This window comes from Micromonospora sp. NPDC000121 (assembly GCF_042899165.1).
Classification (GTDB): Bacteria; Actinomycetota; Actinomycetes; order Mycobacteriales; family Micromonosporaceae; genus Micromonospora.
On sequence record NZ_JBIAZP010000006.1, the window covers coordinates 57,442 to 112,709 of the forward strand.

The following is a 55,268-nucleotide window of genomic DNA, read 5'->3' on the forward strand; positions in this document are numbered from 1 at the left end:
CCGACTGCCCGTCTCCGGGCCCCGGGCGTGACGCCCCTCCGCGTCGTCCTCGTCGACGACCAGCACCTCATCCGCGCCGGGCTCCGGGCGCTGCTCGAACGCGACCCGGACATCACCGTCGTCGCCGAGGCCGCCGACGGCGCCGCCGGCCTGGCCGCCGCGCGGGCTCACCGGCCGCACGTCGTCCTCATGGACGTCCGCATGCCGGGCACCGACGGCATCGAGGCCACCCGGCGCATCCTGGCCGACCCCGGCCTCGCCGACGTCCAGGTGGTCATGCTGACCACCTTCGACGACGACGAGTACCTCTTCGACGCCATCCGTGCCGGGGCGGCCGGGTTCCTACTCAAGGACACCGCGCCCGACGCCCTGCGCGCCGCCGTACGCACCGTGGCCGGCGGGGACGCGCTGCTGTCGCCCGCCGTCACCCGCCGCGTCCTCGCCGCCGCCGCCCGCTCTCCCGTGCCCGACGCCACCCGGCTCGCCGGGCTCACCGAGCGGGAACGCGACGTCCTCGCCCAGGTCGGCGCCGGGCGGTCCAACGCGGAGATCGGCGCCGCCCTGCACCTCAGCCCGGACACCGCCCGCACCTACGTCAGTCGCCTGCTCACGAAGCTGCACGCCCGTGACCGGTCCCAGCTCGTCGTGATCGCCTACGAGAGCGGGCTCGTCCGACCCGGCGAGCGGTAGCACGGGCGGATGCGCCCCGGCGGGCCCACGGGTCCCGGCGGCGCGGCGGCCGTACGTCAGCCGCCGCGGATGCGCGCGTACGTCAGCCGGCGGCGCGGCGGGCGCGGGCCCGGCGCTTGCCCTCGTGCATGGCCTGTACCCGCGCGATCGGGATGGTGTGTCCCTCCGCGACCAGGTCCGCCGGGAGCTGCTGCGGCGCGGGCATCCGCTCGGCCCACGGGTCGCGGTCGGCGACCAGCGCCGGGACGGTGCGGATCGTGAAGTCCGCGGGGGTGACGTCGCCCAGGTCGGCCCAGTCCACCGGGAAGGACACCGGCACGCCCGGCCGCAGCCGGGGGCTGTAGGCGGCCACCACGGTCGCCCCGCCGGCCCGCGTCGAGTCCACGAACACCTTGCCGCCCCGGTCCTCCCGGATGAAGGCGGTGGTGGCCAGCGCCGGGTCCAGCCGTTCGGCGCGGGCGGCGACCGCCCGGGTGGCGGCGGCCATGTCCTCCACGGCGGCGCCCGCCGCGACCGGCACGAAGACGTGCACGCCCTTGGCGCCGCTGGTCTTGACCGCGCCGGTGAGCCCGGCGTCGGCGAGCGCCTGCCGGACCAGCAGGGCGGCGGCCACCGCCAGCCCGAACGAGTCCCCCTCGGGCGGGTCGAGGTCGAGCACCAGGTGGGTGGGGCGGTGCAGGTCGTCCACCGTGGCCAGGGTGGGGTGGTACTCCACGGCGCGCTGGTTGGCGAACCAGAGCAGGGTGCGCCGGTCGTCGCAGAGCGCGTACGAGACCTCGCGGTGGGACGCCTCGGCCCAGACGGAGGTGCGGCGCACCCAGTCCGGGGTGTACTTCGGCAGGTTCTTCTGCATGAACGCGGGCTGCCCGGGCCGGACCCGGATCACCGACAGCGGCCGGCCGCGCAGCGGCGGCAGGATCCGCTCGTGGACGGCGTCGAGGTAGTCGACCAGGTCCCGCTTGGTCGCGTCGTCGCCGTCGGACAGCGGCTGGTCGAGGTTGGTCAGCGACACGCCGTCCCGGGTCTCGTCAGCGCGACTCATCCGATTACCTTCCCGGCCCGGCGGCCGGCGGTCAACCGGACGCGGCGGTGTGATCCCCGAAGAACGGGTCGCCGCCGGCCCGGACGACGTCGAGCAGCCGGGCCGTGTGCGCGCGGGCGGCGTCGTAGAGACCGCCGCCGTAGCTGACCCGGGCCGCCCCGAGCGCGGCCAGCTCCGACACCGCCGGCGCGCCGGGGCGGGCCAGCGCGTTCAGCGGCCCGGGCACGGCCCTTACCAGCGAGGACAGCGCCGCCGGGTCGGCGAGCAGGATCGGGTAGACGCAGTCCGCTCCGGCGGCCAGGTAGCGCGTGGCCCGGCGCGCCGCCTCGTCGAGCGGGTCGGCGAGACCCTCGGCGGGGCGGAGGAAGACGTCGATCCGGGCGTTGAGCACCACCGGGACCCCGGCCGCGTCGGCCGCCGCCCGGACCGCGGCCAGCAGATCGGCGTGTTCCGCGGCGTCGACCAGCGCGCCGGTACGCGGGTCCGAGTCCTCCAGGTTGAGCCCCACCGCCCCGGTGTCGAGCAGCCGCTCGACCAGCTCGGCCGGGCGCAGCCCGTACCCCCGCTCCAGGTCGGCGGTGACCGGGACGGTGACCGCGCGGGCGACGCGGGCCACGGCGGCGAACATCTCCCCGGGCGGGGTGGCCTCGCCGTCGGCGTGGCCCAGCGCCTCGGCGACGGCGCTGCTGCTGGTGGCGACGGCCGGGAAGCCGGCGGCGGCGACCCGACGGGCGGAGCCGGCGTCCCAGGCGTTGGGCAGGACCAGCGGGTCGCCGGGCCGGTGCAGCGCGCGCAGCACCGCCGCCCGGCCCGCGAGGGTCTCGGTCATGCGCCGATTCTCGGCCGGCGGCGGCCCGGCCCCAAGCGCCAATCCCGTGCCGCTGGACCGGGCCGATTCCGGCGTCGACCGCACCTGGGCCTGGACGCGCCGACCGCCCGCCGGGCCGGGTGCCTGCCGCACACCCCGCCCGGCGGGCCCCTGACGCGGCCGGCCTCCTTCGCCGCGCAGGCCGTCGTGCCGGTCAGCCGGCCGGCTGGTGGACCGGAGCGCGCTCGGCGGCCGGGGGCCGCTCGGCCACCGGGGCCCGCTCGGCCACCAGAGCGCGCTCGGCGGCCGGGGCCGGCTCGGCGGCCGGGCGGCTGACCGGGGCGGGCCGGCGGTGGAGGGTGACCACGGCGACCAGCAACGCGGCCGCGACGAGGGCGGCGGCCACGGCGAACGCGGTCCGGTAGCCGGCGGCGAGCGCGTCGGCCTCGGTCCAGCCGACGTCCCGCAGGCCGTCGGTGCGGCTGGCGGCCAGCGTGGCGAGCACGGCCAGCCCGAGCGCGCCGCCGACCTGCTGGGTGGTGTTGACCAGCCCGGAGGCCAGTCCGGCGTCGGCCGGGTCGGCGCCGGCCATGGCCAGCGTGGTGACCGCCGGCAGGGCGAGCCCGCCGGCGACGCCGAAGAGGAGGATCGACGGGAACACGTCGGGCAGGTAGCCGCCGTCGACCGGGAGCCGGGCGAGCAGCAGGAACGCGGCCACCGCCAGCGCTAGCCCGGCGACCAGCACCGCCCGGGCGCCGTAGCGGGCGATCAGCCGGCCCGCGAGGCCGAGCGAGACCACCGCGATCGTCACCGGCGTGGGCAGGAAGGCCAACCCGGTAGCCGTCGGGTCGAGATCCAGCACGAGCTGGAGTTCCAGCGCGAGCAGGAACTGGAAGCCGAAGAAGGCGGCGACCATGAGGAACTGCACGACGTTGGCGGCGACCAGGTCGGGGGTGCGCAGCACCCGCGGCGGCAGCAGCGGGGTCGCGGTCGTCCGCTGCCGCAGCGCGAACGCCGCGAGCAGGACCGCCGCGAGCGCGGCGGCGCCGAGCGTCCGGGCCGAGGCCCAGCCGTGCTCGCCGGTGCCGACGATCGCCAGCACGGCGACCATCAGGCCCCCGGTGACCAGCGCCGCGCCGAGCAGGTCCAGGCCGGCGCGCAGCCCGACGCCCCGGTCGGCGTCGAGCAGGCGTACGGCGGCCAGCAGGATCAGCAGCCCGATCGGCAGGTTGACCGCGAAGATGGCGGGCCAGCCGGCCAGGTCGGTGAGCACACCCCCGGCCAGCATGCCGATCGACGCCCCGGCGGCGCCGGTGAAGCTGAAGACGGCGATCGCGCGCGCCCGCTCGGCAGGTTCCGGGAAGAGCCGGACGATCATGCCGAGGCTCACCGCCATGGTGAGCGCCCCGCCGACGCCCTGGAGGAAGCGGGCCACGACCAGCGCCTCCGGACCGGTCGCCACCGCGCAGAACAGCGAGGCGACGGTGAACAGCGCGACGCCGGACAGGAAGACCGCCCGCCGGCCGAGCAGGTCGCCGAGGCGGCCGGCGAGCAGCAGCAGCCCGCCGAAGGCGACGAGGTAGGCGTTGACCACCCAGGCCAGGCCCGTCGCGGTGAAGCCGAGGTCCCGCTGGATGGCGGGCAGCGCCACCGCGACGATGCTGCCGTCCAGGATGATCATCAGGCTGCCGGCGCAGAGCACGAGCAGGGCCGGCCAGCGGGATTCGACGGTACGGGTGGACACGGACGCCTCCTAGGTGCACGGTTTGTTACCAGAGCCATCTTCTGTGACCATGAGGCGGAGCGTAAGGAGGCACTTTGATGTCCCAGGGAAACACCGATGTGTCCGTGGACCGGACACAGGCGTGCGCGGCCGACAACGCGCCCTTCACCCCCGGCCAGGCCAAGGCGTGCACCGTCCGTGAGGTGCTCGACCGGGTGGGTGGCAAGTGGAGCATCGGCATCCTGGTCGCCGCCTCCCAGGGGCCGGTGCGCTTCACCGAGCTGGAGCGCACGGTGGAGGGGATCAGCCGCCGGATGCTCACCCTGACCCTGCGCAACCTGGAACGCGACGGCCTGCTGCGCCGGACGGTCTATCCGACCGTGCCGCCGAAGGTCGAGTACACCGCCACCCCGATCGCGCTGGAGCTCTACGACTCGCTGGTCGCCCTGACGAGCTGGGCCGAGCGGCACCGCGACGCGATCGCCGAGGCGCGCGTCGCGTACGACCGGGCGCACGGGGAGGCGGGCTAGGCGACCACCTTGGCGTCCCAGTCGACGTGGTGGTCGTAGAGCCAGGCCAGTGACGCCCCGCCGTCGCGGGCCACCCGACGGGCGAACAGCGGCAGCGCGGCGTCCCGCAGCATTCGCCCCAGCGGCCCGAGTGCCTTGGTGCCGCTGGTCCGCCGCCCCTGGGCCACCACCCGCTCGACCCGCTTCCGGCGCAGCCGCTCGTACGCCCCGAACGCCTCCGCCACGTCGGGCAGGTCGCGCAGGCAGCGCGCCAACTGCACCGCGTCCTCGAACGCCATCGCGGCGCCCTGGCCGGAGGAGGGGGCGGCGGTGTGGGCGGCGTCGCCGATGATCACCATCCGGTCCCGGTGCCAGACGGGCACCGAGGGCAGGTCGTAGGTGGGCCAGCCGTACTCCATCCGGTCGGTGGCGTCGATGATCCGCAGCGCCGGCCCGGCGTCCTCGGCGAACAGGGCGCGCAGCCGGGACCGCCAGTCCTCGGCGTCGATCGCGGCGAGCTGCGCCGGGGTCAGCTCGGTGGGCTGCGGCGGGTTGGCGAACCACCAGACCTCGTCCCCGCCCACGGCGATCCAGCAGAAGAAGCAGCGCTTCCCGAAGACCATGTTCATCAGCCCGGGCTCGCCGCCGAGCCCCGGGAGCCGGGTGAACCCGCCGGCGTTGAGCAGCGGCACGTAGCGGGGCGCCGGGGCCGCCGGGTCGATCACCTGGCGGGTCCGCGAGCGCAGCCCGTCCGCCCCGACCAGCAGGTCTCCCTCGGCGGTCCGGCCGTCGGCGAACCGGGCCCGCACTCCCGAGCCGGTGGGCTCCGCGTCGACCAGGCGCGCGCCGTGCGCGATCGGCACGCCCCGGCGGACCGCCTCGTCGCGCAGGGCCCGGTAGAGGTCGGAGCGGCGGACCGTCGTGCTGCCCGAGCCGCGGGTGCGGGTGCCGCTGGTGCCGAACTCCGCCAGCCGGCGCCCCCGGTGGTTGTGCAGCGCCATCCGCGGGGTCGGGTGCCCCAGCCCGGTGACCAGGCCGTCCAGCCCGACCGCGCGCAGCGCGTCGACGCCGTTGACGGAGAGGGTGAGGAACGCGCCGACGCCGACCGCGTCGCGCTCGTACGCCTCGAACACCACCGGCTCGATGCCGGCGCGCTGGAGCGCCATCGCCGCGACCGGGCCGGCGATGCCGCCCCCGATGATCAGAGCTTTAGTCATTAGATGACTATACATATTTTGACTATCGGCAGGAAGGCCGTCACCTAAGGTGAGGGCATGGCTGCCCGCGCACAGCGCCGCTCCCCGCTGGCGATGATGGTGTTGGCGCTGCTGGTCGAGGAGCCGATGCACGCGTACCGGATGCAGCAGGTGATCCGGGAGCGCGACAAGCAGGACGTGGTCAACGTCGCGCAGCGCAACAGCATCTACCAGACGATCGAGCGCCTGCGGCGCGAGGAGCTGATCCGGGTCAGCCGCACCGACCGGGACGAGGGCCGCCCGGAACGCACCGTCTACGAGCTGACGGACGCGGGCCGCCGGACGCTCGACGGGTGGCTGGCGGACGCGCTCGCCGCTCCCGCCCGCGAGTTCCCCGAGTTCCCGGCGGCGCTGTCCTTCCTGCCGATCCTCCCGCCCGCCGAGGCGGCCCGGCAGCTCGAACGCCGGGTCGAGGTGCTGACCGCCCGGCTGCGCGAACGCGAGGCCGTGCTGGCCGCCGTCGAGCTGCCCCGGCTCTTCCTCGTCGAGGACGAGTACCGGCTGGCCATGATGCGGGCCGAGCTGGCCTGGGTCCGCGCGCTCGTCGCCGACCTGCGCGCCGGGACGCTCACCTGGAGCGGCGAGTGGCTCGCCGACTGGACCGGCGACGAGCCGGCCTGACGCCGCACGCCCCTCGGAAACCCGAGCAGACGCCACACGCGCCCCCCTCGAAGACCGCCGAGCGGACGCCACACCCCGACCACCTGTGGGGAACGCCACGCCTTCGATCTGACCGATCGGTCAGGGTCTGACCGATCGGTCAGGCATGCTGGTTCGAGGAGGTGGACCGGCATGGTGCGGGTGGTACCGGAGACACGCGACGACATCCTCACGGCGGCGGCGCGACGCTTCGCGGTGACCGGCTACCGGGGTACCTCGTTACAGGACATCGCCCGCGAGGTGGGCTGCTCCAAGGCGGCGGTGCTCTACCACTTCGCCAACAAGGAGGCCATCCTCACCGAGCTGATGGCCCAGCTCGTCGAGGTCCTCCAGGCGCTCGACGAGCGGATCGCCGCGCACCGGGGGGCGGCGGCCCAGCGGGTGGCCGCCGAGGGCTTCGTCGACCTCGCGGTCCGGTTCCGGCGCGAGATCGCCCTGCTCCGGGGCGAGTTCTCGGAGTTGCTGAACCAGCCCGCCTTCGCGCACATCCAGCGGATCTCCGAGCGGCTGGTCGACGCGGTCGCCGGGCACCCGGAACGCCCCTCCGCCCGGATCACCGCGCTGGTGCTGCTCGCCGGCATCGCGGAGACGTGCGGCGAGTTCGCCGACGTACCCGACGAGGAGCTGCGAGCCGCCCTGCTGGCACTCGTACGACGGGCGCTGGAGCCCGTCGACTGACTCGTTCCCACCATCCACAACCGAGGGACAAGGAACTCATGGCGACCCTGCTCTACCGGCTCGGCCGGGCCTCGATGCGCCGGCGGCGACTCGTCGCGGCGATCTGGCTCGTCGTACTCGTCGGACTCGGCCTCGCCGCCGCGACCCTGCGCGGCCCGATGGCGGACAACTTCACCATGCCCGGCACGGAGTCGCAGCGCGCCCTGGACCTGCTCGCCGAACAGTTCCCGGCGGCCAGCGGCGCGACCGGCACCATCGCGGTCAAGGCACCTGCCGACGGCGCGCTCGGCAGCCCGCAGGGGCAGGCCGCGGTGAAGGAACTCACCCAGGAGGCGGCGACGCTGCCCGGGGTGGTCGGCGCCGTCGACCCGTTCCAGGTGGGGGCGGTCTCTCCCGACGGCCGGTACGCGCTGGTCCAGGTCCAGTTCGCCACCCGCGCCGACGAGGTGACCGACGCCCAGCGCGACGCGTACGAGCGGGTCGGTGCGCGGGCCGAGGCCCAGGGTTGGCAGGTCGCGCCCGGCGGCGAGGTGCTCAACGCCGTGCCGGAGGTGGGCTCGACCGAGGCGATCGGTGTCGCGATCGCCGCGATCGTCCTGGTGGTCACGTTCGGGTCGCTGGTGGCGGCCGGGATGACGATGCTGAACGCCCTGATCGGCGTGGGCGTCGGCATGGCGGGCCTCTTCGCGCTGAGCAGCGTGGTCGACCTGACCAGCACCGCCCCGATCCTCGCCCTGATGCTCGGCCTCGCGGTGGGCATCGACTACTCGCTGTTCATCACCTCCCGCTACCGGCAGAACCTGATCGAGGGGCTGCCGGCGGACGAGGCGGTGGGCCGCGCGGTGGGCACCGCCGGCTCGGCCGTGCTCTTCGCCGGGGCCACCGTGGTTATCGCGCTGGCCGGCCTGGCCGTGGTCAACATCCCGTTCCTGACCGTGATGGGTCTGGCCGCCGCCGCCACGGTCACCGTCGCGGTGCTGGTCGCAATCACGCTCCAGCCCGCCCTGCTCGGCTTCGCCGGCCGCCGGGTGCTCCCCCGCAGGCTGCGCTCGTCGGTGCCGGCCGGGGCGGTCGACGGCACCGCGGCGCCAGCGGCCGAGGACCGGTCCGGGCTCGGGTTCCGCTGGGCGCGCGCCGTCACCCGGTTCCGGATCCCCGTCATCCTGGTCGGGCTGCTCGGGCTGGGCCTGCTCGCGCTGCCCACGCCGGACATGCGGCTGGCGCTGCCCGACGCCGGCACCGCGCCGGTCGGCTCGCCCGCCCGGGAGTCCAACGACCTGATCACCGAGGGCTTCGGGCCGGGCTTCACCGGCCGCCTCGCGGTGGTGGTCGCCGGGGACACCCCGCAGGCCACCTCGGCCGCCGTCCCGCAGGTCACCGCGCTGATCCAGCGCACCGAGAACGTCCTCGCGGTGGCCCCGCCGCAGCTCAGCCCGGACGGCCGCACCGCGCTGCTCGGCGTGGTGCCGAAGACGGGGCCGACCGACGAGGCCACGGAGACCCTGGTCAACGACGTCCGGGGCGCGGTCGGCGGGTTCCGCGACGTGGACGTGCTGCTGACCGGCGCGACCGCCATCGGCATCGACGTCTCCGAGAAGCTCTCCGACGCCCTGCCGGTCTACCTGCTGCTGGTGGTCGGGCTCTCGGTGCTGCTGCTGATGCTGGTCTTCCGCTCGCTGCTGGTGCCGGTCAAGGCGGCGCTGGGCTTCCTGCTCACCGTCGCCGCGACGTTCGGCATCACCGTGGCGGTGTTCCAGCAGGGCAACCTCGCCGACCTGGTCGGCCTGGACACGCCCGGGCCGCTGGTCAGCTTCCTGCCGATCCTGCTGATCGGCATCCTGTTCGGCCTGGCGATGGACTACGAGGTCTTCCTGGTCTCCCGGATGCGGGAGGACTTCGTGCACGGCGACACCGCGCAGCAGGCGACCATCAACGGGATGGGGCACGGGGCCCGGGTGGTCACCGCCGCCGCCCTCATCATGATCTCGGTGTTCGGCGGCTTCGTGTTCCTCGACGACCCGGTGATCAAGTCGATGGGCTTCGCGCTCGCGATCGGCGTCGCCATCGACGCGTTCGTGGTGCGGATGACCATCGTGCCGGCGGTGATGTCGCTGCTCGGCCGGGCAGCGTGGTGGCTGCCCCGGTGGCTCGGCAGGGCCCTGCCGAACGTCGACATCGAGGGCGAGGGCCTGCGCGCCCACCTCGACGACAAGGCCCCGGTGACTCCACGCGCCTGACCCCGCCCGACCCGCCGATCATGCGGTTGTGGTGCCCCGCGCAACGGCGAAGCCGATGCGAATGGACACCACAACCGCGTGATCGCGGAACAGGGGCAGGGCGGGGTCGCCCGCGCCGCGTCGGCCGGTCAGACGCCGGCCGGGTAGGTCTCCATCTCGCCGGGTGCGGTCAGGGCGGGCAGCGGGTGCAGGGCGGTGGTCTCGTCGCACCAGACGAAGGCGTCGTACCGCTCCCCCAGCCGGGTCGGCACGTAGTTGCCCCACGACTCGAACGACGGGTCGTAGACCACCCCGATCGCCCGGTGGTCGGCGGTGTCGGTGACCCAGCCCGGCTGGTCGGGGCCGCCGAAGACGAGCACCGCCCGCTCCGGCATCAACTCGTGCAGCCGGCGCTCGACCGAGCCCGGGCGGGCCGGCGGCACCACCATCGCCTCGGCCGGCGATCCCCAGCGCGGCGCGGCGATCACCGTGCCCCGGTAGCTGCCGAAGCCGACCAGGACCACGTCGTCGGCCCCGTGCCGCTCGCGGGCCAACTGACCGATGTTGATCATCCCGTCGGCGGCCATGTCGGTGGCCCGGGCGTCCCCGATGTGCGTGTTGTGCGCCCAGACGACACCCCGCGAGCCCGGGCCGTAGCGGTCCAGCAGTCGGTCCAGCGTGTCCGCCATGTGGGTGTCCCGGACGTTCCACGACTCCGGGCCGCCCCCGACCATGGCCCGGTAGTAGCGCTCCGCGCCGGCCACCACCTCCGCGTTCTGCCAGGCCGAGAAGCTGTCCGCGCCGTCCGCGGCGGCCTGTTCGCGGGTACGCGCCAGCAACCGGACGACCTCCTCCTCGCACCGGGCGGAGACGAACCGGCTGGCCATGCCGTACTCCTCGACCCGCTTGCCGTACGGCTCGAAGCAGCGGTACGCGTCCTGCGCCGCCTCCAGCGACGCCGGGTCCTCCTCGCCGAGGTAGTCGAAGATCGCCTGCATCGACTCCCACAGGCTGTAGACGTCCAGGCCGTGGAAGCCGGCCCGGGCGTCCTCGGGCCGCTCGACGTTCCACGCCCGCAGCCAGGTGCAGAACCGGGACACCTCGGCGTTCGCCCACATCCAGGTCGGCCAGCGCTCGAAGCGTTCCAGCGCGACGCGCGGCTCGGTGGCCCCGCCCGGGGCGCCCGTCACGGATCGGTGCACCCGGTCGCAGTCGGGCCAGTCCCCCTCCACGGCGACGAAGGAGAAACCGCACTCGGCGATCAGCCGACGGGTGAGCTGTTCGCGCAGCCGGTAGTAGTCGTAGCTGCCGTGCGTCGCCTCCCCGATCATCACGATCCGGGCGTCCCGGACGCGTTCCAGCAACGGGTCGAAGTCGCTCGGCGCGCCGAGCCGCTGAACCAGCATGCGGGCGGCTACCCGGCGTGTCGCCGGGCAAACCGCCGGCGGTCGGCCGACGCCCCGCCGGGCCCGCGCGACCTGGGCCGCGCGGGGCCGGGCCGGAACCGGCTGGGAACGGGACCCGGGCGGGACACGAAGGCCGGACCTGAACGGGCGCGGGGGGTGGGGGGGGGACCCGGGCGGCACGGGCGGTGTGCCCGCGGGCTGAGCGGGTAGCCCGTCGGCATGACCGTCACCGGCGTGCAGTTGCAGGAGTACCTGGCCGGGCTCGACTACCCGGTCTCCCGGGAGGACCTGGTCCGCTGGGGCCAGGAGAACGGGGTCAGCACGGAGATGCTCCAGATGCTCCGGTCCCTGCCGATGGAGGAGTTCGACTCCCCCGCCGAGCTGAGCGAGGCCCTGAACACGTTGGCCTGACAGGACCCTGAGCACGCCGGCCTGACCCGGGGCCCCGAACACGCCGGCCGGACCTCGGCACGACCGCCGCCCCGGCTCACCGGGCGTGCAGCAGCCGGAACAACACCAGCCACTGTTCCGGCCAGACGTGCCCGACCGGGGTGGCCGGGTCGAGCCGCGTCGCCCGCAGCGCCGCCGACAGCCGCGCCCGCGGGTGGTGCCGGCCCAGCGAGGCCGCGAGCGAGCCGCCGACCCCGTCGAAGCCGATCTCCACCATCCGCCGGTACGCGGGCAGCGCCGCCGGGGTCAGCAGCGGCTCCGGCCGCCGCTCGACGCGCAGGATGCCGGCGTCCACCCGGGGCACCGGGCGAAACGCGGTGCGGGGCACCCGCCCGGCGAGCCGCCAGCCGAACTCCGGCCAGGTCAGCACGGTGAGCCGGGTCCACCGGCCGTAGTCGCCGCTGCGCCGGCGGGCGTACTCGAGTTGGGTGAGCAGGGTCGCCGCGCGCAGCTCCGGCGCGGCCAGGCACCACCGCACCACGGCCGAGGTGAGCGACCAGGGGATGTTGCCGACCACGTCGAACTCCTCCGGCGGCGGCGTCGCGGTCAGGAAGTCGGCCTGCCGGTGGGTGACGTTCGGCAGGCCGGCGCAGACCCTGGCCAGCTCGGCGCCGGCGGCGGGGTCCACCTCGTACGCCGTCAGGTGCCGGCAGCGGGCGGCGAGCGGCCGGGTGAGCTGGCCCCGGCCGGCGCCCACCTCCAGCAGGAGCCGGTCGGGCCGGGGCCGGGCGGCGTGCACCAGCCGGGCGATCGCGGCCGGGTCGACGAGGAAGTTCTGGGAGAGTACGCGCCGGGAGCGGTCGCGTTCGGTTGCTCGGGTACGGCGGGGCGCCACGGGTCGTCGTCCTGTCTGTCGCCGTGCGGCGACGGGGCGGACAGGCAGCCGGAAGGGGGCCTGTCCGAGGGAAGGTGGACTCGGACGGCCCTGGGAGTGGCGCGGGCAACGTCGGATCGGCGGCGCACGGCGGCACACCACCGCTCGGCCGGGGGCCGGGGTGGGCGCGGCACACCACCCGGGCGGGGACCGGGGTGGCGCCGGCGGCGCTCACCTCCGGGGCGTCACCCGGGGCGGCGGGGCGGCGCCGGGGACCCGGGAAGGACCGGGCGGAGGGCGCCGTGCGTGCGGTGCGGGATCAGTCGCGGGTCGCGTCGGCCAGGGCCGGACGCCGGACTCGCGGGCGGGCCACCAGCAGTGGCCCGAGGGCGGCCGGCGTGCCGACCTCCTCGATCACAGCGTGCGCTGACATGCCCGCGACCCTAGCGCCGTGGTCGGCGACCGGCGACCGCTTTTCGCCTCAGGCCGGCACGTCGACGGTGCGGCCCTCGGCGCGGGCGGTCTCGGCGGCGGCGAGCACGGCGACGACCTCGCGGCCGAAGCGCACGTCGCAGCGGTGGTCCCGGGTGCCCGACCCGATCTCCTCCAGCAACTGGTCGATCGCCACCCCCAACGCGGTGGCCGAGTCGCCCTCGCCGGCCGGGACGGTCTCGACGCCGTTCTCGCCGTAGAAGACGAACTCCCGGCTCACCGCCTCCTGCGGGGCGTCCAGGGTCAGCGAGACGGTGCTCGTCGCGCCCCCGTCGTGGGTGAGCAGCAGGTGGACGAGCCCGCGCGGCCCGTCCATCGCGGCGACCCGGGTGACCCGGCCGAGCACCGGCAGGATGAGCGACAGCGCGTGCGGGCCGATGTCCCAGAGCGCGCCGTGCTGCCGCCGCCAGGGTGAGGCGCCGTAGGGGCTGCTCGGCTGGAAGATCGAGCCGAACCGGACCGCCTTCGCGGTGTGCCACCCGCCGACGGCGGCGGTCGAGGCCAGGAAGCCGACGATGTCCGGCTGGTAGCGGCCGGTGAAGAAGACCACCGAGGCGACGCCGGCCGCCTGCGCGGCGTCGACCACCCGGTCGGCGTCGGCGACGGTCAACGCGAGCGGCTTGTCCAGCAGCAGGTGCCGCCCGGCGGTGGCCGCGCGGGCGGCGATGTCGGCCTGGACGTCCGGCGGGAGGGCCACCGCGACCGCGTCGCAGGCGTCGATCAGCGCGTCGACGTCGTCGAACGCCGGCACCCCGTAGCGCTCGGCCAGGCTGGCGGCCTTGCGCGGGTCGCGGCCCCACACCCCCGCGAGCGTCGCCCCTGGATGCGCGTGCAGCGCCGCGCCGTGCGTCTCCGCCGCCCAGTGACCGGTGCCGAACAACCCGAACCGCACCACGAGAACCCCCACCGTCGTCGTCGCGCCACGGCAGCACCCCGCGGCCCCGGTCCACGCTAGTCGCCCGCCCCGGCGCCCGCCCGCGTGACCGGGCCTATTCCGGATGTCCGGGGCGGCGGGTGCCGGGGTGTACTACGCGGGTTAGTAGGCTGTGCCGGTGACCGAACCGAGCCCCGGGTGGCCCCGATGACCAGCGCAGCCTCGGCCGGTTCGCCGGTGGACGGGCTCCTCGCGACCGCCTCGATCGTGCTCTCGCTCCTCGTCGCCGCCTGGGCCCTGGTGGCGACGCTGCGGCAGCGCGCCCCGGACCGGGTGCAGTTCGCCGGCCTGGCCCTGCTGGAGGCGGCGCTGCTCGTGCTCGCGGTGGTGGCGGGCGTCGCCCTCGGCGGCGGCGAGCGCCCCGGCGAGCCGGGCGCCTTCTTCGGTTACCTGGCGACCCTGGTCTGCCTGCCGCCGCTGGCCTGGGTGCTGGCGCGGATGGAGCCCACCCGCTGGGGCTCGGCCATCGTCTGCGCGGTCTGCCTGGTCACGCCGGTGGTCGTCGTACGGCTGCAGCAGACGTGGGAGGTGCTGGGTGGCTGAGGTGCGGGCCCCGGAGCGCAAGCGGACCAACGCCGGCCCGGGGCGGCTGCTGATCGCGGTCTACCTGCTCTTCGCGATCGCCGCCACCAGCCGTGCCGGCCTCCAGATCGCCACAAGGTTCGACGAGGCCCCGGTGGCGTACCTGCTCTCGGCGCTCGCCGCGGCCATCTACATCGTCGCGGCGGTGGGGCTGGCGCGCGCGGGTGCCGCCGGCCGTCGCGTCGCCCTGGCGTGCTGCACGGTGGAGCTGGCCGGGGTGCTCGGCGTCGGCATCCTCAGCGTGGCCGACCCGGAGCTGTTCCCGGACGAGACGGTCTGGTCGCGGTTCGGCAGCGGGTACGGCTACATCCCGCTGGTCCTGCCGGTGCTCGGCCTGATCTGGCTCTGGCGCACCCGCAGATCCCCCTCCTGACCCACTCCGGCCCCCACCCCTCGACCTCGGGTGAGGCCCCGAAGGGGTGGGGGTGGGCGGGACGAGGGGTCAGTCCTTGGGGCCGCCGGCGACGTAGATGACCTGGCCGGAGACGAACGACGCTCCCTCGCTGGCCAGGAACGAGATGGTGTGGGCGACGTCCTCGGGGCGGCCGGTACGACGGACCGGGATCTCCGCCGCCGCGTGCTTCTGGAGGTCGTCGAAGTCGACCTTCATCCGGGCGGCGGTGGCGGCGGTCATGTCGGTGACGATGAAGCCGGGCGCGACGGCGTTGACGGTCACCCCGAACGGACCCAGCTCGATGGCGAGCGTCTTGGTGAAGCCCTGGAGGCCGGCCTTCGCGGCGGAGTAGTTCGCCTGGCCCCGGTTGCCCAGCGCGGAGGTGCTGGAGAGGTTGACGATCCGGCCCCACCTCTGCTCGACCATGTGCTTCTGGGCGGCCTGGCTGAACAGGAACGCGCCGCGCAGGTGCACGCCCATGACCGTGTCCCAGTCGGTGTCGCTCATCTTGAACAGCAGGTTGTCGCGGAGCACGCCGGCGTTGTTCACCAGCACGGTCGGCGCGCCCAGCCCGGCGGCGACCCGCTCCACGGCCGCCTCGACCTGGCCCCGGTCGGACACGTCCGCGCCGACGCCGAGCGCCCGGCCACCGGCGGCGGCGATCGCGTCCACGGTCTCCTTGGTCGCCGCCTCGTCGATGTCGACCACCGCGACCGCGAGGCCGTCGGCGGCCAGCCGGCGGGCGGTGGCCGCCCCGATCCCCCGCGCCGCCCCCGTGACGATGGCGACCCGCTGCTCCTCCGACATTCCTACCTCCCGGTAACTTCCGCTGGACCGGAGGAGCTTAACCCAGGCGTACGCCGCGCCGGCCCGGCGCGGGACGCCCGTCCTGCCGACACCCCGCCACCGCCTGCCGGGGTTACGAGCAGGGTTCGACTACCGTCGCCGCCGTGAACACAGTGGAGATCGAAGCGCCGGTCGTCGGTGTCACCGTCTACCCGGACCGGGCCCGGGTCACCCGCCGGGGCAGCACCCGGTTGGCCGCCGGTGAGCACCGGGTACGGGTCGCGCCGTTGCCGCTGGGCCTGCGGCGGGACTCGCTACGGGTCGGGGGCCGGGGCGCGGTCACCGTGCTCGGCGTGGACGTGACGGCGTGGCGGCAGGCACGCAGCGCCGACGGGCAGGTCCGCGAGCTGGAGCAGCGGCGCCGGGAGCTGGCCGACGAACTGGCCGAGGTCGACGACGCGGCCGAGATCGAGGCGCAGCGGGGCGAGTTCATCGGCCGGCTGGCCGAGCGGGCCGGCGGCACGTACGCCCGCGCCCTGGCCTCCGGCGACGCCGCCCCGACCGACGTGGCCACCTTCGCCGACTCGGTGGCCGGCCAGCTCGCCGACTCCCGCGGCCGGCGGCGCGCGCTGGCCCGTCGGCGTACCGACCTGACCGAGGAACTGGCGGCGGTCGAGCGGCAGTTGACGGCCGCGAACGGCAAGCGGGAACCGGACCGGCTGGCCGCCGAGGTGACCGTGTCGGTGGACGCCGACGACGCCGAGCTGGACCTGGAGCTGACCTACCTGGTCGACGGGGCCCGCTGGCAGCCCTCCTACGACCTGCGGCTGGTCGACGACACCATGACCGTCACCTGGTTCGGTCTGGTCAGCCAGGACACCGGCGAGGACTGGCCGGAGTGCGAACTCCAGCTCTCGACCGCCCGGCCGGCTGCGGCGACCCGCGTACCCGAACTGTCGCCCTGGTATCTCGACCGGGTCCGGCCGGCACCGCCACAGCCGGTGATGAGGGCGGCGAGCTTCGGCGCGATGCCGCCGCCCCCGGCGCCCGGCGCGGCGCCGGCCGCCGCGGCCGGCGCCGCCCGCTCCGGCCCGCCGGAGGCCAGGATGCGGGAGAGCGTCGCGACGGTCGAGCAGGGCGTCACCGCGGCCACCTACCGGCCGGCCCGCCCGGTCGCGGTGCCGGCGGACGGCAGCGCGCACCGGACCACCATCGCCGTGCTGGACCTGCCGGCCCGGCTGGACCACGTGACCGTGCCGGTCCGCGCGGCCGAGGCGCACCTGCGTGCGACGGTCCGCAACACCTCGGCGCACACGCTGCTCCCGGGCCCGGCGGCGGTCTTCCACGGCGCCGACTTCGTCGCGGCCACCCGGCTGCCGACGTGGGCGCCCGGCGAGGAGACCGAACTGGCCCTCGGGGTGGACGACCGGGTACGGGTGGAGCGGAAGCTGGGCCGGCGTGCCGACACCCGGGCCACGCTCGGCTCGACCCGGCGGCGGGAGGTGGAGTACCGGATCAGCGTGGCCAACCACACGCCCCAGGCCGCGACCGTGGAGGTACGCGACCAGCTCCCGGTGTCCCGCGACGAGGCGGTGGTCGTCCGGGAGGCCACGGTCGTCCCGCCGCCGGCCGAGCGCACCGAGCTGGGCGAGCTGACCTGGCGGCTGCGGCTCGGCCCGGGCGAGAGCGGCGAGATCACCATGGGCTTCCGGGTCGAGATCGCCAAGGGCGTCGAACTGGCCGGCTGGCGGGAGTGACCGGTCGCCCGCCGAGGTGGCGCAGGCGGCGGGCGACCGGGCACCCGGGTTAGGAAGAGCGACCGCGGCAGAGGCGGATCCACCGGTATCCGTAGCCGGCCAGCTTGAGGCGGTCCAGCTTGCCCACCCCGCCGTAGTTGCGGTCGGCGAGGACGTCGACGGGGAGGTCCGCCTCCGGCTCCAGCATGCTCAGGTCCACCTCCGCGTCGGAGGTGCCGAGGTTGTGCAGGAAGACCATCGTCCCGGTCCGCCCGTCGGCCCGGTGCGCCAGGACGCCCAGCGGCATCGCCACGTCGATGTGCGTGGTCGAGCCGGAGCCCACCTCGGGGGCCTCGCGGAGCGTACGGATCATCCGCTCGAACCAGGCGAGCAGCGACTTCGGGTCGCTGCGCTGGGCGGTCACGTTGACCTTCTCGTAGCTGAAGTCACCCTTGTCGATCACCGGGCGGACCAGCTTCTCCGGGTCGGCCGTCGAGAACCCGGCGTTCGGCTGGTACGACCACTGCATCGGGGTGCGGATCGCCTCCCGGCCGGGCAGCGACAGGTCCTCCCCCATGCCGATCTCCTCGCCGTAGCGCAGCACCGGCGTGCCGCGCAGCGAGAACTGGAGCGAGTACGCCAGCTCGATGCGCCGGCGGTCGTTGCCGAGCATCGGGGCGAGCCGGCGGCGGATGCCCCGGTCGTAGATGCGCATGTTCTCGTCGGGGCCGAACTCCGCGTACACCTGGTTGCGCTGTTCGGCGGTGAGCCGGGACAGGTCGATCTCGTCGTGGTTGCGCAGGAAGGTGGCCCACTGCCCGCCCTCGGGCAGCGCGGGGGTGTCCCGCAGCGCCTCAATGATCGGCTCCGGGTCCTGTCGGGCCAGGGCCAGCATCAGCCGCCCGTTGAGCATGAAGTCGAAGAGCATGTGCAGGCGGTTCGACGAGCCGCCGGCGTCGGCGAAGAAGGTCGGCAGTTGGTCGGGCTCCACGTTGGCCTCGGCGAGCAGGACGGCGTCGCCCCGGCGCCACTGCACGTGCTGGCGCAGCTCGGTGAGGAAGTCGAAGTCCTTCGGGGAGTTCGGGTTGCCCGCCTCGGTCAGCTCGATGATGAACGGCACGGCGTCCATCCGGAAGCCGGAGACGCCGAGCTGGAGCCAGAACGACACGATCTTCTTGATCTCCTCGCGCACCTTCGGGTTCGCGAAGTTGAGGTCCGGCTGGAACTTGTAGAACCGGTGGTAGAACCAGGACTTGGCGGTCCGGTCGTAGGTCCAGGTCTCGTTCTGCTCGCCGGGGAAGACCATGCCCTGGTGGCGGTCGTCCGGCTCGTGGTCGGACCAGACGTACCAGTCGCGGTACGGCGAGTCCGGCGAGGAGCGGGCGGACTGGAACCAGGGGTGCTCGTCCGAGGTGTGGTTCACGACGAGGTCGATGATCACCCGGATGCCGCGGTTCTGCGCCTGGTGCAGCAGCTCCGCGAAGTCGCCGAGGGTGCCGAAGCGCGGGTCGACGTTGTAGAAGTCGGTCGCGTCGTAGCCGTCGTCGCGGTTGGGCGACGGGTGGATGGGGTGCAGCCAGAGGCAGGTGACGCCCAGCCGGGCGAGGTAGTCGAGTCGGCCGATCAGGCCCCGGATGTCGCCGACGCCGTCGCCGTCGGAGTCCGCGTACGTGTCGATGTCGAGGCAGTAGACGACGGCCTCGGAGTACCACCTGTCAGCCATGCCTGGCTTATGTCTCCGGTCCCCGCGCCCGGCAAACACGGCAGCGGGCGGCGGCGCGTGGACCCGGGCCGGCGGTACGGTCGCCGGCATGGGAGACGGAGTGCGTACGGTCGACTGGGCCGAGGGCGAGTGGTGGAACGAGCCGGTACGGGTAGAGCGGGGGCCGGCCGGCGAGTTGCTGGTGGAACCGGCCGGGGGCAGCGACCTGTGGCGGCACACCTCGTACGGCTTCGTGCACGACGACGCCCCGGCGTTGCTCGCGCCGCTGCCCGTCGGCGACGCGGTGGAGGTGGCCTTCCACCTGGACTACGGCGCGCAGTTCGACCAGGCCGGCGCGCTGGTGCGGGTGGACGAGCGGAACTGGGTGAAGGCCGGGGTGGAGGTCAGCGACGGCCTGCCGCAGGTCGGCGCCGTGGTGACCCGGGAGGTGTCCGACTGGTCGGTCGCCCCGGTGCCGGAGTGGGCCGGTCGGGAGGTCGCCGTGCGGGTGAGCCGCGACCGGGACGCGCTCACCGTGCGGGCCCGGGCCGACGGCGAGCCGTGGCGGCTGGTCCGGCTCGCCCCGCTGCCGCCGGAGGTGGCGGCGACGGCCGGGCCGTACTGCTGCTCCCCCAGCCGGGCGGGGCTGCGGGTCCGGTTCACCGGCTGGCGGCGGGGGCCCGCCGACGCGGCGCTGCACCCGGAGGGCTGAGCCGGGGTGGTTCCGGACACGGACAGGTGTGACCGGCGGGTCGCCGGGTAGAGGAATCTGATCCCCCGGACCCGGCGAAAGGATCGCGATGGCACTCGCCGAAAACGTCGACCCGACCCGGCTCGGCGGGCTGACCGGATGGGTGGCGGGGGTCATCGACGCAGCCGGCGCGTTCGGCGTGGCGCTGCTGGTCGCCCTGGAGAGCATCATCCCGCCGATCCCGAGCGAGATCGTCCTGACGATGGCCGGCTACCTGGCCGGCGAGGGACGGTTCAACGTGGTGCTGGTGGTGCTCGCCGCCACCGCCGGCTCCCTGGCCGGGGCGCTCGTCCTCTACTGGCTGGGCGCCGCGGCCGGCGAGGACCGGCTCAAACGCTGGCTCGACAAGCTGCCGCTGATCGACCGGAAGGACCTGGAGAAGGCGGACCGCTGGTTCGAGCGGCACGGCCGCTGGGCGGTGCTCTTCGGCCGGATGGTCCCGGTGGTGCGCAGCCTGGTCTCCATCCCCGCCGGGGCCAACCGCATGCCGCTGTCCGAGTTCGTGGCCTTCACGACGCTGGGCAGCGGCGTCTGGAACTCGCTCTTCGTCGGCCTGGGCTACGCCCTCGGCTCGCGCTGGCAGCAGGTCGAGCAGTACAGCAACTGGTTCGACTACGGCATCATCGCCGCGTTCGTGGTGATGGTCGTCTGGTGGGCGGTGAAGAAATCCCGCCGCCGCCGTGCCCGCCGCGGCGACCGCGCCGACGCCGCCACCCGCTGAACCCGGCCCCGCCGGCCTGCCGGCCCCGGCCAGCAGGCCGCGGCCGGTGTGGCCGGGGCCGCCGGGTCCGGCCGGCAGGTCGAGGCCGCCTGGTCGGGCCCGCCTGGTCCGGGGCGGTCGGGCGGGAGCCCGGGCGGCGAGGGCCCGGGCTCCCCCCCGGCTCAGCGGCGGAAGGTGAACCAGTTGACGTTGACGAAGTCGGCGGGCTGGCCGCTGGTGAAGGTCAGGTAGACCGTCCGGCGGCCGGTCGGGCCGGCGACGTTGCCGGGCACCGAGCGCCAGCTCTGCCAGCCACCCGTGTTGGCGATCGCGAAGCTGCCGATCGGCGGGCCGGTCGGGCTGTCCAGCCGGACCTCCACCAGGCCGCTGACCCCGCCCGCCGCGCCGGAGGCGACCCGGGCGACGAAGTCGCGCGGCGGGGTGGCGCCGAACTCGACGTTGTCGAAGCGCACCCAGTCGCCGTTTCGCAGCGCGCCGATGTTCTGGCCGCCCTCGGCGCACGCCTCGACGATCACCCCGTTCTGCGCGTTGAACGACTCCGCCTGGATGGTCGCGTACGCGTCCCGCACCCCGCCGGGAGGCGGGGTCGTCGGCGGCGGGGTGGTGCCGCCGCCCCGGCTGTAGACGGCCACGTAGTCGACCAGCATCGGCCGGCCGGGGACGGTGGCGGCCGTCGGCGTGGCCGAGCCGGCGACCCCGTTCGGGAAGGCCCCGCCCATCGCCACGTTCAACAGCAGGAAGTAGCCGGCGTGGCCGGTCATCTGCGACCAGTACGGCTCGCCGATCCGGGACTGGCTGACGGTGTGGTAGAGCTGACCGTCGACGTACCAGCGCAGTTGTTGGGGGCTGACCGAGGCGTCCCACTCGAACCGGTAGGTGTGGAACGCCGACTGGCAGGTGCTGCCGGGGCAGGCCCGGGAGGCGCCGATTCCGTTGAACTCGTCGCACGGCCCGCCGGGGGCCACGCCGCAGTGCAGCACGCCCCAGACCGAGTTGATGCCGTTGACGTTCTCCATCACGTCGAACTCGCCGATGCCCGGCCAGTTCTGGTAGTTGCCCCGGTAGGGCGAGCCGAGCGCCCAGAACGCCGGCCAGTAGCCGGCCGCCTGGGCCCCGGTCACGTTCGGCATCTGAATCCGGCCCTCGATGGCGAGCACACCGCCGGACGGCGGCTTGAAGTTGCTGCGTACGGTCTCGATGCGGGCGGAGGTCCAGCGGCCGGAGGCGTCGCGCAGCGGGGTGATCCGCAGGTTGCCGCCGCCGTCGTGGCTGACGTTCGCGGTGCTGTCGGTGTAGGTCTGGATCTCACCGGTGCCCCAGTTGGGCGGGCCGCCGGGGTAGCTGGTGCCGGTGTCGATGATCCAGTTCGCGGCGGACGGCAACGTGCCGGCCGCGCCGGTGAAGTCGTCGCTCCACACCAGACTCCAGCCGGGCGCGGGCGCCGGCACGGCGGCGTTCGCGGTCACGGTCACCCCGGCCAGGGCGGTGGTGGCGACGACGGCGAGCAGGGCCGACGCCAGGGCCGGCCGGCGTCGTCGGGGCGGGGCGGCGGGTGCCGCCTGGGCAGGTGTCATCGGATGTGCCTCTCTGCGGGGACGGGCGAGAGAGCGCTCTCTCAGGAGTTGTACGTGCCGATCCGACAGATGTCAATGTCGATCGATGTCCGCCGGTGCGGCCTGCGGGCGGCGCAGCACCGCCTGCTCCAGCGCCGACCAGGCGGTCGTGGTGACCAGGTAGATCACCGCGGCCAGCGGCAGCACGAGCGCCACCAGCACGGTCGCGTACGGCAGCAGCGGCAGCAGCCGGCCGAGCACGGCCGCGCCCGGCCCCTCCGTCGGCGTACCGGCCACGGTGCCGGTGGCCGCCGCTGCGCGACGCATCCGCCGGGACGTCCACCACGCGAGGGCGAGCAGGGCCGCCAGCAGGACGCCGAACAGCGGCAGCACCGCGCCGCCCAGGCCGTCGCCGAGGTGGTGGCCCAGCGGCACCCCGGCGAGCCGCTCGGCTAGCAGCCCCGTGCCGCCGTCGGCGGTGCTGAAGAGCCGGTACATGACCAGCAGGACCGGCGCCTGGAGCAGCGCCGGCAGGCAGCCGGACACCGGGCTGGCGCCGTTGGCCCGGTAGAGCGCGAACAGTTCGCCCTGCAACCGGGCGGGATCGTGCGCGTACCGCCGCTGGAGGTCACGGACCTCGGGGGCGAGCGCCGCGCGACGCCGCTCCCCGCGGACCTGCGTGAGGGTCAGCGGCGAGATCAGCAGCCGGACGGCCACGGTGAGGACGACGATCGCGGCGGCGGTGGCCGCGCCGCCGGCCAGCGGTTCGAGCAGGGTGGTGAGCCAGGAGAGCGCGCTGCCGGCGGCGCCGACGGCGTCGTGCAGTGGTGCGAAGGCGAGCATGGTGACCCCTCGGTCCGATTCCGGGTGACGCCCGGCGGGACGACAGGGCGTCGCCGGGCCTCGGGTGACGGCGGAATCGGCCGCGCGGCGGCGGCGCTACGCGGCCGAGGGAAGGGCCCCGGGCGCCCGGGGACGGGGACGCCCGGCAGCGTCCGGGTCGACCTGCCGGGGCACCCGGCGACGGCGGGCCCGGGCCCGCAGGGCGGCGGTACGGCCGGCCCGGGGAGCGCCGACGCCGCCCGCCCCGTGCAGCGCGAGCACGACGGCGAGCAGCACGACGGCGGCCAGCGCGGCCCCGGCGAGCAGGCCGGCCGGACGGTCGGCGAGCAGGGTCAGGTGGGTGAGCGCGTACGCCCACGTCCCCAGCACGATCCGCCACGCTGTCGGCACGCCGACCAGCCTAGGGCCCGCTGTCACGCCGCGACACCGAACCGCGCTGACCTGCGGTTTTACGACAAATCCGGGGTGGACGGAGCCTCCGTGGGAGTGGTACGACTTGGAAATCGACCGGCCAACGCCGGCCTGTCGTCACTCCCGGTCACCGATGCGCCGCCCGACCCGTCGGGCAGGCCGCCAGGCCGACCGGGCCAGCGGGAGCGGGCCCTCCCGGCACACCCCGGCACTGCCGGGCGCCCGCCCGGCCCGACGAGCCGCCTCGACGAGGTGGTGGGCCATCACAAGGAGCCGCCGTGCTTCACCACCGCATCCCCCACCGGCACCAGCCCTTCGAGATCGCCGTCATGGCGATCGCCCCCGTCTGCGGGGCCCTCCTGATCACCCTCGGCGTCCGGCCGCAGTCGGTGGAGATGGCGATGCCGGGCCCCATCCAGGTGGGGTGGGAGTACGGCCTCGTCGTCGCCGGCGTCGCCGGGCTGCTCGGCATCTTCTGGCCCGGCAGGCTCTCCACCGCCCTCGGCATCGAGCTCGCCTCGGTGCTGATGCTCGGCACGATCACCGGCATGTACGCCGTCGCCGTGGCGGTGGTCGCCGGGCAGCAGGGAGTCGCCGCGACCTCCTTCGTCGGGGCGGTGGCCATCGGTTCGGGCTGGCGCGCCGCGCAGATCGTGCGCGACCTGCGCGCCCTCACCAGGGCCGCCCAGGCGGCCCAGCCCGCCGGGCTGGGCGGCGGCGCCGTCTCCGCTGGAGGTGGGACGTGAACCTGTCCGCGCCGAGCGCACCGCAATGGGTGCAGGTCCTGCTCTCCGTCCTCGGGGTCCTCGGCGGCGCCGGGGGTCTCGCCGCCATCGCGACCGTCGTCGTGCAGCGCGGCAAGTTCAAGGCGGACGCCGCCGACACCCTCACCGACGCCGCCCTCACGCTGGTGCAGCCGCTGCGCACCCGGGTCGCCGAGCTGGAGGAGGCCGCCCTGGCCACCCGGGCGCAACTCGACGCGACCCGCGAACAGGTGCAGCAGCTCCGGGCCACGGTCTGGGACCTGCGTAGGACGCTGGACCGGTGGCGCGAGGCCATCCTGGCCCAGGACGCGACCCTGCGCCGGGTCCGGGCCATGGTGCAGGACGGCGAGGACGGCCCCCGACGACGGTGACGCCCGGCCGGTGCGGACGGCCGGTCACCAGCAGGGCAGTCGCGCTCGGATCGGCCGGACGGCCGGCGCGGACGGCTGCCGGCGACGGCTACCGCGGCCTGCCGCCGGCGACGCCGGCCGGTGCGGCGGCCGAGGGTGTCAACCGGCTCGCACGCGACGGGCGACACGCCGGTCGACGCGCCGAGCCGCGTTTCCCGGCGTCGGCACGGTGGGTAACCACTGGCCGACCCGGCGCGGACGGACCGTGACCGGCGCGAACGGACGGTGGTGACGATGACCGGCCAGGTGGCGGAGGCCCCGAGCGCGACGGTCGAGGGGACGGATCTGCTCACGGTGGGTGTCGAGGAGGAGTTCCTGCTCGCCGACCCGCACACCGGGGCCGCGGTGCCCGCCGTCGACCTCGTCCTTGAGCAGGTGCCGCCCGAGCTGCGCGGCCAGGTGGAGCGGGAGTTCCAGACCAGCCAGATCGAGATCGGCAGCCCGCCCGGCCTGGAACTCTCCTCCATCCGGCACTCCCTCGGCGTGCTGCGGACCGCGCTCGCCGACGCGGCCGAGCGGGCCGGCGTACGGCTGCTCGCCATCGGCACCGGACCCGTGGACGGGCCGGTGCCGCCGGTGGTCGACAAGCCCCGCTTCGACCGGATGGTCGAACGGTTCCGCCTGCTGGTCCCCGGCCCCGGCAACAACGGCATGCACGTACACGTCGGGGTGCCCGACCCGGAGACCGGGGTGCAGGTGCTCAACCACGTCCGGCCCTGGCTGCCGGTACTGCACGCGGTGACCGTCAACTCCCCGTTCGCCAAGGGCGAGGACACCGGGTACGCGAGCTGGCGGTCGATCGAGTGGGAGCGCTGGCCGTCGGTGGCGCCCACCCCGTTCCTGGAGTCGCACGAGCACTACGAGCGGCTGATCCGGCAGCTCATCGCCAGCGGCGTGATGCTCGACGAGGGGATGCTCTACTGGTACGCCCGGCTGTCGGCCAAGTACCCGACCGTGGAGATCCGGATCGGCGACGTCTGCCCGTCCGTGGACGACGCGGTGCTCGTCGCCGCGCTGGTCCGGGCCATGGTGGCGACCGCGCTCGACGACATGGCCGCCGGCCGGCCCGCCATCCGGACCGACCACCACCTGCTGGTCGCCGCGCACTGGCGCGCGGCGCACGACGGGTTGGAGGGCGACGGCGTCGACCTCACCGACGGGGAGCTGCGCCCGGCGTGGGAGCTGTTCGACCAGCTCGTCGCGCGGCTGCGCCCGGCGCTGGAGCGGCACGGCGACCTGGCCGAGGTGACCGACCTGGTCGGCGGGCTGCGCCGGCACGGCAGCGGGGCGGCCCGGCAGCGCGCCGTCTTCGCACGCAGCGGCACGCTCGTGGACGTGGTCGCCGACGTCGCGCGACAGACCCGGGGGGCGGGTCGTCCGTGACAGGATGGTCCCCGTGGCGCAACGGCTGATCGTCATCGGTGGGGACGCGGCGGGCATGGCGGCGGCGTCCCAGGCACGCCGCCGCCGCGACCGCGGCGACCTGGAGATCGTCGCGTTCGAGCGCGGGCACTTCACGTCGTACTCGGCCTGCGGCATCCCCTACTGGATCAGCGGGCTGGTGCCGGAGCGGGACGAGTTGATCGCCCGCGACCCGGCGACGTTCCGGGAGAAGTTCGCCGTCGACGTCCGGATGCGGCACGAGGTGACCGCCATCGACCTCGACCGGCGCGAGGTGGTCGCGCGGGACCTCGGGGGCGGCGGCGAGGTCCGCGAGCGGTTCGACACCCTGGTGTACGCGACCGGCGCGGTGCCGACGAAGCCTGACTGGGCGCGTACCGACACCGGCGGGGTGTTCGGCGTGCAGACCCTCGACGACGGCGCGGCGCTGCGCGCCTGGCTGGAGTCCGAGCCCCGGCCGCGCCGGGCCGTCGTGGTCGGCGGTGGCTACATCGGCGTGGAGATGGCCGAGACGCTGATCCAGCGCGGGCTCTCCGTCACGCTGGTGGAGCAGGCCGAGCAGCCGATGTCCACCGTCGACCCGGACATGGCCGAGCTGGTCACGGACGCGATGCGGGGAATCGGCATCACCATCCGCACCGGCCTCACGGTGACCGGGCTGGAGGAGACCGACGGCCGGGTGTCCGCGGTGGTCACCGCCGAGGGCCCCATCCCGGCCGACCTGGTCGTGCTCGGCCTCGGCGTACGCCCCAACACCGCGCTCGCGGCGGCCGCCGGCCTGCCGCTGGGCGTCACCGGCGGGGTGCGGGTGGACCGCCGGATGCGGGTGCCCGGCGTGCCGGGCGTCTGGGCCGCCGGCGACTGCGTGGAGACCATGCACCGGGTCACCGGGATGCCGGTGCACGTGCCGCTGGGCACCCACGCCAACAAGCAGGGCCGGGTGGCCGGCATCAACATCGGCGGCGGGTACGCCACCTTCCTCGGCGTGATCGGCACCGCCGTCACCAAGGTCTGCGACCTGGAGGTGGGGCGCACCGGGCTGCGCGAGCGGGACGCCACGGCGGCCGGCTTCGAGTTCGTCTCGGTGATCGCGCAGTCGACCAACCGCGCCGGCTACTACCCGGGCGCCCGCCCGATGACGGTGAAGCTGATCGCGGAGAAGCCCAGCGGGCGGCTGCTCGGGGCGCAGATCGTCGGCTGGTCCGAGGCCGCGAAGCGGATCGACACGCTCGCGGTGGCGCTGTGGAACGGCATGACGGTGGACGACATGACCGCCCTCGACCTCGGCTACGCCCCGCCGTACGCCCCGGTGTGGGACCCGGTGCTGATCGCCGCCCGCAAGGCCGTCGACGCCCTGACCGCCTCCGCCCGGTAGGTGTCAGGAAGGGCCCCTTCCTGACACCCGAGGTTAGGAGGGGGCCCTTCCTCTCAAGCGGTCGGCCCTTGTCGGGGGTGGCGGTTACCGTGTGTCCGCTGTCGCCGCGCCGGCCACGTCGGGCCGGTCGCTGACCCCTCGGAGGCCCCATGTCGCAGGAGACGACCTACCTCGAACTGTCCGAAGTGGACGGTGCGCACAAGTTCTACGAGGTCGTGGTCGACGACACCGCGCTGACCGTCCGCTACGGCCGGATCGGCGACCAGGGGCAGGTCAAGACCACGGCGTACCCGGACAACGCCCGGGCCCGCGCGGCCGCCGCCAAGAAGATCGGCGAGAAGGTCCGCAAGGGCTACGCGCCAGCCGTGCGCGGCGTGCGGCAGAAGCGGGCCGTCTCCCGGCGACAGATCGTCAGCACCCGCTCCACCGCCCGCACCGCCCCGGTGCTGTGGCGCTACGACTCCGGCGCCCCGGCCTTCGGCATCTTCGTCGACGGGCAGAGCTGCATGGTCGGCAACGAGCGCGGGGTCATCACCACGCTCGACCACGACGCCCGCGTGCTCAACCAGGTCCGGCTGCCCGACGGGGTGAAGTGCATCGTCGCCGACGACGCCTGGATCTACGCGGGGTGCGACGACGGCAACGTCTACGACCTGTCCGGGAAGGTGCCCCGGGTGGCGTACGCGATCGCGCCCGACATCGACATCTACTGGCTGGACATCCACGACGGCGTGCTGGGTGTCTCCGACGCCGACGGCGGCATCGCCGCCGTCGACCACGAGGACGAATTCCTCTGGCGCCGATCGGGTCGCGGCCGGTCGGCCTGGATGGTGCGGTGCGACGCCGACGCGGTCTACCACGGCCACTCGCAGGGCGTCACCGGCTACGACTGGCGCACCGGGCAGGAGCTGTGGCACACCCGGACGGGTTCGGTGCTCTTCGGCTGGCAGGAGCCCGGCGCGGTGTTCGCCGGCACCGGCACCCGGGAGGTGGTACGGCTGGCGAAGGACGGCCGCACCGAGCGCACCTACCGGTGCGACGCACCGGTCTTCTCCTGCGCCACGGCCGAGGGCGGCCGGTTCGTCTTCGCCGGCGACAGCCAGTCCTCCATCTACTGCTTCGACGCGGCCGGCAACCGGCTGTGGAAGCTCGGCACCGGCTGCGGCTCGGCCTACTCGATGCAGTACCACGAGGAGCGGCTCTACGTGGTCACCACCAGCGGCTACCTGGCCTGCATCGACGCCAGCGAGCCGGCGATCCGGGCGGCGGAGGCCGGCAGCGTGCCGGAGGTGGTCGACGTCAAGGCCCCGCCCCGGATGCCGGAGCCGGCGGCCTGGACATCGGTGGAGGTGACCACCGACGACCGGTCCGGCGTGGTGGTGCAGTGCGTCGAGCAGGGCGGCCGGCTGCGCATCCACGTCCTCTCCGACGGGTACCGGCGGGACTGGTCGGTCCAGTTCCCGAAGGGCATCCGCGAGCCGGGCGCGCGCTACCTGGTCACCGAGGTCCGCGAGTCGGGTCGCGGTGGCTTCTACCGGGCGTACGGCGACATCCGCCGGCTGCGCTGAGATGCTCCGGTCCGGGGGCGGTGCGGGACCGCCCCCGGACCGGTCGACGCCAGGCCGACGGCCCGTCACCGGCAGGTCCAGCGCACCGCCCGGCCCGTGTTGTCGAGGTAGAGCTGCCCGGCGACCACCCGCCCGTCGTCACTGAGGCTCCGCACCCAGCCGCTTCCACTGGCGGTCGTGCCGTCCAGCCCTGGCAGCTTCACCATCTTCGTGTCGGTGACCACGGCGGTGAGGTTGTTGCCGGAGGACGTGCCGGCCTGCCAACCGCGGGCGTTTCCGGTCCCGGCCCAGACGGTGGCCGGCAGCAGCTCCGCCTGTCCCGTCCGCAGATCGATCCGCACCGGGTACTCCTGCAGGGCGTTTCGGGGCTCGCCCGGCTGCTTCTCCCGCCACGCCATCCCGGTCACCCAGCCGCCAGCCAGCGACAGGGGCGTGAACTGGACGGTGTCTCCGCCCGGCACGCGGGGCAGCGGCAGCACCTCCGGTCGGGTGGCGCCCGGACGCCAGACGACCGCCCGCCGGGGCCGGCCCGGATCGACTGCGCCGGCCATGTCGGCCATGTCGGCCAGGACGGTGCCGTCCTCGTCGATGTCGACCGCCGACCCGTACCAAGCGGGGCCGGGCAGCGGCAGATCTACCGCCTGGGAGTCGTACGAGTCCCAGACCACCGGCCGTGTCGCCGGCCAGGGCCCCACACTCTCCACGTCCCGCCAGCCGACGATCCGACCGGCGTCGTTGACCGCCGTCGCTGCCCCGGAACCGATTCCCGGCAGGCGGACGGGCTGGCCGTCGCGCACCGCCAACGCCTCCGGCAGGCCGCGGGTGGGCCTCGCGGAGCCCACCGCCAGACCGGACCGGTTGACGTCTTGCAACTCCTGCTCCTCGCCAGGCAGCTCGACCGCCCGGACCCGCCCCTCGTGCCAGATCAGGAGACGATAGTTCCGCAGGTTCCGAGGGATCTGGCGGCCGACCAGCCACCGGCCGTCGGGGTCCCCGCCGGTGACCACGCTGCCGAGAGCGTCGTCCGGCACGGGCAGCAGCTCGGCCGTGCACACCCCTTCCCAGGGGCCGGTCGGCCGCGGTTTCGGCGACGGCAGGCTCGGGCTCACCGCCGGCGCGGGCGCCGCCCGGTCACGCCCGTGCAGGATCCCGGGCAGCGCGGCAGCCGCCAGCACGCCGAGCGCGGCGGCTCCGGCCACCGCCGCCCGGCGGTTGCGCCGACGCCGGCGTGCCTCCCGGATCGCGCCCGGCACGTCGATCCGGGGCAGCCCGGCGGGTTCCTCGTCGAGCCGCCGCAGCAGGTCGGTGACGCGTTCATCGTCGATCGTCATGATCTCCGCTCCCCTCCGGCCCGACCGGCCAGTTCCCGGCCGCCGAGTAGTCGTCGCATCGCCGCCAGCCCATGGGAGGTCTGGCTCTTCACCGTGCCGGCCGAGCAGCCCAGCGTCCGGGCCACCTCCTCGACCGGCAGGTCGTGCACGAACCGCAGCACCAGCACGGCCCGCTGCCGGGGTGGCACCTCGGCCAGGGCGGCACGCAGCACCGTCCGCTCCTCGACACCCCGGTCCTCGGTGGACCGGACGTCGGGCGGCCCGCCGAACAGGTGCACCCGCCACCAGCCACGCCGCCGGGTGTCCAGGAAGAGCCGGACCAGCACCGTGCGGACGTACGCGTCGAGCTGCCCGACGTCACCGATCCGCGCCCAGCGCCGGTAGAGCCGGGTCGCGGTCTCCTGCACCAGGTCGTCGGCCTGGTCGGCGTCGCCGCAGAGCGCGTACGCGAGTCGGCGCAGCGCGGGCAGGCGCGCGGTGACGTACTCGATGTATTCCTGGTCCGATGCGTCCGGCATCCGGCCACCTCCGTGGGGTTCCCTGTTCCAGACGGTCCCGGCCCGGAAACGGTTGTACGCGACCCACGGGCGTGTCCGAGGATGGCCGGATGGCCGTGGACATCGAGATCCCCGACGGGCTGCGCTGGACCGAGGAGGTCGAGGCGGGCCGGGCGTGGCGGGCGGTGCTGCCGGCCCGGCTGGCGGAGTGCGTCGAGCGCTGGCAACTGCGGGTGGGACGCCCCTACCCGTACGCCTTCGCCTCGCTGGCCCTGCCCGCCGAGCTGCCCGACGGCACGCCGGCGGCGCTCAAGCTCCAGTACCCGGACCCGGACAGCGTGCACGAGGCGACGGCGCTCGGACACTGGGCCGGGACGGGGGCGGCCCGGCTGCTCGCGCACGACCCGGAGCGGCGGGCGCTGCTGGTGGAGCGGTGCGTGCCCGGCACGCCCCTGCACGAGCTGCCCGCCGACGCGGCGCTGGACGTGGCGGTCGGGCTGCTGCCCCGGCTGTGGCGACCGGCCGGCCCGCCGTTCACCCCGCTCGCCGAGGAGGCCGCCGGGTGGTGCGAGCGGCTGCCGGTGAACTGGGAACGGGCCGGCCGGCCGTACGAGCGGCGGCTGCTCGACGCTGCGCTCGGGCTCCTCGGCGACCTCGTCGGCAGCCAGGGTGAGCAGGTGCTGGTCAACCAGGACCTGCACGCCGGCAACGTGCTGCGGGCCACCCGCGAGCCGTGGCTCGTCATCGACCCGAAGCCGCTGACCGGCGAGCGGGAGTTCGGCGTCGTGCCGCTGGTCCGCGGGGCGGAGCTGGGGCACTCGCCCGGTGCCGTCCGGCACCGGCTGGGCCGGCTCAGCGCGGAGTTGGGGCTGGATCGGGAGCGGGTGCGGGGCTGGGTGGTCGGGCAGACGCTGGCCTGGAGCATCGGCGAGGGGCAGGTCTTCCCCCGACAGGTCGAGGTGGTCCGCTGGCTGCTCGACGGGACGTGAGCACCGCGGGCGACGCGGCGGGCGTCAGCCCCGGCGCGGCGGTGCCAACACCCTGGGCGCCGCGGCCGGCGTCGGCACCGCGGGCGTCAGCCCCGCTGGCAGGTGGGGCACCAGTAGAGGTTGCGGCCGGCCAGCTCGCCCCGGCCCACCGGCGTGCCGCAGACGTGACAGGGCGCGCCGGGGCGGCGGTAGACGTACACCTCGCCGCCGTGCCGGTCGACCCGGGCGGCGCGGCCCATCGCCTCGGGCAGGTGCGCGTCGCGGACGGTGTCGATCCGGCCGCGCGCGACGGCGAGCCGCATCAGCGTCACCAGGTCGGCCCAGAGCCCGTCCCAGCCGGCGCGGTCCAGCCGCCGTCCCGGCAGCGTCGGCGGCAGCCCGGCCCGGAACAACGCCTCGGTCACGAAGATCAGCCCGGTGCCGGCCACCACCGACTGGTCCAGCAGCAGCGCGGCCAGCGGCGTGGGGCTGCGGGAGATCCGGGCGTACGCCCGGTCGGGGTCGGCGTCGGCGCGCAACGGGTCGGGGCCGAGCCGGCCGCGCAGCGCCGCGACCTCGGGCGGGGTGAGCAGCTCGCAGGCGGTCGGGCCGCGCAGGTCGAGCCAGTGCCGGTCGCTGGTCAGCCGCAGCCGCACCTGGCCGACCGGCTCCGGCGGCTCCCCCGCGCCGTCCGTGAACTTCCCGTAGAGCCCGAGGTGGACGTGCAGCGTCAGCTCGCCGGCGTGGTGGTGCAGCAGGTGCTTGCCGTACGCCTCGGTGGCCTCCAGCACGGTGCCGGTGAGCCGGGCCGCGCCCTCGACGAAGCGGCCCTGCGGGCTGGCGGCGTGCAGCTTGTCGCCGGCGAACAGCTCGGCGTGCCGCGCGGCGAGTCGGTGGATGGTGTGTCCCTCAGGCACGACGGCAACGGTAGCCGGGCCGGGGCCGGCACCGGCGCGGCCGGGTGTCGCGGAGTTCGCGGCTGGGTACCTCGGGTTCGTTACCGCGCGGGCGCCACCCGCTCCACCGGCCGCCGCGCATTCACCAGGAGGTGTGTTGTGGTCAAGATTCCTTCCCTGTCGCGCCGGACGGAACCGGCGCCGACGGACAACGACGCCGACGGCCGGTACCGGGCCGAGGACGCCGGCCCGGCCGGCCGCCCGGTGGTGACCGACCGGGACAGCGACCAGGCGACCTACCGCAGCAGCGCGGCGGCCGGAGCCGACGGGCCGGCGACGGGAGCCGACGGGCGAGGCGGCGACGCCGAGCGGCGGGCGGCCGAGCGCGCCGCCGTCGCGCGGGCGGCCACCGCCCGGCCGGTCGACGACGACACCCGGCGCGGCCCCAGGGTCGCCGACGCGGACCCGACCCTCGAACGGACCGTCGACGGGCGGACGGTCGACCTGGACCGGGACGCGGCGGCGGCGCGGGCCGCCGGGCCGGACCGGGACCGCCCGGTGGACCGCCCCGTCGACCGGGACGGCGACGGCGTCGCCGACCGGGCCCCGGAGCGGCCGGTGATCACGGGCCCGAAGCCCCGGGCCAGCCTGCTCGCCACGCTCGGCCTGGTCGTCGGCGTCGCCGGCGCCCTCTTCGTGCTCACCGGCACCCTCGCCGGGTACGGCATCGGGCTCGGCGCGGTCGGCGCGGTCCTCGCCGTGCTGGGTCTCATGGCCACCCGGCGCCGGCACATCGCCGGCAAGACCGACGCCCTGCTGGGCATCGCGTTCGGCCTCGGCGCGGTGGTCCTGGGCGTGCTCGCCATGACCGGTCAGTTCGACTGGCCCACCACGGACGGCGACTGGGTGGGGCGCCTGCGGGAGTGGCTTGACTCACAGTTTGCGGACCGCTTCTAGCGGGCACTGTCGGGCTCGCCGGCGGCGCTGCCGGCAGTGCCGGTGGTGCACCGGCGACGCCCGACCAGCCTGGTGGTTCACCAGCCGGGCACATCCTTTCGGGGGCGGCGGTTCGCCGCCCCCGAAGTGTTTCCTGGTCCTTTCGGGGGCGGCGTCCGCCGCCCCCGACGTGCTTTCCGCAGGTCGTGCTGGAGCCGCGCCCCTGTCCCGTGCTGGCCCCGCTCCGGCGGAAAGCGTCGGCACGACGTGATGCGCAACGAACCGTCGCCCGTTCCGCCCCAGACGCAATGATTCGCTGCCCTGCGCAACTTCCAGCGGTGGATACCACGCATCGGTGCCGCATAACGTTGAGCAACGGCGCCAGCCCCGTGGGCCGAAGATGGCCGGGGCGCGCCCGACCCTGGGAGCAGGACAATGACGATGGACGCCACCAGCCAGCGCTTCCTGATGTGCCGGCCGACGTACTTCGCCGTCGACTACGCGATCAACCCGTGGATGGACCCGACGGCCCCCGTCGACGCCGACCTCGCCGTCCGGCAGTGGGAGCGGTTGCGCCAGGTCTACCGGGACCTGGGCCACACCGTCGAGGAGATCACTCCGGTGCCCGGGCTGCCCGACATGGTCTTCGCCGCCAACGGCGGCACCGTGATCGACGGCAAGGCCATGGCCGTGCAGTTCCGCGACCCGCAGCGCGCCGACGAGGCCCCCGCGTACCGCGCCTGGTTCGAGGCCGCCGGCTTCGAGATGTACGACCCGAAGCACGTCAACGAGGGCGAGGGCGACATCCTGCTGGCCGGCGACTTCCTGTTGGCCGGCACCGGCTTCCGCACCGCGCACGCGTCGCACGCGCAGCTCCAGGAGGTCTTCGGCTACCCCGTGGTCACCATGCAGTTGGTCGACCCGCGCTTCTACCACCTGGACACCGCGCTCACCGTCCTCGACGAGCGGACCGTGGCCTACCTGCCGGAGGCGTTCTCGCCCGGCAGCCGCGCCGTGCTGCGCCGGCTCTTCCCGGACGCGGTGCACGCCACCCTGGCCGACGCCGAGGTCTTCGGGCTGAACGCGGTCAGCGACGGCCGGCACGTGGTGCTGCCCGCGCAGGCCACCGGCCTGGCCGCGAAGCTGCGCGACCGGGGCTACGAGACCATCGGCGTCGACCTGTCCGAGCTGCGGAAGGCCGGCGGCGGGCCGAAGTGCTGCACGTTGCGACTCCGTCAGGGAAAGGCGAGCAAGTGATCGAGGACATGCTGCGGACGCCGGAGGCGGTCCGCGACGCGGAGCGGTGGACCGCGCACAACTACCACCCGTTGCCGGTGGTCATCTCCTCCGCCGAGGGCGCCTGGCTGACCGACGTGGACGGCCGCCGCTACCTGGACTGCCTGGCCGGCTACTCGGCGCTGAACTTCGGCCACCGGCACCCGCAGCTCGTCGCGGCCGCACACGCGCAGCTCGACAAGCTGACCCTCACCAGCCGGGCGTTCATCCACGACCAGTTCGCCGACTTCTGCCGGGAGCTGGCCGAGCTCTGCGGCAAGGACCTGGTGCTGCCGATGAACACCGGCGCCGAGGCGGTGGAGACCGGCATCAAGGTGGCCCGCAAGTGGGGCTACCAGGTCAAGGGCGTGACGCCGGGCCAGGCCAACATCGTGGTCGCCGAGGGGAACTTCCACGGCCGCACGACCACCATCGTCAGCTTCTCCACCGATGAGGACGCCCGCGCCGACTTCGGGCCGTACACCCCGGGCTTCACCGTCGTGCCCTACGGCGACCTGGACGCGCTGACCGCCGCCATCGACGAGAACACCGTCGCGGTGCTGCTCGAGCCCATCCAGGGCGAGCAGGGCGTCGTCGTGCCGCCGGAGGGCTACCTGCCGGGCGTACGCCGGGTCTGCACCGAACGGAACGTGCTCTTCGTCGCCGACGAGATCCAGTCCGGCCTGGGCCGCACCGGCGCCACCTTCGCCTGCGAGCACGAGGGCGTCGTGCCGGACATGTACCTGCTCGGCAAGGCGCTGGGCGGCGGCATCGTGCCGGTCTCCGCGGTGGCCGCGAACGCCGACGTGCTGGGTGTGCTGAAGCCGGGCCAGCACGGCTCGACCTTCGGTGGCAACCCGCTGGCCTGCGCGGTCGCCACCGAGGTGGTCCGGCTGCTGGCCACCGGCGAGTTCCAGCGCCGCTCGACCGAGCTGGGCGCCCGGCTGCACGCCGGCCTCCGGGTGCTGGTCGGCAGGGGCCTGGTCGCCGTGCGGGGCCGGGGCCTGTGGGCGGGGCTGGACATCGACCCGGCGCTGATGAGCGGCCGGGAGGCGTGCGAGCGGCTCGCCGAGCGTGGCGTGCTCGCCAAGGACACCCACGGCTCCACCATCCGGCTCGCCCCGCCGCTGGTGATCACCGAAGAGGAGATCGACCACGCGGTGGCCCAGCTCGCGGCCGTGCTGGCCGGCTGACCCCGTACGACAGCGGCGGGCGTCGGGACCACGGTCCCGGCGCCCGCCGTCGTCTGCCGGCAGTCAGCGGGGCAGGCGCATCGCCATCGTGGGGGCCTCGGCCATCACCGAGTTCGGCGTGTACGGCGCGCCGGCGGGAAGCTCGCCGGGCCGGCCGATCTGCACCCCGGGGTAGAGCTCGACCATGTCGCCCTCGACCAGCACCCGCGACTGCTTCGGCGCCAACGGGACGCGGTCGCCCTCCGCCATCGACCCGCCCGGCCGGATGCCGGAGCCGTTGGTGCTCACGTCCGTGACGATGACCTCGCCGACCCGCAGCTCGAACCGGACGTGGCTGCGGCTGATCCAGCGGCGCGCCTCATCGTTGAGCCACTGGCCGAGCACGATCCCGCCGGCCTGGTCGGGCGCCCGGCCGACCAGCGCCGGCTGGTCCTCGGTGAGCACGAAGCGGCGCCGGATCAGCCCGCCCACCCGCACGGCGAGCACCACACTGCGCGGACGCGGGCCGGCGTCGCCGAGCCGGGTGCCGTGCCGCGGGCAGGTGGGCGCGCCGCCGCGCAGGGAGGGCGGCGGCTGGGCGGCGGGGCTGCGCTCCACCCGGGCCAGGTCGGCGAAGGACCCGCCGCCCCCACCGCCGAAGAGCGCGCAGCCCGGCTCCGGGCAGCGCCACTGCCGGGAGAGCAGCTTCACGCCGGCCGGCGCCCGGGCGCCGGCGACCGGGGTGTGCCCGCCGCCGACGTGGGCGACGAAGGCCGGCCCGCCGGCGCCGGGCACCGGGGCGAGCACGCGGCCGGGCTGCTCGACCAGCCACGGGTACCGCCCGCGCAGGCCGTCCGTCCGCCCCCGGGTGAGCACCGGCAGCCCGAGCAGGTCGGCCACCTCCAGCATCCGGTCGCCCGGGTTGTCGAGCACCTCGACCAGCCCGTCGTCGGCCCACCGGCGGACCACCATCCGCTCGTTGGAGGTGAGGTCGGCGTCGGAGAGCAGGGCCCGGTGGACGACCGCGTAGACGGGGACGCTGTCCTCCTCCAACTCCCGGGCGAGGGCGTCGATCACCATGCCGAGGCGGAGCAGGCTGGCCGGCCGGCCGCCGTCGAAGTCCTGGTAGCGGATCACCTCGGCCAGGTCGAGGACGGCCCGGGCCAGCGACGGGTCGGTGCAGACCCGCCCCTCGATGGCGTCCAGCACCTTGCTGATCTCGAATCTCATCGGACGCTCCCCACGATCTCGTCGATCCGCCGGGCCAGTTCCAGATCGCGCCGGGTGACCCCGCGCGCCGAGTGCGTCACGCAGCGGAACGTCAGGGTGCGCCAGCGGATGTCGATGTCGGGGTGGTGGTCCAGTTCCTCCGCCGTCGCGGCGACCCGGTCGACGACCGCGATGGCCTCCGGGAAACTGGCCAGCTCCACGGTGCGGGTGATCCCGGTCTGGTCTCCCGACCAGCCCACCAGCCCGCCCAGCTCGTCTCGCACCGCCTCGGCGGTGAGCACGTCTGCCATGGGGAGACCCTACCGGGAGGGGTCGCAACGACGCCGACCAGCGGCGGGAGGTGTGTCCCACCCGGCAGGCGACCGGACGGGGATAGATGGGTGGCTGTGGACGGCGGACGTTAGGCTTTCCGGCGGCCCGGCCGGGCCGCGACCGGCGTCGCCCCGGCCCACCCTGCCAGAGGAGATTCTCAGCATGAACACTCGACGGCTGGCGACCACGGGGGTCGCTATCGTCGCCGCGCTCAGCCTCGGTCTCACCGGGTGCGGCACGAAGACGGACGCGGACGCTCCGGCCGGCAACGGCACCAGCGCGGCACCCGCCAGCTCGGCCCCGGCGGACGCCCGCGCCGAGCTGACTGCCGCCGCGCAGAAGCTCAACCAGCAGAGCGTTCGGATGGAGCTGAAGTCGGCGGTCATCACCGGCAGCGGCGTGATGGACCCGGCCACCAAGACCGGCGACATGACGATGAAGGTGGGCGCGGAGGGCACGTTCCGGATCCTGCTGCTCGGCGACGACGCCTACCTGAAGATCACCGGCATGCAGGGGATGCCGAAGAAGTGGCTGCACATGGACACCACCAAGCTCGGTAAGAGCGGCCAGTTCAACCTGATGCCCGAGGGCGACCCGGGCGGCGCGAAGCAGATGATCGAGAGCGTGGTGGACGTCGAGAAGACCGGCACCGGCAGCTACGCCGGCACCCTCGACTACACCCGCACGAAGGCCGACGACCCGTCCATCCAGGCCCTCGGCGAGAAGGCCAAGTCCGTCCCGTTCACCGCCAAGGTGGACGACCAGGGCCGGCTCGTCGAGTTCGCCATCGACACCAGCGTGCTGCACGAGTCCCTCGGCATGATGACCACCACCTACTCGGACTTCGGCGCCCCGGTCGCGGTGAAGAAGCCCGCCGCGAGCGAGACGCAGGAGGCCCCGCAGGAGCTGATCGAGTCCATGGGCTCCTGACCCGACGCAGGAAGGCGGGGGCGGCGCCGGTCGGCGCCGCCCCCGCCGCGCGTCTCAGCCGCGCAGCGGCCGGCCCACCTCGTGCAGGTGCGCGAGCGCCTGGCGGTACGACTCGACCAGCCCCGTCTCCGCGTACGGGATACCCCGCTCGGCGCAGTACGCGCGCACGATCGGCTGGGCCCGGCGCAGGTTCGCCCGCGGCATGTTCGGGAACAGGTGGTGCTCGATCTGGTAGTTGAGCCCACCGAGCGCGACGTCGACGAACCGGCCGCCCCGGACGTTGCGGGAGGTCAGCACCTGCTTGCGCAGGAAGTCGAGGTCGTCCTCGGCGGTCGGCATCGGCATCCCCTTGTGGTTGGGGGCGAACGAGCAGCCCATGTAGAGGCCCCAGAGCCCCTGGTGGACGGCGACGAACAGCAGCGCCTTGCCCGGCGACATCGCCAGCAGCAACCCGCCGAGGTAGCCGACCGCGTGCAGGCCCAGCAGCAGCGCCTCGACCCTCCGGTGCCGCATCGGGGTGCGGAACCGGCCGTCCGGCTCCCGCCCAACGACCGCCCGCACGCTCGCCACGTGCAGAGCGAGCCCCTCCAGCAGCAGCATCGGGAAGAACAGCCACGCCTGCCGGCGGGCGAGCCAGCGGCTGACCCCGCGCGTCGCGGCGGCCTGCTCGTACGTCCAGACCAGCGCGCCCGCCCCGACGTCCGGGTCCTCGTCCTCGTGGTTCGGGTTGGCGTGGTGCCGGTTGTGCTTGTCGACCCACCAGCCGTAGCTGAGCCCCACCGCCAGGTTGCCGGTGAGCAGGCCCACCGCCTCGCTCGGCCCGCGCCGGCGGAACATCTGCCGGTGACCGGCGTCGTGGCCGAGAAACGCGACCTGCGTGGTGGCGACGGCCAGGAACACGGCGACCAGGAGCTGCGCCCACGAATCCCCGACGAGCCCGACCGCGCCCCAGCCCGCCGCGAAGACGCCCAGGGTGAGCACGATCCGCGTCACGTACCGGCCCGGGCGCCGCTCCAGCAGCCCCGCCCCGCTGATCCGCCGGGACAACTGTGCGTAGTCACTGCCCCGCCGTACCGGCGGGTCTGCCACCGCTCCGAGCACCATTGCGGCTCCCGTTCCCTCGATCCGGATACCGCGCCGGCCGGCGCGCCCTGCCGTCCAGTCTTCCGAGAACCGTTGCGCTGAGTAACCCTGTCCACCCCCCGAGCGGGGGTAGTGCTGCCCCTACCCCCGAGCCGCCGCCGAGGCCTGCCGGCCTCCCGCGCCGGGCGACCGGACCCGCCCCCGCCGGTCAGCCCATCCGGCCGACGGCCGCCCGGAGCCGGGCCAGGTCCCGCCGCCGTCGCTCGTACGTGGCGGCGAGGCCGATCAGCGCGAACCCGCCGACGGCGAGGAAGATCCACCGGGGCAGCAGGTCCCACCCGCGCACCAGCTCGTGCAGCGCGAGCAGCGCCAGCGTCACCCCGCCGAGCAGCACCGGCGCCTGCCAGCGGCGGGTGGCCCCGGCGAGCACCGTGCCGAGCGCGGCGGCCCCCAGCAGCAGCCGCCGCCACGGCTGGGGGTCCGGCGCCACCAGCACCGACACCAGGCTCGGCAGCAGTGCGGCCGCGAGCCCCGGGCCGAGCGCCAGCCAACTGGTCAGCCCGGGCCGGGTGCGCAGCGCCGCCACACCCGCCCCGAGGGCCAGCGCCGCCGCCGGCACCGTGTACGCCTCCAGGACCGCCACTCCCCCGGCGGCCAGCAGCAGCCAGCCGCCGAGCAGCTCAGTGCCGCCGGCGATGCCCGCGAACGCCCAGCGGCGGCCCGCCGGCTCGCCCCGGCGCAGCACCCGCAGCGCGACGGCGGCACCCCAGAGCACGCAGACCGCCGCCGCGTACCGGAGCGCGCCGACCGCGAGCAGCAGCGCGACCAGCGCCACCGCCTGGGCGGCCGCGTCCAGCACCGCCGCCGTGGCGGGCCCCCGGCGGGCCGGGGCGGCCCCGACCGGCGCCCGGCGACCCCCGAGCAGCGCGGCGGCGGCCAGGGTGAGCACCGCGACGGCGAGCACCCCGAACGCGGCCGTCCGCAGCGGCAGCCCGCCGGCCAGCGGCGCGGTGACAGCGAGGCCGGTCGCGGCGGCGACCGCCACCAGGCAACCGGCGAGCCGGGCGTCGTCCCGACGGGCGGCCACGCCGACCACGGTCGCCGCCACCACCAGCACGGCCAGGCCGGCGAGCGTGCCCGCCCTGGTGGCCAGCAGCCCGAGCAGCCCGGAGGCGGCCAGCGCCAGCCCCACCGGCACCCCGACCGGGGCGAGCAGCGGGCGCGGCGCGGCCAGCGCGGCGACCAGCACCGCGACCACCCCGACGGCCAGCGTGACGGCCGGCGCCGCCGGCCACGGCGCGCCGGCGGCGACCAGCAGCACCGGCAGGGCGATCGCGGCGAACGGCAGCGCGACGAGCGCGGCCCGCCACCACCCGCCGCGCGCCGACGCCCCGCCTCCGGTCCCGACGGCACCCCACGTGCCGGCTCCGGTCCCGACGGCACCCCACGTGCCGGCTCCGGACCCGACGGCACCCCACGTGCCGGCACCGGACCCGACGGCACCCGGGGTGCCGGCAGCGGGACCGACCGCGCCCGGGACGGTCCGGTCGGGCCGCGCCGCCAGCAGCGTGGCCACCGCCAGCACGACCAGCGCCACGCCGGCCGGGAACGCCTCCGGGGCGGGCTCGACCGCGGGCGCCCCGGACCACGGCGACACCCCGCCGTACGGGGCGAGGAGCACCGTCGCCGCCACCGGCGCGGCGGCGGCGACGGAGATCACCAGCAGCACGACGCCGGCCATCCGCAGGACGGCGTCGGAGCGGGCCGCACCGCCCAGCGTCGCCAGCAGGACGGCCACCGCGGCGTAGAGCGTCACCGGTTCGTCGGCCGGTACGACCGCCGGCGCCAACCCGACCAGCGCGACCGCCACGGCGAGCCCGACGGAGGCGTACGCCCGCAGGTCGGGCCAGTGCCGGCGGACCGCGAGCAGCCCGACCGGCAGCACCGCGGCGGCGGCCAGCGCCGCCCGCGCCTGCCACCAGGCCGGCGCCCCGGCGGCGATCAGGGCGACGGTCACGCCGGCCGGCGCCGCGAGCGACGCGACGGCCAGGGACACCCCGGCGATCCCGCGCTGGACGGCCGTGCCGCGCCGGCCGGCGGCGGCCGCGGCGAGCCCGGCGGCCAGGACCACCGCGAGCACCGCCCCCGCCCCGCCGGGAGCGGCGAGCCCCGCCAGCAGCGCGTGCCCGAGCAGGAGGGTGCCGGACGCCGCCGCGGTCACCGCCGTCCAGGAGCGGGCGCCGGGCCGCGCCACCGCGACGGCCAGCAGGCCCGCCCCCGCCGCCAGGTCCAGGGCCACCACGGCGGGCCACGGCGCCGGCCAGCCGGCGGGCACGGCGAGCACGGTGGCAGCCACGCCGAACGCGGCCAGCGCCGGCCGGGCGGCCCGGGGCAGCAGCAGCCCCCCGGCCGCCAGGGTCAGCACGATCACCACGGGCAGTTGCCAGCCGTGGGCGATGTCCGGCCCGGGGGCGGCACCGTGCCACGGCGGCAGCGACCGGCCGACCGCGCCGCCGGCGAGCACGACGGCCGCCAGCACGGCGAGCTGGGCGGTCCCCCCGGCCACCAGCAGCGCGCCGAACCGGGGACCGGTCCGCCAGCCGGCGGGCAGCAGCCGCACCGCGCCGGCCAGCGCCACCACGACCAGCGCCGTGAGCACCGGCGACGTCCCCAGCTCGACGACGGGCCGGACGACCGCGCCGGCCAGCACCGGCACCAGCAGCCCGGCGGCGATGGCGCGGAACACCCGACCGCCGGTGAGCACCGCCGCGCCGAGCAGCGTCAGTGCCACCAGCAGCAGCGGGCCCCCGGCCAGCAGCGGGATGCCGGCGGCCCGGCCCAGGGCCAGCGGCAGCAGCGCGCAGCTCGCCGCCACGGTCAGCGCGCCGGCGTACCCGATCCAGGCGACGACGCGCCCGGCGAGGACCACCGGACGCTCCCCCGATCCACCCGCTGGACCGGGCGGTACGGCCGCCGGTGACCCGTTGGCCGGGGTCGGGGCGCCGCCGACCGGGCCGCCCCGAGGACGCAGCGCGACCAGCACCGCCAGGTCGAGCAGCGCCACCCCGACGAAGACCACCGCCCAGCCGGCGGCGTCCGGCCGGGCCTCGACGGCGAACAGGGGCAGCACCGGATGCGCGGTCACCAGGGCCGCGAACCACGGCACGGTCAGCCCGCTGAGCCGGGCGTACCCGGCCGCGACCGCCGCGCCGGCCCCCCCGACCAGCGCGGCGTAGCGGGTGCCGGGCCAGCCGGCCACCCCGAACAGGTCCACCGTCCAGGCGGCGTACCCGTCGAGGAGCACCAGCAGCAGCCCCACCGCGGCGAAGGTCTCCGCCGTGCCGCGCAGCCCCCGCCGCACCGCCACCAGCGGCGCGGCCAGGGCGAGCGCGGTGAACGCGGCCAGGATCAGGGCCCGGCCGGCGACCCCGACCGCCGCCCAGGCGACCGCCGTGAAGACCACCGCCGCGGTGCCCAGCAGCAGTCCGCCGAGGACGAAGAGCAGGCTCTGGACCGTCCGGGTCGAGGTCTCCGCCCCGCCCGCGCCGACCGGAGCGGGCACCGGTGCGACCGGCCCCCGGGCGGGCCACGCCGGCACCGGGCGGGCCCGCGCGAATGCCGGGGCCGCAGCCGGTGCCGGGGCGGCGACGGGCGCCCGGCGCGCGGCGGGGCCGGGAAACTCCGCCCGGACCGCGGCGGCCAGCTCCGCCCGGCGCCGGCGGCTCGCCGCCAGCCGGTCGACGAGCCCCTGGTACGCCACGCGGGCCCGCTCGACCTCGCCGCCGAGCGCGGCGATCTCCCGGTCGAGCCGGATCACCTCGGCGGCCGCCGGGTACGGCGGTCGCCCGCACCCGGAGCAGCCGGAGCCGAGGGAGGCCGGCGCGCCGCAGGCGGGACAGGGGTAACCGGTGGTCTGCACCCGGTCATTCTCGGCCGGTGCCCTGTCACCGCCCCAGAGTGCGCGTACTCAGGGCCTGGTGTGCTCGTGCACCCAGGCGGCGTACGCGGGGTCGCCGCTGTCCACCCGCGTCACCAGGATCTCCGGGACCTCGTACGGATGGCTGGCACGGATCTGCTCCACCAGCGCGGCGGCCCGGTCCGGCGCGGTCTTGAACTGCACCGACCACTCGGTGCTGGTCTCCACCCCGGCACGCCACCAGTAGGTGCTGTCCACCTGGCCGCCCACCTGCGCGCAGGCCGCCAGCCGACCGGCGACCGCCGCGGCCGCCAGCACGTCGGCGACCGACCGCGCGTCCACCACCGTCGTCACCACGCAGATCTGGTCCACCAGCGCACCCTACGCGGCGCCGTCGCGATTGGCCGCGATCCACTCGTCGATCCGCGCCCACCAGTCGAAGAGCCAGTCGATCCGCTCCTGCCGACCGGTCGGCACCTCCTCGGGCGGCACCGACCAGAAGCGCATGACGATCCGCTTGTCCATCGGCAGTTCCCGCCACACGTCGGCCACGGTGAGCATCCGGTCCAGGCCGGTGTGCGCCACGAAGATCACCCCGGCGTCGGGGGCGGCGTCCAGGGCCGCGAGCAGCCCGCCGGGCTGCGGGGCGAGCACGTGCCGCATCCGTTCCGCCCGCAGCGCCATGCGCTCCAGGCCCAGCGCGCGTAGCCGGGCGATGGCCCGCAGCCGGCGGCCCGGGGTGAAGTTGCCGCCCTCCGGGAAGATCACGAAGGCGTCGTCGTCGTCCAGGCCCTCGGCCAGGTGCCCGATCTGCTCGGTCACCGAGCCCCGCCGGTCCGGGCCCGGCGCGAGGAAGCGGTTGGGCAGCCGGTTGAGCAGCACGTCGATCGCCGGGTCCCACTGGAGGCTGTCCTTGAGCACGATCCGCGGTTCCCGGTTGAACCAGTTCACCAGGGCGTGTATCAGGATGAACGAGTCGCCGGGGCCGGCGTGCCGGCAGAGCACCAGCTCCGGCCGGCCGGGCAGGGCCGTGTCGGGATCGGTGCCCACCACGTCGATGCTCAGGTGCAGCGTCCAGCGGGCCTGCCAGAAGAGCACCCGCAGGAACCAACCGGCGAGCACGTAGTGCGCCCGCTGGAGGGCCGGCGACCGCGTCCGCCAGCCGAAGCCGGAGGCGACCCAGAGCCCGAAGAGCGCGAGCAGCGCCGCCGCGTCCCAGACCAGGTAGACGCAGCCGATCCAGAGCAGCCGCAGCGGCCGGAACCGGCCCGGGACCAGCGGCGAGGCCGCCGCCGCGAGCAGCGCCCAGACCGGCAGGGTGGTCACCACCAGGAAGGCGAGCAGCACCACGCCGGGGGCCAGGAGCACCCGGCGTACCCACCGTGGCGGGAGGGGCATCAGCGCGCCACCTGGGTGGCCAGGTAGTGCCGGGAGGCCGTGTAGGCGCGGCTGATCCGCCGCCCCACCGCCGCCATGTCCCGGTACGCCCACGGCGTGTCGTCACGCGGGTTCAGCCCGCCGGTGGGCAGCACGTGCACCTCCACCCCGTCGGGCAGGGCCGCCATCTCCCGGGCGAACCGGTGCCGCCGGGCGATCTCGAACGCGACCTGGGCGATCTCCCAGGGCCGCCGGGGCGGAGCCAGCTCCCGCTCGATCCGCCCCACCTGGAGTACGAAGATCCGCCCGGCGCCCGCGGCGACGGCCTCCCCGATCGGGATGGAGTTCACGATCCCGCCGTCGACGTAGTGCTGTCCGTCGATCTGGGCGGGCGGCAGCAGCCCCGGCACCGAGGCGGAGGCCAGCACGGCCGGCACCAGCGGCCCGCTGTCGAACCAGTGCTCGGCGGCCCGCTCGATGTTCGCGGCGCAGCAGCGGAACGGCACCTGGAGGTCGGCGAAGGTGGTCTCCGCACCCAGCTCGCTCTCCAGCAGCTTGCGCAGCGGGCGGGGCGAGTGCAGGTGGGTCCGGGCGGCGAACCGGCGCAGTTGCCGGGCCACCGAGTCGCCGTACACCTCGCTCGCCTCGGGCGAGGCCCAGAGCCGGACCAGCCGGTCGGTGACCGCCTCGGACGGTTCGGCGGCGACCAGCGCGCCGTTGACCGCCCCGATCGACGTGCCGAGCACCATGTCGGGCCGGATCCCGGCCCGGAACAGGGCCCGCAGCATGCCCACCTCGACCGCGCCGAGAACTCCCCCGCCCCCGAGCACGAACGCCACCGGTCCCCGCGCCATGGCCTCATCCTGGCACGGGCCGCAAAGCGGCCGTCCGGTGCCGGTGCCGGCGGGACCCCGTGCCCGCCGGTTCGCCGGAAGCGCGGGGTGAGCGGGCCGCCGGGGAGGGCCGGTCAGACAGGGCCGGCCGAGGTCAACGCCCGGCCACCCGGGCCGGCTCCCGAGCCCCGGCGGACCGGGCCACGTCGGCGATGAAGCGGCGGTACACCCGCTCGTAGCCGGCGGCCATCTGGTCGGTGGAGAAGTTCTGCGCCACGTGCGCGACGCAGTCAGCCGGGTCGAGGCCGGACGCGGCGCGCAGCGCGTCGGGCAGGTCGTCCACGTCCTCGCGGATCAGGCCCGTCACCCCGGGCCGGACGAGTTCCGGCACGGCCCCCCGGTTCAGCGCCACCACCGGTGTGCCCGTCGCCATGGCCTCCACCATCACCATGCCGAACGGCTCCTCCCACTGGATCGGCATGATCAGGCACCGCGCCTCGACCAGCAGCCGCAGCGCCTCCGCCCGGTCGGCGTCGAGCACCACGTGGACGTCCTCGCCGAGCAGGGGCCGGACCGCCTCGTCGTAGTAGCGGCGTTCGGGCGGCTCGTTGCACTTGCCGGCGAGCACCAGCGGCAGGCCGGCCGCCCGGCACGCCTGGATGGCGACGTCCGGGCCCTTGTCGGGGCTGAACCGGGCCAGCCAGAGCACCGGCCCCTGGCTGGGCGCGGTCTTGTGCGGGATGCCCCGGACGTCCATCGCGTTGTGCACCGTGCCGACCCAGGGCAGCCGCGGGTTGAGCCGGCGCTGGGCGTGGGAGATGGCGACCAGCCCGACGCCCGGGTCGGTGTCGCTGAGCACGTCGCCGTACTCGCCCACGGGGTTGCCGTGCACGGTGGCCACGGTGGGCACCGCCCGGCGCCCGGCGACGAGCGGGCCGATCGTGGTGTGGTCGTGGACGACGTCGAAGTCGGCCGCGTCGACGAGGTGGTTGACCCGGGCCAGGTGGGCCAGCTCGGGCAGCGCCTCGCCGAGCCGTTCGAACTGCAGCTCCGGCACGGTGGAGACGAAGTCGGCGGGGGTCCCGTGCTCCTGGCCCGCCCCGAACACGGTCACCGCGTGGCCCCGCCCGCTCAACGCCTCCACCAGGCCGGTCACCACTTGTTCCAGCCCGCCGTAGCCGGGCGGGGGCATCGACAGCCACGGCGGCACCACCATCGCGATCCGCAACGGCCGTTCCGGCACGCGGTCGGTCGGCAGGTGGTTCACGGCCACGAGTCCTCCCCGGCGGTCGGTGGTGTGGGCAGCCGGCGCCGGACGGGCCCCGGCCGGATCACCCGCGCGGCGTGATCGATGGCGGTTTCCCGGTGACGGCACCGCTAAACGGACAAGCCGGGCGCTCACCCGCCCACGAGGAGCCGGTCCCGCACCGCCCGCACTCCCTCTGCGGACCAGGCCACCCGCTCCGCCTCGTCCCGTTCCCACCAGGACCGGACCACGCCGCCGAGGATCACCGTGTCCCCGTCCAGCTCGACGGTCACCCGTTCGGTGCCGATCCCCCGCGCCAGCGCCCGCTGCAGGTCGCGCCGGGTCCGCTCGGCATCCGGGCGGGCGACGGGCCGCACCTCGACCAGGTTCGTCACCCCGCGTACGCCGCGCAGCCGACGCACCTCCCGTTCGGCGGTACGCCGCTGCCAGCCGAACTCCACCTCGCCGCGCAGCATCACCCACCCGTTGGCCACCGTGACGTCCAGCAGCTCGGCGGGGACGAAGCTGTCCCACTCCAGCGCCCGGCTCACCGCGATCGCGATCTCGCCGTCCGTACGCCCCGCCTCGCCGGGCAGGCGCACCTCGATGTCGTCGGCGACCGCCCGCACCCCGCGTACGCGCTGCGCGCAGCGTTGCGCCGCCCACTTGCGGGCGGAACCGTCCACCCAACCGGTCAGGGTGACCACGCCGTCGTCGACGGTCACCCCGATGTCGTTCGGCTGCACCTGGGCGTCCCAGGCCAGCTCGTCGAGCACGTCCCGTTGGATCCGATCGTCGGTCCGGACGGCCGCTGCCGTGGTCATCGCACCCCTCCGTACGCCTCGCCGGGTCTGCCACCGACCATGCCGGCCCGACGGGTGACGGCGGCTCACCCGCACCGGGTGAACCGCCGTCAGAGGAAGCGGCGGGCGACGGAGCCAACCCCCTTGGCCCCGCCACCCGCCGCCGGAGGGAGGAGGAATGTCTCAGTTACCGGTTAGGACGCCTCGGCGAGCGTCACGGTTGCCGTGGATTCGGTGCCGTTGCGCTTGTAGGTCACCTCGACCCGGTCGCCGACCTTGCCGGCCTGCACGGCGCCGACCAGGTCGTCCGAGTCGTTGACCACCTTGTCGCCGAACCGGGTGATCACGTCGCCGCGCTGGAGCCCGGCCTTCTCGGCGGCGCTGCCGGAGGTGACGGCGGCGACCAGCGCCCCGCCGCCCTCGGCGGCCGTCACGCTGACCCCGAGCGACGGGTGGCTGACCTTCTCGCCGCGCTGGAGCTTGCCGGCCACGTCCTTGGCCTTGTTGCTGGGGATCGCGAAGCCGACGCCGATGTTGCCGGTGCTGCCCTGCCCGGCGGTGGCGATCGCGGTGTTGATGCCGATCACCTCGCCCCGGGTGTTGACCAGGGCACCGCCGGAGTTGCCCGGGTTGATCGGGGCGTCGGTCTGGAGCAGCCCGGCGATCGAGGTGGCGCCCTGGCCCGACTCCTGCCGCTGCTCGCTGCTGCCGGCCTGGATGGTGCGGTCGCGGGCGCTGAGGATGCCGGCGGTTACCGAGCCCTGCAGGCCCAGCGGGCTGCCGAGGGCGAGCACCTGGTCGCCCACCTGCATCGCGTCGCTGTCGCCGAAGGTGGCCGGCTTCAGATCGCTGACGCCGGTGGCCTTCACCACCGCCAGGTCGGTCTGCGGGTCGGTCCCGACGATCCGGGCCTGGACGGTCTTGCCGTCGGAGAAGACCACCCGGACGCTGTTCTGGCCGGCGGAGGCGACGACGTGGTTGTTGGTGAGCACGTAGCCGTCGGCGGTGAGGATCACGCCGGAGCCCTCGCCGCTGTCGGTGGCGATGGAGACGACGCTGGGCTGCACGGCGGCGGCGATCCGGGGCAGGTCGGCGCTGTTGATCACCGGCGCGGCGGAGTAGGTGCGGGTGATCCCGGAGTCGCCGTCCAGGGCGAGCGCGAGCGCCCCGCCACCGACGCCCGAGCCGAGCATCAGGGCGAAGACCGCGACGCCGGCGCCGACGAGCTTGGCGATCCGGCCCGGCCGGGGGCCGGCCGCCGGCGTGGGGGCCCAGGGCGGCACCGGCTGGCCCGGGTGGTGCGCGTGCTGGCCGTAGCCGGCGCCCAACTGTCCCGGCTGGCCCGGCTGTCCCCCGCCAGTCCAGCCGGACTGCTGGCCGTACCACGGCCCGCCCGGGTACGTCGTGCCCTGCGGGTAGCCGGACTGACCGACCGCGTGCGGCTGACCGGGCAGACCGGGCTGACCGGCCGCGTGCGGCTGGCCGCCGGGGGCCTGGGCGGACGCGGGGTAGGGCGGGGCGGACGGGCCGGCCGTGGCGGGCGGGAACGGGCCCGCCGGGGTGGGCTGCGCGGCCGGGGCGCCGGGGCCACGGGCCGGGTCCGGGGCGGCGATCCCCTCGGGGGTCCGGGCCTGCTCCGGAACGCGCGGGGCGGCATCGCCCGCGAGCGGGGCGTCGGCGGTCGGGCCCAGCTCGGCGGTACGGGCGGCGTCGCCGCCCGTCGCCACGGAGGCGGCCGGCGTGGCAGGTGCGGCCGGCGTTGCCGATGCGGCCGGCGTTGCGGGTGCGGCCGGCGTTGCCGATGCGGCCGGCGTTGCGGGTGCGGCCGGCGTTGCGGGTGCGGCCGGCGCCGGGGCGGCGGTGTCGCCGGGGGCGGCCGGGGCGGGGTCGGGGCGGGAGTCGGACTGCGCGCGCTCGACGCGGGGCAGCTCGGCGGTGGGGTGTGACGGCTCGGCGTCGGAGGCGGCCGTCCGGCGCTGCGGGTCGGACTCGTACTCGGTCATGGATCCACCTTCGCTCGGACCACTGCGACCAGCCTGGAACCGGCCTGAATGTTGGCTGAAAGTCACTCGCCATCACCCTCGGTGTCCGGCACGAGCGGCAGCCGGACCCGGAAGGTCGCGCCCCCGCCCGGGGTCTCGGTCACCTCGACGGTGCCGTGGTGGGCGCGCACCAGCGCCGCGACGATCGCCAGGCCGAGGCCCGTGCCGGTGTTGCCCCCGGCCCGCCGGGTACGCGCCGCGTCCACCCGGTAGAAGCGCTCGAAGACCCGCTCCGCCTGGTCGGGGGTGAGCCCGGGGCCGGTGTCCGCGACCTCCACCACGGCCAGGTTGCCCGGCTCGACCCGCAGCCGCAGGGTCACCGAGGCGTCGGGCGGGGTGTGCGTGAGGGCGTTGGTCATCAGGTTGCCGATCACCTGGCGGAGCCGGGCGTCGTCCCCGTAGACCACCAGCGGACCGGAGCCGGGCTCGATCTCCAGCTCCACCCGGCGCTCCGCCGCCACCACCCGGGCGGCCTCGACCGCGTCGCTGGCCAGCACGGGCAACTCCACGGGGGCGAGGGAGAGCGGCCGTTCCCGGTCCAGCCGGGCCAGCAGCAGCAGGTCCTCCACCAGCAGCCCCATCCGGGCCGCCTCCTGCTCGATGCGGCGCAGCAGGTCGGCGGTCTGCTCCGGCGCGCTCGCCGCGCCCTGCCGGTACAGCTCGGCGAAGCCCCGGATGGTGGTCAGCGGCGTCCGCAGCTCGTGCGAGGCGTCCGCGACGAACTGCCGCATCCGCTCCTCCGAGCGCCGGGCCCGCGCCTCGGACGCCTGTGCCGCGCCGGCCGCGTCGCGGGCGGTGGCCTCGGCGGCCCGGGCGGCGGTCTCCGAGGCGGCCCGGGCGGTGAAGGCGGCCTCGATCTGCGTCAGCATGGCGTTCAGCGCCCGGGAGAGCCGGCCCAGCTCCGAGGTCGGGACGGGTTCTCCCCCCTCCGGGTCGGGCACCCGCCGGGTGAGGTCGCCACCGGCGATGGCAGCCGCCGTACGCTCGATCTCCACCAGCGGTTTCAGGCTGGTCCGGACGATCGCCGCGCCGACGGAGGCGAGCAGAATCAGCACCGCGCCGCCGACCAGCACGTCGATCCAGAGCAGCTGCCGCACGGCGACGTCCGCATCGGTGAGGTTCTGCCCGACGACAGTGAACTCGTCCTCACTCACCTGGCGGATCATGATCCGCCAGCGGACGCGCTTGTCGGCGCCCTCGGTGGTGAAGGCCCCCTGGTCGGCATGCTTCTCGTACCAGTCGAGGTTGTTCAGGCTGCCGGGCAGGTTGGCCTCGGACAGCGACCGGTCCCGCAGCACGACGCCGCGTCCGGTGCTTCGGTTGGCCTGGGCCAGAAGGTAATCGGTCGGCAGAGTGTTGGCCGTGGCCTGGTTGGCCACGATGCCCCGGTCAAGCAACGCGTTGAGCTGACCGTCGATCCGGCCCACCAGATAGGTGTGCAGCAGGTACGCGGTCGCCACGCTGATCACCAGGAGGGCGGCGGCGACCAGGGCGAGCACCGCGGCGACCAGCTTCACCCGCAGCGGGACGCCGCGCAGCCATGTCTTCCCCTGGTGGACCGGGTTCACGCCGCCGGCTTGCGCAGCACGTACCCGACGCCCCGCAGGGTGTGGATCAGCCGGGGTTGGGTGTTGTCCACCTTGCGGCGCAGGTAGGAGATGTAGGACTCGACGATGTTGTCGTCGCCCCGGAAGTCGTAGTTCCAGACGTGGTCGAGGATCTGGGCCTTCGACAGCACCCGGTTGGCGTTCAGCATCAGGTAGCGCAGGAGCTTGAACTCCGTCGGCGAGAGCTGCACCCGCTGACCGGCCCGGTGCACCTCGTGGGTCTCCTCGTCCAGCTCCAGGTCGGCGAAGGTCAGCCGGGAGGGCGCCTGCTCGCCGGTGCTGGTCCGCCGCAGCACCGCCCGGATCCGGGCGGTCAGCTCCTCCAGGCTGAACGGCTTGGTGACGTAGTCGTCCCCGCCCAGGGTCAGCCCGCGGATTTTGTCGTCGGTGGCGTCGCGCGCGGTGAGGAAGACCACCGGGGTACGCGTGCCGCCCTCACGGAGCATCCGGATGACCTCGAAGCCGTCCAGGTCGGGGAGCATCACGTCGAGCACGACCAGGTCGGGCCGGTGGTCCTTGGCGGCGTGCAGGGCGGCGCTGCCGCTCGTGGCGGTGGCCACGTCGAAGCCCGCGAAGCGCAGGCTCGCGGAGAGCAGTTCGAGGATGTTGGGATCGTCCTCGACGACGAGCAGTCGCGCCTCGGTCTGGGTAGCGGCCATGTCGCCCATCATCCGCGCTCTCGCTGCGTCCGCGCTGGGCGGTCGCTGGAAAAAGCCTGTGAGCGGGCTGCCGGGGTCAGCGCAGGAGCCGCCGCAGCCCGTCCAACGCGCCGTCGAGCAGCCGGATCGCCGTACGCAGCTGCGAGTCGGTGAGCCTGCGGGCCCGCACCAGGGCGCCCACCTCGACGGCGAAGGCCGCCAGCCGCTGGTCGAACTCGGCGAGCGGCGTCGTGTCCGGCCCCGCCGAGGGGGCGGGCGCCGGGCCGGGTGCCGGGGGCGCCCAACGGGCCCGTCGAGTCTGCCGCGCCGCCTCGCGCAGTTCCCGTTTGAGGTCGCGGACCGAGCCGCGTACCTCGTCGCGGATCTCCCCCGCCAGCGCGGACAGGTCCTCGACCGAGGCCGCGATGTCCGACTCCAGGGCGGTCAGCTCGCCGGCCCGCTGGCGCAGCTCGGCCCGGCCGGCTTCGGTGATCTCGTAGACCTTGCGGCCGCCGACGGCGGTGTGGGTGACCAGCCCGTCGGCCTCCATCCGTTGCAGCCGGGGGTAGATGGTGCCGGCGCTCGGCGCGTAGTGGCCGAGGAACCGCTCCTCCAGCAGGCGGATCAGCTCGTAGCCGTGCTTCGGCCCGTCGTCGAGGAGCTTGAGCAGGTAGAGCCGGAGCCGCCCGTGACTGAACACGGCGGTCACGGCAGCTCCTCTTCCTCGTCGTCGACCGGGCGGGCGAGCAGCGCGATGCTGCCCGAGGTGGCGGACGCCCAGAGCTTACCCTCGCCCGCGCCGAGCACCCCCTCGCTGTCGACCACCGCCCCGGGCGCGGCGCTGCCCCGCACCTGGGCGAAGCCGCTGGTGATCCGGCCAGACGTGGTGTGCAGGCGCACGGCGAGGTCGCTGTCCTCGCGGACCCGGACGGTGATGCCGCCGGAGATCGTGCTGAGCCGGATGTCGCTGCGCCGGGGGTTGTCCAGGTCGCAGGTGATGGCGCCGGAGACGGTCCGGGCGCGCACCTGCCCGGCCGCGCCGTCGGCGAGGGTCACCTCGCCCGAGACCGTCTCCATGTCGAGGTCGCCGGACACGCCCAGCGCCTCGACCGGGCCCGACGTGGTCTTCGCCGACGTCGGGCCGCGCAGCCCCATCAGCGTGATCCGCCCCGCCGTCACCTCCGCCCGGGTCCGGCCGCGCAGGCCCGACGCGACCAGCGAGCCCTCGACCAGTTCCAGGTCGGCCAGCACGTCGGCGGGGACCGCGACGGAGACGTCGACGCGGGGCAGCCGGGACAGCGGCCCCACCCACCAGACGAACTCCGACCACCGCCGGCGCCGCTGCTGGCGTACGACGAGCCGACCGTCGCGGTGCTCGACCAGGACCGGCCGCCGACCGACCCGGGTGACCTCGATCCGGGCCGGGCCGTCGGTGGCCACCACGTTGAGGCGGCCACTGAGCAGGTGGACGTCCAGCCGGGTGACCGACCCGTCCAGAGTGAGCCGCTGCGGGGCGTCCACGGTCCAACGGGTCATCGGTCCTCCCTCCGGTGACGCGCCGCCCGGCGCGTACCACGGCAGGACAGTAACGCGATACATCGCGATATGGCAAGCGGCGCGGGAGGCCGGCGGACCGTCCGTCGCCGTCCGGGTCAGGCGGCCAGGTCGAGATTCCGCTCCGGTCCGGCCGGCACGGCGGGCGGCCCCGGCTCCGCCGGCACGGCGACCGCGGAAGGCGCCGGCACGGCAATCGGCGCAGCCGGCGCCGGCACGGCGACGGGCCGGGACGGGGCCGGCACGGCGACCGCCGCGGACGGCGCCGGCACGGCGACCGGCGTAGACGGCGCCCGCACGGGGACGGGCCGGACCGGGGCCGCCGCGCCGGTCGACGGCGGCATGAGGTGCACGGCCGACTCGGCCGTCCGGGCCAGCAGTCGGCGGTCGGCGTCCCGCGCGGGGTGCAGCGCGGCGGAGACGGTAACCCGGACCTCCAGGTCCCGGGCGGCCAGCACCCGACCCAACGAGCGGAACAGGGTGTCGTCGCCGACGAAGGCGGCGGCCGTGGTCGGCGCCCCGGTCCCGGCGCACACGTAGCCGATCCGCAGCGGCACCACCGGCGCCCCGACGTCGATCGCCGCCTGGAACAGGGCCGGGCGGAACCCCCGGCCCGGCCGGCAACCGCCGGCGTCGGTGGCCCCGCACCACGTCGTACCCTCCGGGAAGACCGCCACCGGGCGACCGGCGCGCAGCGCGGCGGCGACCCGGGCCACCGTCGCCGGCAGGTCGCGCGGGCGGGCCCGGTCGACCAGGACGGTGCCGGCCGCGGTCGCGAGCAGCCCGACCAGCGGCCAGGACCGCACCTCCCGCTTGGCCACCATCCGGGCCGGCGCGACGGCCAGCAGCGCCAGCACGTCCAGCCAGGAGACGTGGTTGGCCACCAGCAACGCCGGTCGCCGCGGCGCCCGGCCGCGCACCACCAGGCGCACGCCGAGGGCGCGCAGCGTCCCCCGGGCCCAGCCGCGCACGGCCGCCGCCCGCTCCCCAGGCGGCAGCACCGGCAGCAGCGCGGCCAGCACCGTGCCCGCCAGCAGCATCCCGAGCACGGCCAGCAGCCGGCCCGCCCGCCGGGCCGCCGGTACGGCCCGCGCCTCGCCGTCGGTCGGGAGGCAGGCCGGCCCGCAGCCCGAGGCGGGCAGCCAGAGCGGTGTGGCACTCACCGCTCGTCCCCACCCAGGAAGTGCCGCAGGTAGCGGGGGTTCATCCGGTCCAGGGAGAAGAGCACGTAGAAGTCGGCCACCCCGAAGTCCGGGTCGTACGTGGGCTCCCCGCAGACCCAGGCGCCGAGGCGCAGGTAGCCGCGCAGCAGCGGCGGCAGCGCGGCCCGCCCGGCCGGTCCGTCGGCCGGCCCGGTCGTCGCGCCCGGCTCGGCGAACCAGGGTCGGCGCGGACGCAACCGCAGCGGCGGCGGGGCCAGGTGCCGGGCCCGGACCTCGTCCCACACCGCGGTGACGGTCCCGCCCCCGTCGGCCACCGGCACCGACGCGCAGCCGCCGAGCCAGCGCGACCCGCGCAGGTGCAGGTAGCGGGTGATGCCGGCCCACATCAGGTTGATCACCGCGCCGGAGCGGTGGTCGGGGTGCACGCAGGACCGGCCGGCCTCGACCAGCTGCTCCCGGAGCGGGTCGAGCGGTGCGAGGTCGAACTCGTCCTCGGCGTACCGGCGGTCGGTGCGGCCCGGCGGGAGGAGCCGGTACGTGCCGACGACCTCCCCGGTGCTCTCCTGCCGGACGATCAGGTGGTCGCAGTACGGGTCGAAGTCGTCGACGTCGAGCCCGGCGACGCCGGGGCGGAGGGTGGCGCCCAACTCGGTGGCGAACACCTCGTGACGGAGGCGTTGCGCGGCCGCGACCTCGCTCGGGTCGTCGGCGATCAGCAGGGTGTATCCGCTGGTCGTCAGGGGTGCGCCAGCGGCGTGCAGAACGGCCATGGCACCTGTGTAGG

General features: G+C 75.4%; 53 protein-coding genes (1 of these 53 running past the window's edge). 22 read left to right on the forward strand and 31 right to left on the reverse strand.

The window, feature by feature from the left end; genetic code table 11:
- A protein-coding gene (locus ACFY23_RS18530) for a sensor histidine kinase (RefSeq protein WP_350679072.1) crosses the window boundary here: on the forward strand, positions 1-31 show its final stretch. It extends 1,115 nt beyond the left edge of the window; the window shows 31 of its 1,146 coding nt (coding positions 1,116-1,146); its start codon lies beyond the left edge, outside the window; its stop codon occupies positions 29-31.
- The gene (locus ACFY23_RS18535) at positions 28-690 is read left to right on the forward strand and encodes a response regulator transcription factor (protein ID WP_350679074.1); all 663 of its coding nucleotides are present in this window, start codon (positions 28-30) and stop codon (positions 688-690) included. Before ACFY23_RS18530 ends, ACFY23_RS18535 begins: the two co-directional genes overlap by 4 nt.
- Positions 691-772: 82 nt before the next feature.
- Here the strand turns inward: ACFY23_RS18535 and ACFY23_RS18540 are convergent, their stop codons facing one another.
- The 3 genes from ACFY23_RS18540 to ACFY23_RS18550 all read right to left on the reverse strand — a co-directional run bounded on the left by ACFY23_RS18540 (position 773) and on the right by ACFY23_RS18550 (position 4,284).
- The gene (locus tag ACFY23_RS18540) at positions 773-1,732 is read right to left on the reverse strand and encodes an ATP-dependent DNA ligase (RefSeq protein ID WP_350679076.1); all 960 of its coding nucleotides are present in this window, start codon (positions 1,730-1,732) and stop codon (positions 773-775) included.
- A gap of 31 nt (positions 1,733-1,763) precedes the next feature.
- The gene (locus ACFY23_RS18545) at positions 1,764-2,561 is read right to left on the reverse strand and encodes an isocitrate lyase/phosphoenolpyruvate mutase family protein (RefSeq protein ID WP_350679078.1); all 798 of its coding nucleotides are present in this window, start codon (positions 2,559-2,561) and stop codon (positions 1,764-1,766) included.
- Between the two features lie 193 nt (positions 2,562-2,754).
- On the reverse strand, positions 2,755-4,284 hold the full coding sequence (locus tag ACFY23_RS18550) for an MFS transporter (protein ID WP_350684905.1): 1,530 nt from the start codon (positions 4,282-4,284) through the stop codon (positions 2,755-2,757).
- A 77-nt stretch (positions 4,285-4,361) separates the two neighbouring features.
- On the opposite strand from ACFY23_RS18550, the gene ACFY23_RS18555 reads away from it, so the two are divergent.
- The gene (locus ACFY23_RS18555; RefSeq protein ID WP_387036427.1) at positions 4,362-4,793 is read left to right on the forward strand and encodes a winged helix-turn-helix transcriptional regulator; all 432 of its coding nucleotides are present in this window, start codon (positions 4,362-4,364) and stop codon (positions 4,791-4,793) included.
- On the opposite strand, the gene ACFY23_RS18560 is transcribed toward ACFY23_RS18555, so the two are convergent.
- On the reverse strand, positions 4,790-5,989 hold the full coding sequence (locus tag ACFY23_RS18560; RefSeq protein ID WP_350684903.1) for an NAD(P)/FAD-dependent oxidoreductase: 1,200 nt from the start codon (positions 5,987-5,989) through the stop codon (positions 4,790-4,792). The genes ACFY23_RS18555 and ACFY23_RS18560 overlap by 4 nt on opposite strands.
- Before the next feature lie 57 nt (positions 5,990-6,046).
- Here ACFY23_RS18560 and ACFY23_RS18565 point away from each other — a divergent pair, with 57 nt between their 5' ends.
- The 3 genes from ACFY23_RS18565 to ACFY23_RS18575 all read left to right on the forward strand — a co-directional run bounded on the left by ACFY23_RS18565 (position 6,047) and on the right by ACFY23_RS18575 (position 9,603).
- Positions 6,047-6,649: a PadR family transcriptional regulator gene (locus tag ACFY23_RS18565; protein ID WP_350684902.1), complete on the forward strand. Its 603-nt coding sequence runs from the start codon at positions 6,047-6,049 to the stop codon at positions 6,647-6,649.
- Positions 6,650-6,820: 171 nt separating this feature from the next.
- The gene (locus tag ACFY23_RS18570) at positions 6,821-7,366 is read left to right on the forward strand and encodes a helix-turn-helix domain-containing protein (protein WP_350684901.1); all 546 of its coding nucleotides are present in this window, start codon (positions 6,821-6,823) and stop codon (positions 7,364-7,366) included.
- 38 nt (positions 7,367-7,404) lie between these two features.
- Positions 7,405-9,603: an MMPL family transporter gene (locus tag ACFY23_RS18575; RefSeq protein WP_350684900.1), complete on the forward strand. Its 2,199-nt coding sequence runs from the start codon at positions 7,405-7,407 to the stop codon at positions 9,601-9,603.
- Positions 9,604-9,731: 128 nt separating this feature from the next.
- On the opposite strand, the gene ACFY23_RS18580 is transcribed toward ACFY23_RS18575, so the two are convergent.
- Complete coding sequence (locus ACFY23_RS18580; RefSeq protein WP_350684899.1) at positions 9,732-10,988, reverse strand: erythromycin esterase family protein; 1,257 nt, start codon at positions 10,986-10,988, stop codon at positions 9,732-9,734.
- 219 nt (positions 10,989-11,207) lie between these two features.
- Here ACFY23_RS18580 and ACFY23_RS18585 point away from each other — a divergent pair, with 219 nt between their 5' ends.
- Positions 11,208-11,399 carry a DUF2795 domain-containing protein gene (locus ACFY23_RS18585; protein ID WP_350684898.1) on the forward strand — a complete coding sequence of 64 codons (192 nt, stop codon included), beginning with the start codon at positions 11,208-11,210 and terminating at the stop codon, positions 11,397-11,399.
- A 76-nt stretch (positions 11,400-11,475) separates the two neighbouring features.
- Here the strand turns inward: ACFY23_RS18585 and erm are convergent, their stop codons facing one another.
- Positions 11,476-12,273 (reverse strand): ErmE/ErmH/ErmO/ErmR family 23S rRNA (adenine(2058)-N(6))-methyltransferase, encoded by a 798-nt coding sequence (gene erm / locus ACFY23_RS18590; RefSeq protein WP_350684897.1) that lies wholly within the window; start codon positions 12,271-12,273, stop codon positions 11,476-11,478.
- A gap of 460 nt (positions 12,274-12,733) precedes the next feature.
- A complete protein-coding gene (locus ACFY23_RS18595) occupies positions 12,734-13,639 on the reverse strand; it encodes a Gfo/Idh/MocA family oxidoreductase (RefSeq protein WP_350684906.1) in 906 nt (301 codons plus the stop codon).
- Positions 13,640-13,825: 186 nt separating this feature from the next.
- Here ACFY23_RS18595 and ACFY23_RS18600 point away from each other — a divergent pair, with 186 nt between their 5' ends.
- Positions 13,826-14,221 (forward strand): hypothetical protein, encoded by a 396-nt coding sequence (locus tag ACFY23_RS18600; protein WP_350684896.1) that lies wholly within the window; start codon positions 13,826-13,828, stop codon positions 14,219-14,221.
- The gene (locus ACFY23_RS18605; RefSeq protein ID WP_350684895.1) at positions 14,214-14,633 is read left to right on the forward strand and encodes a hypothetical protein; all 420 of its coding nucleotides are present in this window, start codon (positions 14,214-14,216) and stop codon (positions 14,631-14,633) included. The genes ACFY23_RS18600 and ACFY23_RS18605 overlap by 8 nt, the downstream gene beginning before the upstream one ends.
- A gap of 69 nt (positions 14,634-14,702) precedes the next feature.
- Here the strand turns inward: ACFY23_RS18605 and fabG are convergent, their stop codons facing one another.
- Positions 14,703-15,461, reverse strand: a complete 759-nt coding sequence (fabG, locus tag ACFY23_RS18610; RefSeq protein WP_350684894.1) for a 3-oxoacyl-ACP reductase FabG — start codon at positions 15,459-15,461, stop codon at positions 14,703-14,705.
- A 143-nt stretch (positions 15,462-15,604) separates the two neighbouring features.
- Between fabG and ACFY23_RS18615 the strand changes: the two genes are divergently transcribed.
- Entirely contained in the window at positions 15,605-17,197 is a 1,593-nt protein-coding gene (locus tag ACFY23_RS18615) for a DUF4139 domain-containing protein (protein ID WP_350684893.1), read from the forward strand.
- Positions 17,198-17,246: 49 nt separating this feature from the next.
- Here ACFY23_RS18615 and ACFY23_RS18620 read toward each other — a convergent pair whose 3' ends face one another.
- Positions 17,247-18,899 (reverse strand): alpha-amylase family protein, encoded by a 1,653-nt coding sequence (locus ACFY23_RS18620; protein ID WP_350684892.1) that lies wholly within the window; start codon positions 18,897-18,899, stop codon positions 17,247-17,249.
- Positions 18,900-18,987: 88 nt separating this feature from the next.
- On the opposite strand from ACFY23_RS18620, the gene ACFY23_RS18625 reads away from it, so the two are divergent.
- Positions 18,988-19,590, forward strand: coding sequence for a DUF1349 domain-containing protein (locus ACFY23_RS18625; RefSeq protein ID WP_350819518.1), 603 nt, complete (start codon positions 18,988-18,990; stop codon positions 19,588-19,590).
- 88 nt (positions 19,591-19,678) lie between these two features.
- The gene (locus ACFY23_RS18630; protein ID WP_350680224.1) at positions 19,679-20,350 is read left to right on the forward strand and encodes a DedA family protein; all 672 of its coding nucleotides are present in this window, start codon (positions 19,679-19,681) and stop codon (positions 20,348-20,350) included.
- 161 nt (positions 20,351-20,511) lie between these two features.
- Here the strand turns inward: ACFY23_RS18630 and ACFY23_RS18635 are convergent, their stop codons facing one another.
- From ACFY23_RS18635 to ACFY23_RS18645, 3 genes are all read right to left on the reverse strand, one after another.
- A complete protein-coding gene (locus ACFY23_RS18635; RefSeq protein WP_350680226.1) occupies positions 20,512-21,924 on the reverse strand; it encodes a carbohydrate-binding protein in 1,413 nt (470 codons plus the stop codon).
- Between the two features lie 72 nt (positions 21,925-21,996).
- A complete protein-coding gene (locus tag ACFY23_RS18640) occupies positions 21,997-22,746 on the reverse strand; it encodes a membrane protein insertase YidC (protein WP_350680228.1) in 750 nt (249 codons plus the stop codon).
- A gap of 96 nt (positions 22,747-22,842) precedes the next feature.
- The gene (locus ACFY23_RS18645) at positions 22,843-23,136 is read right to left on the reverse strand and encodes a DUF6412 domain-containing protein (protein ID WP_350680230.1); all 294 of its coding nucleotides are present in this window, start codon (positions 23,134-23,136) and stop codon (positions 22,843-22,845) included.
- A gap of 299 nt (positions 23,137-23,435) precedes the next feature.
- Here ACFY23_RS18645 and ACFY23_RS18650 point away from each other — a divergent pair, with 299 nt between their 5' ends.
- From ACFY23_RS18650 to ACFY23_RS18670, 5 genes are all read left to right on the forward strand, one after another.
- Positions 23,436-23,903, forward strand: a complete 468-nt coding sequence (locus tag ACFY23_RS18650) for a hypothetical protein (RefSeq protein ID WP_350680232.1) — start codon at positions 23,436-23,438, stop codon at positions 23,901-23,903.
- Between the two features lie 38 nt (positions 23,904-23,941).
- Positions 23,942-24,292, forward strand: a complete 351-nt coding sequence (locus tag ACFY23_RS18655) for a hypothetical protein (protein ID WP_350680301.1) — start codon at positions 23,942-23,944, stop codon at positions 24,290-24,292.
- Between the two features lie 273 nt (positions 24,293-24,565).
- Entirely contained in the window at positions 24,566-25,714 is a 1,149-nt protein-coding gene (locus tag ACFY23_RS18660; protein WP_350680234.1) for a glutamate--cysteine ligase, read from the forward strand.
- Between the two features lie 13 nt (positions 25,715-25,727).
- Entirely contained in the window at positions 25,728-27,107 is a 1,380-nt protein-coding gene (locus ACFY23_RS18665; protein ID WP_350680236.1) for an FAD-dependent oxidoreductase, read from the forward strand.
- A gap of 149 nt (positions 27,108-27,256) precedes the next feature.
- Positions 27,257-28,675 (forward strand): WGR domain-containing protein, encoded by a 1,419-nt coding sequence (locus tag ACFY23_RS18670; protein ID WP_350680238.1) that lies wholly within the window; start codon positions 27,257-27,259, stop codon positions 28,673-28,675.
- A 65-nt stretch (positions 28,676-28,740) separates the two neighbouring features.
- On the opposite strand, the gene ACFY23_RS18675 is transcribed toward ACFY23_RS18670, so the two are convergent.
- Together ACFY23_RS18675 and ACFY23_RS18680 are read right to left on the reverse strand one after the other, a co-directional pair.
- Positions 28,741-30,006, reverse strand: coding sequence for a hypothetical protein (locus tag ACFY23_RS18675; protein WP_350680240.1), 1,266 nt, complete (start codon positions 30,004-30,006; stop codon positions 28,741-28,743).
- Positions 30,003-30,524 (reverse strand): SigE family RNA polymerase sigma factor, encoded by a 522-nt coding sequence (locus ACFY23_RS18680; protein WP_350680241.1) that lies wholly within the window; start codon positions 30,522-30,524, stop codon positions 30,003-30,005. The genes ACFY23_RS18675 and ACFY23_RS18680 overlap by 4 nt, the downstream gene beginning before the upstream one ends.
- Positions 30,525-30,613: 89 nt before the next feature.
- On the opposite strand from ACFY23_RS18680, the gene ACFY23_RS18685 reads away from it, so the two are divergent.
- Entirely contained in the window at positions 30,614-31,492 is an 879-nt protein-coding gene (locus tag ACFY23_RS18685; protein ID WP_350680242.1) for an aminoglycoside phosphotransferase family protein, read from the forward strand.
- 86 nt (positions 31,493-31,578) lie between these two features.
- Here ACFY23_RS18685 and ACFY23_RS18690 read toward each other — a convergent pair whose 3' ends face one another.
- Positions 31,579-32,388, reverse strand: a complete 810-nt coding sequence (locus ACFY23_RS18690; RefSeq protein WP_350680243.1) for a DNA-formamidopyrimidine glycosylase family protein — start codon at positions 32,386-32,388, stop codon at positions 31,579-31,581.
- Between the two features lie 138 nt (positions 32,389-32,526).
- Here ACFY23_RS18690 and ACFY23_RS18695 point away from each other — a divergent pair, with 138 nt between their 5' ends.
- From ACFY23_RS18695 to rocD, 3 genes are all read left to right on the forward strand, one after another.
- Positions 32,527-33,324, forward strand: a complete 798-nt coding sequence (locus ACFY23_RS18695) for a UbiA family prenyltransferase (protein WP_350680245.1) — start codon at positions 32,527-32,529, stop codon at positions 33,322-33,324.
- Between the two features lie 420 nt (positions 33,325-33,744).
- Entirely contained in the window at positions 33,745-34,560 is an 816-nt protein-coding gene (gene ddaH, locus ACFY23_RS18700; RefSeq protein WP_350680303.1) for a dimethylargininase, read from the forward strand.
- Positions 34,557-35,771, forward strand: coding sequence for an ornithine--oxo-acid transaminase (gene rocD, locus ACFY23_RS18705; RefSeq protein WP_350680247.1), 1,215 nt, complete (start codon positions 34,557-34,559; stop codon positions 35,769-35,771). Before ddaH ends, rocD begins: the two co-directional genes overlap by 4 nt.
- A 63-nt stretch (positions 35,772-35,834) precedes the next feature.
- Here the strand turns inward: rocD and ACFY23_RS18710 are convergent, their stop codons facing one another.
- Both ACFY23_RS18710 and ACFY23_RS18715 read right to left on the reverse strand, forming a co-directional pair.
- The gene (locus tag ACFY23_RS18710; RefSeq protein WP_387051248.1) at positions 35,835-36,980 is read right to left on the reverse strand and encodes an FHA domain-containing protein; all 1,146 of its coding nucleotides are present in this window, start codon (positions 36,978-36,980) and stop codon (positions 35,835-35,837) included.
- Positions 36,977-37,270 (reverse strand): 4a-hydroxytetrahydrobiopterin dehydratase, encoded by a 294-nt coding sequence (locus tag ACFY23_RS18715; RefSeq protein ID WP_350680251.1) that lies wholly within the window; start codon positions 37,268-37,270, stop codon positions 36,977-36,979. The genes ACFY23_RS18710 and ACFY23_RS18715 overlap by 4 nt, the downstream gene beginning before the upstream one ends.
- A 184-nt stretch (positions 37,271-37,454) precedes the next feature.
- Here ACFY23_RS18715 and ACFY23_RS18720 point away from each other — a divergent pair, with 184 nt between their 5' ends.
- Positions 37,455-38,222 carry a hypothetical protein gene (locus ACFY23_RS18720; RefSeq protein WP_350680253.1) on the forward strand — a complete coding sequence of 256 codons (768 nt, stop codon included), beginning with the start codon at positions 37,455-37,457 and terminating at the stop codon, positions 38,220-38,222.
- 54 nt (positions 38,223-38,276) lie between these two features.
- Here ACFY23_RS18720 and ACFY23_RS18725 read toward each other — a convergent pair whose 3' ends face one another.
- The 14 genes from ACFY23_RS18725 to ACFY23_RS18790 form a co-directional block, all read right to left on the reverse strand.
- Positions 38,277-39,326 carry an acyl-CoA desaturase gene (locus tag ACFY23_RS18725; protein WP_350680255.1) on the reverse strand — a complete coding sequence of 350 codons (1,050 nt, stop codon included), beginning with the start codon at positions 39,324-39,326 and terminating at the stop codon, positions 38,277-38,279.
- A 187-nt stretch (positions 39,327-39,513) separates the two neighbouring features.
- Positions 39,514-43,224 carry an SCO7613 C-terminal domain-containing membrane protein gene (locus tag ACFY23_RS18730; protein WP_350680257.1) on the reverse strand — a complete coding sequence of 1,237 codons (3,711 nt, stop codon included), beginning with the start codon at positions 43,222-43,224 and terminating at the stop codon, positions 39,514-39,516.
- Between the two features lie 48 nt (positions 43,225-43,272).
- Positions 43,273-43,593: a divalent-cation tolerance protein CutA gene (gene cutA, locus ACFY23_RS18735; RefSeq protein WP_350680259.1), complete on the reverse strand. Its 321-nt coding sequence runs from the start codon at positions 43,591-43,593 to the stop codon at positions 43,273-43,275.
- Positions 43,594-43,602: 9 nt separating this feature from the next.
- Positions 43,603-44,619 carry a 1-acyl-sn-glycerol-3-phosphate acyltransferase gene (locus ACFY23_RS18740; protein ID WP_350680261.1) on the reverse strand — a complete coding sequence of 339 codons (1,017 nt, stop codon included), beginning with the start codon at positions 44,617-44,619 and terminating at the stop codon, positions 43,603-43,605.
- Positions 44,619-45,452 carry a patatin-like phospholipase family protein gene (locus ACFY23_RS18745; protein WP_350680263.1) on the reverse strand — a complete coding sequence of 278 codons (834 nt, stop codon included), beginning with the start codon at positions 45,450-45,452 and terminating at the stop codon, positions 44,619-44,621. The genes ACFY23_RS18740 and ACFY23_RS18745 overlap by 1 nt, the downstream gene beginning before the upstream one ends.
- A gap of 133 nt (positions 45,453-45,585) precedes the next feature.
- Positions 45,586-46,647: a glycosyltransferase family 4 protein gene (locus tag ACFY23_RS18750; protein ID WP_350680305.1), complete on the reverse strand. Its 1,062-nt coding sequence runs from the start codon at positions 46,645-46,647 to the stop codon at positions 45,586-45,588.
- Between the two features lie 182 nt (positions 46,648-46,829).
- Positions 46,830-47,501 (reverse strand): BON domain-containing protein, encoded by a 672-nt coding sequence (locus ACFY23_RS18755; RefSeq protein WP_350680265.1) that lies wholly within the window; start codon positions 47,499-47,501, stop codon positions 46,830-46,832.
- A 173-nt stretch (positions 47,502-47,674) separates the two neighbouring features.
- Positions 47,675-49,483 (reverse strand): trypsin-like peptidase domain-containing protein, encoded by a 1,809-nt coding sequence (locus ACFY23_RS18760; protein WP_350680267.1) that lies wholly within the window; start codon positions 49,481-49,483, stop codon positions 47,675-47,677.
- A gap of 62 nt (positions 49,484-49,545) precedes the next feature.
- Positions 49,546-51,090: a HAMP domain-containing sensor histidine kinase gene (locus tag ACFY23_RS18765; RefSeq protein WP_350680269.1), complete on the reverse strand. Its 1,545-nt coding sequence runs from the start codon at positions 51,088-51,090 to the stop codon at positions 49,546-49,548.
- Complete coding sequence (locus ACFY23_RS18770) at positions 51,087-51,788, reverse strand: response regulator transcription factor (RefSeq protein WP_091103329.1); 702 nt, start codon at positions 51,786-51,788, stop codon at positions 51,087-51,089. Before ACFY23_RS18770 ends, ACFY23_RS18765 begins: the two co-directional genes overlap by 4 nt.
- A gap of 76 nt (positions 51,789-51,864) precedes the next feature.
- Positions 51,865-52,476, reverse strand: a complete 612-nt coding sequence (locus ACFY23_RS18775) for a PadR family transcriptional regulator (protein ID WP_350680271.1) — start codon at positions 52,474-52,476, stop codon at positions 51,865-51,867.
- Positions 52,473-53,303 carry a DUF4097 family beta strand repeat-containing protein gene (locus ACFY23_RS18780; RefSeq protein ID WP_350680273.1) on the reverse strand — a complete coding sequence of 277 codons (831 nt, stop codon included), beginning with the start codon at positions 53,301-53,303 and terminating at the stop codon, positions 52,473-52,475. Before ACFY23_RS18780 ends, ACFY23_RS18775 begins: the two co-directional genes overlap by 4 nt.
- A gap of 116 nt (positions 53,304-53,419) precedes the next feature.
- Positions 53,420-54,484: a lysophospholipid acyltransferase family protein gene (locus tag ACFY23_RS18785; protein WP_350680275.1), complete on the reverse strand. Its 1,065-nt coding sequence runs from the start codon at positions 54,482-54,484 to the stop codon at positions 53,420-53,422.
- Positions 54,481-55,254 carry a GNAT family N-acyltransferase gene (locus ACFY23_RS18790; RefSeq protein ID WP_350680277.1) on the reverse strand — a complete coding sequence of 258 codons (774 nt, stop codon included), beginning with the start codon at positions 55,252-55,254 and terminating at the stop codon, positions 54,481-54,483. The genes ACFY23_RS18785 and ACFY23_RS18790 overlap by 4 nt, the downstream gene beginning before the upstream one ends.
- Positions 55,255-55,268: the final 14 nt, after the last annotated feature.

What these genes read in the sequence shown, in the direction of transcription:
- ACFY23_RS18540 (WP_350679076.1), bottom strand. Translation starts at nt 1,732, where the DNA reads ATGAGTCGCGCTGACGAGACCCGGGACGGCGTGTCGCTGACCAACCTC.
- ACFY23_RS18545 (WP_350679078.1), bottom strand. Translation starts at nt 2,561, where the DNA reads ATGACCGAGACCCTCGCGGGCCGGGCGGCGGTGCTGCGCGCGCTGCAC.
- ACFY23_RS18555 (WP_387036427.1), top strand. Translation starts at nt 4,362, where the DNA reads ATGTCCCAGGGAAACACCGATGTGTCCGTGGACCGGACACAGGCGTGC.
- ACFY23_RS18560 (WP_350684903.1), bottom strand. Translation starts at nt 5,989, where the DNA reads ATGACTAAAGCTCTGATCATCGGGGGCGGCATCGCCGGCCCGGTCGCG.
- ACFY23_RS18565 (WP_350684902.1), top strand. Translation starts at nt 6,047, where the DNA reads ATGGCTGCCCGCGCACAGCGCCGCTCCCCGCTGGCGATGATGGTGTTG.
- ACFY23_RS18570 (WP_350684901.1), top strand. Translation starts at nt 6,821, where the DNA reads ATGGTGCGGGTGGTACCGGAGACACGCGACGACATCCTCACGGCGGCG.
- ACFY23_RS18575 (WP_350684900.1), top strand. Translation starts at nt 7,405, where the DNA reads ATGGCGACCCTGCTCTACCGGCTCGGCCGGGCCTCGATGCGCCGGCGG.
- ACFY23_RS18580 (WP_350684899.1), bottom strand. Translation starts at nt 10,988, where the DNA reads ATGCTGGTTCAGCGGCTCGGCGCGCCGAGCGACTTCGACCCGTTGCTG.
- ACFY23_RS18585 (WP_350684898.1), top strand. Translation starts at nt 11,208, where the DNA reads ATGACCGTCACCGGCGTGCAGTTGCAGGAGTACCTGGCCGGGCTCGAC.
- ACFY23_RS18600 (WP_350684896.1), top strand. Translation starts at nt 13,826, where the DNA reads ATGACCAGCGCAGCCTCGGCCGGTTCGCCGGTGGACGGGCTCCTCGCG.
- fabG (WP_350684894.1), bottom strand. Translation starts at nt 15,461, where the DNA reads ATGTCGGAGGAGCAGCGGGTCGCCATCGTCACGGGGGCGGCGCGGGGG.
- ACFY23_RS18620 (WP_350684892.1), bottom strand. Translation starts at nt 18,899, where the DNA reads ATGGCTGACAGGTGGTACTCCGAGGCCGTCGTCTACTGCCTCGACATC.
- ACFY23_RS18625 (WP_350819518.1), top strand. Translation starts at nt 18,988, where the DNA reads ATGGGAGACGGAGTGCGTACGGTCGACTGGGCCGAGGGCGAGTGGTGG.
- ACFY23_RS18630 (WP_350680224.1), top strand. Translation starts at nt 19,679, where the DNA reads ATGGCACTCGCCGAAAACGTCGACCCGACCCGGCTCGGCGGGCTGACC.
- ACFY23_RS18635 (WP_350680226.1), bottom strand. Translation starts at nt 21,924, where the DNA reads ATGACACCTGCCCAGGCGGCACCCGCCGCCCCGCCCCGACGACGCCGG.
- ACFY23_RS18640 (WP_350680228.1), bottom strand. Translation starts at nt 22,746, where the DNA reads ATGCTCGCCTTCGCACCACTGCACGACGCCGTCGGCGCCGCCGGCAGC.
- ACFY23_RS18660 (WP_350680234.1), top strand. Translation starts at nt 24,566, where the DNA reads ATGACCGGCCAGGTGGCGGAGGCCCCGAGCGCGACGGTCGAGGGGACG.
- ACFY23_RS18670 (WP_350680238.1), top strand. Translation starts at nt 27,257, where the DNA reads ATGTCGCAGGAGACGACCTACCTCGAACTGTCCGAAGTGGACGGTGCG.
- ACFY23_RS18675 (WP_350680240.1), bottom strand. Translation starts at nt 30,006, where the DNA reads ATGACGATCGACGATGAACGCGTCACCGACCTGCTGCGGCGGCTCGAC.
- ACFY23_RS18680 (WP_350680241.1), bottom strand. Translation starts at nt 30,524, where the DNA reads ATGCCGGACGCATCGGACCAGGAATACATCGAGTACGTCACCGCGCGC.
- ACFY23_RS18685 (WP_350680242.1), top strand. Translation starts at nt 30,614, where the DNA reads ATGGCCGTGGACATCGAGATCCCCGACGGGCTGCGCTGGACCGAGGAG.
- ddaH (WP_350680303.1), top strand. Translation starts at nt 33,745, where the DNA reads ATGGACGCCACCAGCCAGCGCTTCCTGATGTGCCGGCCGACGTACTTC.
- ACFY23_RS18710 (WP_387051248.1), bottom strand. Translation starts at nt 36,980, where the DNA reads ATGAGATTCGAGATCAGCAAGGTGCTGGACGCCATCGAGGGGCGGGTC.
- ACFY23_RS18715 (WP_350680251.1), bottom strand. Translation starts at nt 37,270, where the DNA reads ATGGCAGACGTGCTCACCGCCGAGGCGGTGCGAGACGAGCTGGGCGGG.
- ACFY23_RS18720 (WP_350680253.1), top strand. Translation starts at nt 37,455, where the DNA reads ATGAACACTCGACGGCTGGCGACCACGGGGGTCGCTATCGTCGCCGCG.
- ACFY23_RS18725 (WP_350680255.1), bottom strand. Translation starts at nt 39,326, where the DNA reads ATGGTGCTCGGAGCGGTGGCAGACCCGCCGGTACGGCGGGGCAGTGAC.
- ACFY23_RS18740 (WP_350680261.1), bottom strand. Translation starts at nt 44,619, where the DNA reads ATGCCCCTCCCGCCACGGTGGGTACGCCGGGTGCTCCTGGCCCCCGGC.
- ACFY23_RS18745 (WP_350680263.1), bottom strand. Translation starts at nt 45,452, where the DNA reads ATGGCGCGGGGACCGGTGGCGTTCGTGCTCGGGGGCGGGGGAGTTCTC.
- ACFY23_RS18750 (WP_350680305.1), bottom strand. Translation starts at nt 46,647, where the DNA reads ATGGTGGTGCCGCCGTGGCTGTCGATGCCCCCGCCCGGCTACGGCGGG.
- ACFY23_RS18755 (WP_350680265.1), bottom strand. Translation starts at nt 47,501, where the DNA reads ATGACCACGGCAGCGGCCGTCCGGACCGACGATCGGATCCAACGGGAC.
- ACFY23_RS18760 (WP_350680267.1), bottom strand. Translation starts at nt 49,483, where the DNA reads ATGACCGAGTACGAGTCCGACCCGCAGCGCCGGACGGCCGCCTCCGAC.
- ACFY23_RS18770 (WP_091103329.1), bottom strand. Translation starts at nt 51,788, where the DNA reads ATGGCCGCTACCCAGACCGAGGCGCGACTGCTCGTCGTCGAGGACGAT.
- ACFY23_RS18780 (WP_350680273.1), bottom strand. Translation starts at nt 53,303, where the DNA reads ATGACCCGTTGGACCGTGGACGCCCCGCAGCGGCTCACTCTGGACGGG.
- ACFY23_RS18790 (WP_350680277.1), bottom strand. Translation starts at nt 55,254, where the DNA reads ATGGCCGTTCTGCACGCCGCTGGCGCACCCCTGACGACCAGCGGATAC.